Below are 57671 nucleotides of genomic sequence, written 5' to 3'. Positions count from 1 at the left end.
CTGGGCGCGCCATTGTCCAAGCTGTCAATGACTGCCTACGGAACATTATGGACTGTGTGGAAACAGCTCGCCCGCAGGAATCCCAGACTGATAAATTGCACGAATTGACGCAGGCCTGGCCGATCTTTATACAGCCGTGCGACGACATTCTTGGCGCCGCCTTCGGGATCACTGACAAGCCGGTTGACGAGGATGGCGAATTCAGCCCGAGCCGAGTCTTCGCTCACTACAAGTACGACCATAGCCGCCTATTGCAGCAAGTATTTCCGCACCTCATGTCACTAGGCGTCCCTGCGGTAGTGGACGACTTGGTCTCGGTTTGCGTCGTGGGCTGGATCTGTTCCGCTGAGGATCAGGTCATGGCCTACGCGTCTATGGATGCGCTCTTGACTCGAATTCTTGACGCGTCGGAGGAGCTCCAAGTTGCACTGCTTGAGAAGATAAAGTCCTTAGAGCCGGTACTTCGCCAAAGCCGCAGGCGCGTCAATAAGGCGCGCGCGCAGGTCGTTCAGAAGACAGACACGGAAGCTCGAGCCCTTGCGCTCGCCGACATGTATAAGCGCCTCGCGGAGGGCCCAGTCCGGCAGTACGGCTGGGCCGTTCTGTGTCTCATTAAGGGGGCTCTTAGGCCCGTCCCCACCCTCACACCGCTGAGGGAAGAGCTCATCGCCCAGCAGGGATGGATATCGGGTGTCGCTGCGCGGACGATCCTTCCAGAGCTTCGGAATGGGGAAGCGCACGAATGGATTGCTTGGGATGGTATTGAGCGCAAGTTTGTCGTTGAGAGCGGATTGGTCGAGCTCGAAAGAGTGACCTACGCCACGATTCAAGCCGACTCTTTCGCTCGAGGGTGTGATGCAGCAGCGGCCTTTGCTTCTGGGGTTCTAGGTTCACCATCCCGCCCACTGCCAGCGCCAAACGAGCCTGGCCGACTACCCGCCTGGCGGCGAGCCGAGGCGCTATTTGGAACCAATGGTATTCACGTCCATAAGGCTGACTTCAACGCCGCAACGGCCACCATTACAGTGGCTCGTCTGGACCTCGAGGACATCAACCCCTGCTTTCAGGCCCTGACGTGCGGACATACCCTCCTGCCCAACATCCGAGCGTTCGGCATTCTGAAAGACGGTGAGGAGGGTCAGGTACTTCACGTCACAGCTGCCGCTCTTGAACTAACCGTCCCCATCTGGCAACGGGCAGTTACAACCTTCGATCGTATGCCTTTCAGCACCTTCCTTCCGGCCAATCTTGATGCCAGGCGTGCCTGGGAAACGGAGTCTGTCGCCATCAGGTCGGTGGCCTGGATTGCCGCCGATGATCTCTTGGACGCCCTCGATGGCACGCCCGAACTCTGGCAAGCGGCGTCACTCAAGTTGTTCGAGTCGAGGGTCTCGCTCGTGAAGTTGGCGCTCGAACAGTGTGACCTCGCACTGCCCGATGCGCAAAAACACCGGTTGCGCGCCCTGCTGAATGCGGTGCATGAGCTCGAGGTTGAGCTTTCATCTTTGATCGCTCCCTTTCCTGCGGCGAGACTTGACGCCATCTGGGTGGTTGAGCGTATCCGGAACCTTTGGGGATGCGTGGGGTCCGGTTCCTCGCCTCCCAAGCGTGACAACACAGCGCGGGAGGGCCTCTATTGAACGGCAGCCTGCTCATCGAGAGCCACGAGCGATTAAGGGGCCGTGGCTGACGCTCTAGTTGGGGGATTCCGCTCGAACGCCTGGCGGAGACGCTGTCATGTGAGGCTGCCAGCATGACCGCCGCAGCCTGACTGGCCAGCATGCTGGCCGAGTACTGGACCGTTACCGTTACCGTGCACGCCACGACGCCAACGGTTACCGGCTCACCATCGAGTTCGGCGCCTTAGAAGACATTGCACAAGTAGGTCCTCGGCCTCTGTCATGGGTGCAGCTTTGGCGCAGGCTGTGCGCCATGTCGTCGGCGTCTTCCCCGCCGCCGCGGCTGATTAGCGACGAACTCTGGGCGCTAGTCGAGCCCTAATCCCGCCGCGCAAGCCTGCCGTGCATGGCCGCACCGGCCGGCCGCGAACCGCTGATCGGGACGTGCTGGAGGGCATCGCCTTCGTGCTCTCCACCGGCAGCGGCTCGGCCAAGCTGCCTGGCGAGCTCGGCTACGGGTCGGGCTGGACCTGCTGGCGACGGATGCATGAATGGGCCGACGCCGGCGTCTTCGACCGGCTGCATCGCGCCGTGCTCGACCGGCTCGGCGAGACCGGCCGCCTGGACTGGTCACGAGCCAGCCTGGACTCGGTCAGCGTCCGGGCGAAAAGGGAGGTGAGCGGACCGGCCCCAACCCCACCGACTGCGGCAAGGCCGGCAGCAAGTACCACCTGCTCGTCGACGCCACCGGACTACCGCTCAACATCGCCGCCTCCGGCGCCAACCGCCACGACAGCATGCTCGTCGAACCGATCCTCGACGGGATGCCGGCGATCAGGCGCGGCGGCCGCGCCCACCCCAGACGCCGACCGGTCAAGCTGCACGCCGACAAGGGCTACGACAACCCCCGGGTCCGCCGCTACCTGCGCCGCCGCGGCATCACCGCTCGCATCGCCCGCATCGGCCGGGACTCCAGCGCCCGCCTCGGCCGGCATCGCTGGGTGGCTGAACGGACCCTGGGCTGGCTGCTGTCCTACAAACGGCTGGCCCTGCGCTACGACCGCACCGCGGTGACCATCAACGCCCTGGCCCGACTGGCCGTCACCCTCATCTGCGCCCGACGACTATCGACGAACTAATGCAACGTCTTTTTAAGGCGCCAGCGCCGTCTACAGGCGCTGGCGCGGAGCGACAGGTCCTGGTCTAGGCGCGTGACCCAAGTGGGTCATGGGCTCGGATCGGCGGTCCGGTAGGTCGTCCCACCAGGAGGTTCAAGGCGACGGCGTGACCCATTCATGACCCACGCAGCGGAAAACAGGGGTCATGAAAGGGTTCAAACGGGCCGTCCGGAGGCTCCTCCAGACCTTCTCCAGAGAGCCTGACAGCCGGGTTGACCTGGGGAAACGCGTGGAGCGGGTGACCGGGATCGAACCGGCATGGCCAGCTTGGAAGGCTTGGCTCTTCAGCTGTTGTATTCGCTGGTCAGCGTCGAGTCAGGTGCCTGCCGTGCCTTCCGCGTGCCTCAGCGCCACATGACGAGCCGGAGCAGCGCCGCGCCGTCGTGCGGTCATCAGCCAGTCGAGCGCTGCGGTTTGCGAGGCCATTGCTGGCCACACCGGCCCGGAGGGCGATGCTTGTTCCTCCCGTCCTGGAGTGCTCATCAGGCCAGTCATGCGGGACGGTGGCAGACGGCATGGTCACTGTCCTGCGACGCTCTCGTGTGGCTTCCACCGGGACAGCGTCAGTCCGCGCAGTCGAACGCGACGGCGAGGGCTCCGCAGATCTGCCGCATGCGCGTGTCGGTCAACCGTCCGAGCCGCTCGACGAGGACCGCGACAGAGACGCTCTCGACCGAGTCCATGTTGACCACGCAGCGGCGGGGTACCGGGTCCTCGCCGGGCTCGAGCCCGACTTCGCTGACGAGGCCGCGGATCGGCCGGAGTCGCGGCCGGCGTGGGACGGGACGAGGTCACCGTCCGCTGGCGGGGCGAGGCGACCCGTGGTCGGCGCACGATGAAACGTCGAAACGCGCCAAGACGACGTGAGCCGAGGAAGGCACGTGGCCGAGGCCCTCCATATACGTCGTGAAACCCGCGTCGCCGAAGTCCTTCGCCCGGTCGATAGGCCGGTTGCGGAATCGCTGGGACATCCAGACGATGGCGAGGTCGAGAATCACCAGGAGGGCCAGCACGCCAGCGGCGACGACGAGCGGAGCCTTCTCACGGAGCAGTAGCGCGATGGCCGCCAACAGCGCCAGGGCGGCCATGGGGATGAAGTAGTAAGTTTGCATCAACGGCCGGATGCCGCGACCGCGGCGGGCGTTGAGTGCGATCACCGTCCGGGTGGGCGGCAGGCACGGATACCGGTACTCCATATAGAGCCCGACGGTGAACACGGCGTTGTGAAAGCTCTGATAGACCAGCTGGTCTAGGATCCATAGTGCCGCGAGCCCCGCGCTGCCCAGAAGGCTGAGACCCGAAATCGCGACCGCCGGGTCCAGCAGGAGGTCGTCGCCGTCCTTCGTCGTCACAAAGGCGACCGCGCCCATGGTGGCCAAGAGCCAGCCTGAAGCGATCGCCCGGATGCCCGCCTGCATGGTGCTGATTTGCGCTTCCTGCGAGTGCAGAGCCTCGAACGGGAGCCAGGCGGGGCATGCTCCCGCCTGCGGATCGGGCGGAGGGGATCCGACCGGCCCAACCACAGGGGCATCTGGGCCGCTCATGCGCGCTCCTCCGGGGCGGCCGGGCTGGTCCGGCACACCGATCGGTACGACGCAGCCCAGCATGCCGCCCGTCACCAACCTGTCACCGGTCACCGCTGGGACCAGTGCTCAGCACCAAGCCTAACTTGGTAGTCCTTGTACCACCGCATGGAGCGGCACGGCCGCAGAGGACTAGCCGCCCCGAGTTCGGTGTGGTGCCTTCACTCAACCCGGAGCGGTTCACGCCTCCTTCGCACAGCCCTCAGCAACGTCGTGGTCCATGGCGACTTGGCCGCGGGAACGCGGTGATGGACGCCTGGAAGCACCGCTACCCCGCGGTCCTACAACCCTCGGCCTGCACGGCTATCCACGATCACCCGATCCGCCCCGGGCCGGCGCAACGCTGGGCGGCGGCGATCGAGTCGGCATATGCCGTAGCCAGGTCCTGGTACTCGGGGAAAGCCGGGACTCCGCGAACACGGTGCCGCAGCATTTGAAGTAGCAGGTCCACGAGGGCGCTGGCGTCGTCGTCGGATTCGGGGAGTGAGCCATGCGCCCAAGGGCTGAGGTCCTTGCTGGCAGCCACGCTGTCGAGCGCCTCCTCGATCAGCGGGTCCAGCGGGGACGGTGTCACCTCCTTCTTCCGCACGGCCTTCCAGGCGAGCTCTTGGAGATGCTTCAGTCCCGCCGGCCGAGCGGGTCCGGCGAGGGGGAGGTCGCTTGCCCACTTCGGCCCGAGCAGGAGCACTGGCCGGCCGAGGGCGAGGCTGAACGCCACCTCAGATGCAGTGCCCTCTTCGCCGGGAAATGCAATCGCGGCATCACACATACGAGCCTCAACGTAATTGCGCTTGTGCTCGTATCCCGGGCGAAGCCTCAGCCGGAGTCCGTCCCGAGAGGGGGTACCGACGTGCGCAGACCTCTCCACGCCGACCCACGCCCCAAGGCCGCCGTCTGCGGTCGAACGCTCGGCGCCGGTTAGGGCTCGGTCCCTCACCGTGGCGGTTCCGGCCCCGGTACCGCCGGTCAGGACAACGCAGTGGTGGCGCGCTATCGCGTATCCGATCCGCTCTGCGGCCGCGAGAACATCTGCACCCGGCTCGCGACTGCCACCGAAAACGGCGAGGATGGGGATTGATCCGCCAATGGCCATCGGCTTGGTCGCCTTGTGCTCGATCATCTCGATCCCATCCTCGGCTGGACGTGGGCAGCAGGTGAGCTGCGTTGTACGCCCAACGGTGCTCGCCCGGTCGTCACGACCACGTCACCCCGGCGTCATGGTCCACCAGAGGACCCGGTGACGGCCCTCCAGCAGTGGACGTCCAGGCCGCCGACCGCGGGAGCGGTCACCTGGGGAGGCCTTCGGGTGGTGGTCGGCGTCGGTGCGGTCCGACGAGGCGTCGTGAGCAAGTGGCGTAGCCGCACGGACCCGCAGCATGCGGGCGTCCGGTCGGCAGGACGGCGTGACGGCATCGTGACGCCGCAGTGACACGCCGACTGCCATCGTCGGGCTCCAGGTGACGGCTGAGGATCGCGCTCCGTCAGGAGCTCACCGGAGTTCGTGACGTTGCGGCACGGGCTGTGGGAGCTCTTCACCACGAGTCGCGGACGGGAGTGTGCGATGGCCACCAAGCCGGAGCTCCGCTCAGCCCTGGCGATGCGCGGCGGGGCGAGCCTGGCGGTCTGGATGGGTGCAGCGTGCAGCGAGGTCGGCAGGATGCGTCGAGCGCCGGGGGGAGCGGGACCGCAGACCTCAACCTACGGACGGATGCTGGACGCAGCCGGGGACGGCTTGGTCCCCGTCGACGTCCTCGCCGGTGCGAGTGTCGGAGGACTCAACTGCGCTTTGATGTCCTGCAGCGTGGTCCACGGCATGCCCTTCGACGGTCGCATCCGCGACCTGTGGCTGCGCCTCGGGGACATCGGGCGCCTCAAGAGCCCGCTGGTGACCGCCGCGGACGGGAGGCCCTTCTCGGTCGGCGACAAGCTCGCCGACAACCATCTGGCGAACTTCGCCGCCTTCTTCTCCGCGCGCTGGTGCCTCAACGACTGGACTTGGGGCCGGCTCGACGCCGCGCACAGCCTGGTCGACATCGTCACGGAGCCCCGGCCGGACGAGGACGTCCTGCCGGCCCTCCGGCACGTCGCCGGCCTGCCCGAGGGAGCGGAGCTGGCGCAGGTGCGAGACGTCCTCGTCCGGCAGCTCCACGACGAGATCGTCCCGGGGGAGCTGCCCCAGTTCCCCGGGGCTGGAAGCCAGTCCACCGTCCGACCGACTGGCAGCGCGCTCGGCGTGGGGGCCGGATGTCCCTCTCGACACGTCCCCCCTCCTCGAGGCTGGCAGGGCGACCGTGCCGCAGCTCGTCATCGGCGAACCGGGCCGGCTACCGGTCATAGCGGGCCTGGTGGGCCTCAGTGCGCTCACGGTTCTCGCTTCGTTGGTGGCCCGGGCCCGGTCGGCGCCTGTGGCGCACCGTCACGAGGAACGGCCCCCCAGATCAGCGACGACCGCCCCCTCTGGCTCGGCGCGATATCGCCACGCCCACCTAACGGCGCACCCCCCGAGCGCGTCGGCCGGGGACCCCGTCCACCGGAGGGCCGCGGTGACGGAGTGGTGCACGCCGGAGAGGCGAGCGGTGAAGGCGCCAGGCCCGTGGCGGCCTCGGCGGTGTGTACCGGGAGTCGAGGGGAGGGCGCTCCGGCGGGACGACCCGGCATGGGCTCGGAGCGGCCGGGTGTCGCACCGGGTCGCCCACTTCCACCTGCAGTTCGACGAGGAAGGAGGGTGCCATGCCCCTCACTCTGCTGCGAGGAGAGTTCCGGCTCGTCGGGACGTCCCCCGACGGGGATTCCATCCGGTTCTACCCGGCCGACCCGGGCATCTGGGCCCGCGCGGGCATCGAGGTACGCGCCAACGCGGACAACGGGGTCCAGCTCCGGCTCGATGCCGTTGACGCTCTGGAGATCCATTACACCCCACGGTCCAGCCCACACACATGGCGACAGAACCCCCAGCTAGGCAACGACGCTGCCGCCGCCTTGCTCGACCTGCTCGGTTTCGGCGACGTGGTCAGGGACCGGCATGAGATCGTCATCGCTGCCGACCCGACCGCGCGCCCAGGCGCCATCCTGACCCGATTCGCCGACGACTACGGTCGCGCAGTCGCCCTGGTGTTCGCCGACGGACAACAGCCCGCCGGTGACGACGGCAGCAGCGTCTTCCTGGATGCGGTCGAGCTCAGGGCCTCGGTCAACTTCCAGCTGCTCGAGGCCGGCTGGGCATACCCCACCTTCTACTCCCGGCTCTACCACGATCTCCGCGACACGCTGGCTGAAGCGGCGCGGACCTCCCGCGATGCGGGCAGGGGTGTGTGGGCAGTAGACAGCACCAACGCCGGGTTCAAACTGCGGTCACGCAACCAGTTGACCGCCAACCCGGTCCTCCCGAAGTTGTTCCGAAGACTCGTCGACTACCTCGCGCTTGATGACACCGGGGGAGTGAATCTCGGCGGCTTCGTCGCCTTCCTCGCAGCGAGGCCGGACCGCCTCTTCACGGTCCCGGACGGGCAGGCCACCCACCTCGACACCTTCGTCGAGGTGCACGGCCAGCGGCTGCGCCTCACCCGCCCGCCGGAGCAACTGGTCCTTCTTTAGAAGTGAGGTCTTGCACAGCAGCGGGTGGGTCCGAGGAGACCAGGTCGGGCGTTGAGGGGAGCACTCCGCGGAGCACGTCCCTCCTCGGGGGTACTCGGCGACGGCCGCTGTCGAAGCGGGAAGGCGCGGGTGGTCACCGACCGGCGGTCCCGGATGCCCATCAGGGCGGGGACTGGCCACTGGTCGCCGCGGGCCGGTTCCGGCTCCCTCCGCCCTCTCTGTAGACCACAAGGCGCTCGGTCAAGCCCGCGGTGAAGGCCGCGAGGAGCAACAGGGGGACGGGATGAGCCTCTGGCACCGCGAGCCCCCCGCGAGCCGCGAGATATACGGTGAGGGCAGCGACCGCACCGATCAGGGGGCGTGTCACGGTCGCCGTGAAGGACCCGAGCTGGGCAGGCACTGGTCCCGTGAGTGGGTCCACTGCCAGACGTTGAATGGCGCTGACCACGGACCCGAGGGCCCCGAGGCAGGCCATCGTCATGGGGACCCACACCGGTGCGAGCACCGAGCTGGGTGGCAGGTCCCCGGTCGGCTGGGGATCGAGGTCAGGAGCCTGGGCGATGCCGAACAGCACGGCTCCGAGGACCGCCAGGCCTAGGAGCATCAACCAGAGCCGACGGTGTGCGGTGATGGCGAGGCTCGTGTACGTGTTGGCGGAGTAGCCGTTGCGGACAGCCAGTGCCTCGCGCACGAGCAGGCGATCGTCCCGCAACGTCGCGCTGTCGGACCGCACGCCGTGGGCGACCCCGTGGGCCCGCCGGGGCTTGTGCTGGCCGGACCGTGCCCCCGTGTCCAGCTCGGGGAACGGGGAGACGTGCATGCGCGCCAGGAGCCCTCGGATGGCATCGCGTCGCCACCCCGGGATCTTCCCGCCCGCGCACTCCGCGGCCAGGGCGACGGCGGCCGCGTCCAGCTCCGGCCGCTCCATGAGGAGGACCTCGGTCTCTCCTGCACGGTGCAGGAATCCCCAGCCGAGGTTGATGGCGCCCGCCTGGTAGGCCTGCGTCGCCAGGTCGAGGTACTCCGCGACGAGCGCGGTCAGCGACGCGTCGTCGCACGTGGGGGTGGATCCCGGTCGTCGCCGGCTCCCCGCGGCATGGGCGCGGAGTGCAGCACGCCCGGCGAGGATCCCCTCCCGGAGGCGGTCCTGGGTGGCGCTCCTGCCGGCCACCCGGACGTACACCCTGCGAGGACGTGATGGCTCCAGGAGGTCGGTGCTCGGCCTGGACTTGTCGTCACTGCCTGCGGCCTCCTGGCTCTCCTCCGATGCCACCAGCTGTGACAACTCCGCCTCCGTCGAGTCGGTCCTCCGTATTCGGTACGCCGAGCCTGGCCGGCTGGCGTCACTAGGGCGTCACCCGCGTGCGACCCGACCCATGGGCAGGGTCAGCGCGACCACCCGACGAAGCGGGCGTAGACCACCACGTTGGCCAGGTACGAGCGCTGGACGCGGTCGAAGGCGCCTCCGCAGGTGACGAGTCGGAGCACTGGGTCGCCGGTGGCCCCGTACACCGCCTCGGTGGGAAACGCGGCTTTCGGGTAGGTGTGCACCGACTCGACGGCGAAGACGACGGAGCGGCCGTCGGCGCGTCGGACGACGACGGCGTCCGACGGCGCCAGGTCCGGCAACCGGTAGAAGACGGCGGGTCCTCGGTAGCTGTCGACGTGGCCGAGGAGGACCGCCGGGCCAGGCTCCCCCGGGGCGGCCAGGTATTGGTACCAACCGGCCGGGGATCCGGGATCGAGCGGTGGTACTGCCACCGTCCCGTCCGGGTTCAGGCCCAGGGGGATGAGGTCGGTGTGCACGCCGATCCGTGGGATGTCGAGCCGGACCGGCACGGACCGGGGCAGCGCGTCGACCGGCGGCTCTACCTGGGGTGTGCCGGTTGCGTCGGCGGTGCGGTCCACCGGGAGCGACGGGGCGGAGCGGGCCGACTCCGGTGCTGGGGACGACGCGGGGCCACGCATCCCCAGCACGAGGAGGACCAGGCCGACGCCTGCGAGGACGGCGCCGGCGACGAGTGCGACCCGTCGCCTGCCGTCGACCACGGACGTCCGCTCCTCGACTCACCGCCGACGGGCGCCGGTCACGACGGCCCGTCCGCGGGATGTTCAGCACGAGCGGGCTCGCCCGCGCGCCGACGCGTGGTGTGACCCACGACGAAACCGGCCACCAGCAAGGTTCCACCGCCCACTGCAACGAGGAGGACATCGGGTCCCGCTGCCGCGCCACCGATACCGGTCTGGGGTGCTCCGACGGGCGTGCCGGGCGACGTGGTTCCTGTCGGCTGCGGGGGAGTCGTGTTGTCGGTCGCTGTGCCGGGGCCGGGAGGCCCACTAGGACCGCTAGGTCCTGTTGGCCCGGGAGGTCCACTCGGGCCGGTCGGGCCGGTCGGGCCGGTCGGGCCCGACTCGATTACGCGACTTTCAATTCTCGTAACAGTCGGCGGTTCGGGGTAAAACAAACCGAGTATGCCGACTATGAGAGCCAGCAAGCCGATTGCGGTTGCCAGGGCCGCCAGCGGATATGCCGCGCTCCACCACCGGTGAGAGTGTTCTGGCCGCTGCTGCGTTCCCGTCCCCTCAGGGTCGGGCGTTCGTGAACCTTCAGGGTCGTAGGCTTTCGCGCCTTCAGGGTCGGACACGGCGCACTCCTTCCTGCCTGGGGCATGCCGACGGACGAGGTGGCTGCGTCCCCGTCCCTCCTCCGTGGTGGAACCCACCCCTGCCGGGCTGTGGCAGCGCCTCGTGCAGGACAGCACGACCGGTGTCACCGGTGCGTCAACGGCGGGATGGGCGCCGGGTGGGACCGTTTCCGCCGCCCGTCGGTCACAAATCGCCCTGACCGCCCCGCCGCGCCGGGGCGTCCGACGTCCAGCCCGCATGCCAGGCACGGTGAGGACTACTTCCACCACTCAGCGAGACGTCGCCCCTGCGCCGTCCGTCACGAGGACGCTGTCACGCCAACCTTGCACGAGGTCGATAGTCGTCGATGCAGACGTAAAGTGCGGTCAGGAGGGTGTTGAGGTCGGTCGTCACTACCCCGACTTGAACACCCTGCGCCCGCGTCTACAGCGCCCTTCGACCTCGGTCCATTCGGACTCTTACTCGTCTAGGCCTAGCCTCCGTCGACGTCCGACCATGCTGCTCCGTCCGTCTCGTAGACCCTCTGCAGGTGCGCGGGGAGCTCGCCAAACGACGGTAACCAGACGACGCGGACGCCCAGAGGTTCGAGCGTCGACAGCTGAGCCCGTCGGACCTCCTGATCTGATGAGGCTGGCAGGAACGCGACGTGGCGCAACACCCGATCGCGGATCTGGTCGTCCGGTCGTCCCTCTGCACGGAGCGCCCGGACGCGCTCGTGTTTGGAGTGATGCAAGAGGCGGCGGAGGTTCTCGTCCTGCATGGACAGACCCACGAAGACGGCGGTGTACTCGCGCAAGAGATGCAGAAACGTGTAGTTGAACAGACGCATCGGATCGTTGAAGGCGTCAAAGTAGTCCTGCTCCGTGAGTACCATCTGGTCAGGCGCTTCCTTCTTGCGGTTACCGAGCTTCCTGTCAAAGCGCATATGACCGTGCACGTGATAAACGCTCAGCTTGTCGGGTTGCGAACCGGCTGATGGCCGCTCGATGGTCCGGAGGATGGGTCGCTGGCGCGGATCAAGGCAGTACTTGGCCCGCGAGTGAGCCTGCAGCAAAGCATCCAGATTGAACGTGATGACGGCTCGCACGCGAGGGTTGGGCAGGAAACGACCGGTGTCGGGCGACCGAGAGGTGCAGAACGCCGATACTGCGCGCAGGGTGGAGTTCTGATTGTCCATGGCGTCCACAAAGTTGCGGGCTCGGTGCGGCGGAACGCCAGCGGGAAACCAGGGGAAGTCTCGGTACAACGCCGCGCGGACGAGGTCGGTGAATGCTTCCCTGGGCCGGTACCCGTCCTCTCTGTCACGCGCCGTTTCCTCAAGCAGGCTCGTCATGACGGGGAACGCCATGCCTTCGTGCGTCAGCGTGTCGAACAGCCTGGGGCCTGCTTCGGCGTAGCAGGAGGTGAAGATCCGGCGGAGCAGTTCCGACCACAACGGCAGTCCTGACCCCACGGAGACCCCTGCGCCGAGGACGAGGAAGACCTGCCTCTCCCGGTAGGCATGTTGGAGCTGATCGACGCCCGGATCTCCGAACTCGAGCCGCATGACGCCCGACCTCCTGGCTTGGGCTACTGTCGTTTCTCTCACCCGCAGGGTCGGGAGAGGGCCGGGCGCCGCCCGGCTCGCAGGCCGCCGCGCCTAGCGCCACAGCCATGCCGTCCCCGGGCCCGCTGGGCACCGGGTGCTGGTCCACCCTCGGGTCACGGCTTCCCCTACACGTACCTCAATACGAGCGCAGAGGACGAGCTGATCCGCCCAGGAACGTCGGTGTTCCCGGGACGAAAGCAGGTCTCTGCAGCGGTCTCCTCACAGCGGTCACCGGCATGGGTGCCGATCGCTTCGCGGCCTGTTCGCGGGCTGATGCAGCGTCGGCAGGTAGCACGACGATTTCACGAGCCCCCTCCTTCCAACAGAGGAGAGGCCCCGGGTTCGTGGCCTGCAATAACCTGGGGGTACCCGGCTGTCCTCATCACCCACGGTGGCCTCCCCTGGCGACACCGTGCACCGTGGCACAGCCATCTCCCGTCCGACCCTGAACGACGCCCCGCCACACGCCTCCAGTACAGGACCTACCCCTCATACGACGAGGCGCACGAGTGCCGTAGGTGCGTCTACACAACGGACGCTCCGGGCCATTGGCCACGCCGTCAACCGCTGGCCGGAAAACGGCAAGTGCGGGTAGCTCGGCGTGATGGCGTGGTCCTCGCCGAGCGCCCGGCGGCCGCGCTGCCGCGTGTCCTCGCTCAGCTTAGGACCGGTTCGCCTCGCCCAACTGGGCCGGCAGCGGGGTGGACCTCTTGTCGCGCTGCGCCCCCAGGTCACACCGGGGGCGGCCGCGCGGACGGCGGCCCTGACAGCGACTTCGTTGACGGTCGAACGACGGCCCTCTGTGAGGCGTCCGCCCTGGAGCTCGATCGCGGCCGGTGCTACGACGGCACCTTCATACACCTGTGTGGCCCTGAGCTCCTCCTTTGTCGGATGCTTGCCGGCCATCACCGGCGTGAAGTCTGCATCTCTCACGTCGGTTCCTCTTCAACGAAATCCCAGCATCATCGGGTCGTGGATGAGAAGGGACGCCACCTGCGACCGATTCTCCACCTGCAGCTTGCGCAGCACCGAGTGCACGTGATTCTTGATCGTCGCGACGCTGAGGTGGAGCTCCGCGGCGATCTGCTTGTTGGCCGCTCCGTGACCGATGAGCCGGGCAATCTCAATCTCGCGAGGCGTCAGGTGCTGATCGGGCAAGCATGGCTCTGCCGGTGCACGGCGACTCGCCAGCTCGTTGAACAGGTTCCGCGCTATTCGCGGATGACAGACGGTCTCTCCCTGCTCGACTCGACGGATGATCTCGAGCATCTCGGCCGTTTGCGCCGTCCGCGGGATGTAGGCGTCGAAACCTGACTCAGCGCAGGCGATCACCTCCTCGGCCACCTCAACCACCGCCACCGCCACCGTCGAGATGTCAGGGTTCAGGGCTCTGAGGAGCCGGGCCGCTGAACGCGACTCGTGCGCGGTCACGTCAAGCAGTGCGACATCTGCCCCGAACGCCACCGCCTTGAGGTCTAGGTCGACAGTAGTGTGTTCGACCAGGACGACTGCGCCGAGGTCGGAAGTCCGCAGCACCGCAGCCATGCACTCACCGAACAGCCGTACCGGTGAGTAGATGATCACGTGCATTGACTCACTCGCGGACTGGGCCGCGTTGGGAGGCGGGGTGCGTGCTGGCTGTTCGCGCAGGCCCAGTCTCCACGTCCACTTCCCATGTGAGCCGCAACTGGTCGATGTCCACGACGTCGCACGCGTCGGCGACTTCGTGCGAGTCCGCGGTGCAGTCTGGGAGCATCAGGGACCAGCACAGATCCGTCCTGCCCTGGTTCACGGCCAGCACCAGGGCAACTTCGGCGTACGTGTCATTGGTCGGGTGTAGCAGCAAGTGCGTCACCGCTTCGTCACGACTCCGTCACGGCTTCATTACTGAGTCATTCTCAGTAACGACGCCCGCGGCCGTAGCCAAGTCGGCGAGGGCGGCGTGGACTTCGTCGGCCCCCTCGGCCAGCAGTGGCAGCGCCTCGGCGTGGGCGCGCAGCGCGGTGGTGTCGTGCTCGCGGCTGGGCCGCACGCCCTAGGTCCACAACGGCCAGCCGTAGCCCTGCCACCGTGGGCGGTGTGCTTGCCCGACCACCACAGGCCCATCCGATCGGGCCGGTCGCCGCGTGCGGTCGGCCCCTGGGGGCGCGGACCCGGTCGGTGCGGACCAGGGTGCCGTCCACGGTGACGTGCGGATGCCAGGGCTAGGCGGGGTCATGAATCCCGCCCGCTGAGATCCCCGACCTCAACCGAACCCCTTTTGGCCCCGATGATCCATTCCACCCGTGGGCACCGCCGTCCATCGTGAGATCCACGACTCGGGCGGGAGGCGCCGTGGCGCGCAGGATGACGGTTCTTCTCGGGCCGTTCTCGAGCCAGGCCTTCGGCGACGGACTGCACGCCCTACTCAGGGAGATGGCCGAGGTCACCGTCGTCCCGGTGGACGACCCGGACGACTCTGCGGTTCGCCAGACCGGCGTAGACGGTCCGGCCGTCCTCATCGTGGAAGGGCGAGACCCCGCGGCCTGTCGCCGGTACCTCGACCACCCCGCGATCCGCATGGTCGTGCTGGTTGACCCGCTCGCGGCACGGGCCTTCGTCGGGGTCGACAACCCCCGATGGGACGAGCTCGCCGAGGTCATCCGAGCCTTCGGCGGCGAGGCGGTGACGCAGGGGCCCTGGGAAGAGGAGGCCAAGATCCGCGTCATCGGTGCTGACGGTCTCTCGGCCACCGGGCGGTCGGCCGGGGGTGTCGACTCCGAGGGTCTCGCAGCGCTCACGAGATGGCTCCAAACCTGTCTCACGCTGCGGCTGCTGCGTCGGGCCGGAGAAGCCGGACCCGGTGTCCTGGGCTGGTCGGTCAGCCCTGGCGAGGCCTTGGACATGCTCGCGCTGGATCCGCCCCACGCCAGCGAGGCGGACCTCGTCACCCGGCTCGCGGCCGCCGAGGAGGACCTGTTCGGATCCCGGCTCACGCTCCCGCCGCCCCTCGACGACATGGCCCGGGTCTTCTCCCTCTCGGATATCGACCTCCGGCTCCTCTGCTTGACGCTCGCGCCCGAGATCGACGGCCGCTACGCCACGGCGGTGGGAGTGCTGCAGGACGACCTCACCCGGCGTCGGCCGGCTGCGACCCTGCTGGCGGAGCTCATGTCCGGCTCGGGGCTGACCGCGTGGGACATCCGCCGCCTCATGTACGGCGCCAACTCCCTCGTCGCTAAGGGACTGATCCAGCGTGCGGACGCCGCGTCGCTGGGCGTCGACGTCGGCTACACGCCCAGCGCGGGCCTCATGGCGCACCTCCTCGCGCCCTCAGCGGAGCGTGCGGCCGCCGACGTCGGTGCGCACCTGCAGTCCTCGCTCCCTGCGTCGGAGCCACCGCTGTCCACGGAGGAGATCGAGCTGGCCCGACAGCTGAGCCCGATCGACCGCCACGGGCAGGGCGTCCGTCTGGTGGGCGGCGACAGGCGGAAGCAATGGTTCGCCCGGATGACGGCGTCGACGGGCCTCCCGCTGCTGGCCGGCGACCTCAGCTCGGTGGAGAGCGGGCCGGCGCGGGCCACGGCCGCCGGCGACTGGGTGGTGCTGAGCGAACTCCTCGGCAGCGCCCTGCTCATGCTGGGTACCGACTCGCTGGACGGGGGCGATCGCGGGCGGGTCGCCGACCTGGTGCTGCGCCGGGTGCGGGGCGGCGGACTGGTCGCCACCGACGGAGACCTGATCGGACGGGCACTCCCGCGGGACCATCTCACGCTGAGAGCACCGACGGTGTCGGCGGTGCAGCGGTCCCAGTGGTGGGCTCGGGCAGCGCAGTCGGCGCACCTGCCGCTGGAGGCCGGCGGCGCTGACCGCCTGGCGGCCACGGTGACGGTCGAGCCTGGAGACGTCGGTCCCGCCGTTGCGATGGCAGCGCGACGTGCGCTCGCTGGAGCTCCGGCGTCGGCAGTTGAGCTCGTGCAGCGCGCCGCCCGTGACCTGGTGACCACCACGCTGCCCGCGGGCGTCCGCAGCGTCGAGCCGGTCTACGGCTGGGACGACATTGTGCTCGGCGAGGAGAACAGGAGGCTGCTCCACGCGATACCGGAGCACGTCCTGCAGGGCGGGCGCGTGCTGGAGGACTGGGGGTTCGCGGCTCGCGTGCCCTACGGGGACGGCGTGGCTGCCTTGTTCAGCGGCCCCAGCGGCACCGGCAAGACGATGGCGGCCCAGATCATCGCGCGAGATCTCGGTGTGAACCTCCTCCAAGTCGACCTGTCCAAGACGGTCTCAAAGTACATCGGGGAGACCGAGAAGAACCTGGATGCCGTCTTTGAGGCGGCCGAGTGCACCGGCGCCGTCCTCCTCTTCGACGAGGCCGACGCCGTCTTCGGAAGGCGCACCGAGATCAAGGACGCCCACGACCGCCATGCCAACGTCGAGGTGGCCTACCTCCTGCAACGGCTCGAGGCATTCAGCGGCCTCACGATCCTCACCACCAACCTCAAGCAGAACATCGACCAGGCGTTCGTCCGACGGCTGCGCTTCGTCGTCGAGTTCGCGCTCCCCAACGCCGCCGAACGGGCGCGAATCTGGCACAGGGCTTTCCCTCCGGGCGCTCCCCTCGGCGCGGACGTCGACGTGGTGGCCGTGGCCGGCCGGCTGCCGATCACGGGCGGGAGCATCCAGAACATCGCCCTGCACGCCGCCTTCCTCGCGGCACCGGAGGGCGGGCCGATCGGCTTCCGGCATGTCCTCGCCGCAACCCGACGCGAGCTGCTCAAGACGGGCATGCGCGCGGCTGAGAGGGGGCTGGACGATCTGGCCCTGGCTTCCGTCGGTCCGACGGCGTCCGAGCGGCAGGCGACGCCATGACGGCGCGCGCCATCGCCGACATCACCGACGCCCTGAGAGTCCGCCTCGAGGCGGCGGTCGGTGCCGGTCAGGTGTACGTCGGACCACCCGTCGCCGAGGACGTCGGGGACCGCAGGCTCGCGCTCTTCCTCTTCCACGTCGTGCCGAACCAGGCGATGCGCAACGAACCTCACCTAGTCGCCGGGCCGGCTGGGCCGGACGACCCGTTCGTCGAGACGGATGCGATCCCGCTCGACCTCCGGTACCTGCTGTCCGTGTTCCGCACGACGGGCGCGGGCAACGGCAACGTCGGGGATCCCGACGAGCTGCTGACGCTCGGAGCCGCGGTCCGGGCCCTGCACGCGGCGCCGACCATCGACACGTCGCAGGTGCCTGGCCAAACGGTCCGGGTCACGCCGGAGCCGACGACGATGGAGGATCTCAGTCGGGTGTGGGGGCTCCTGCCGCAGACCTCGTACCGCACGTCGGTGGTGTACCTGGCCAGCCCGGTGCTCGTCACGCTGGACCCGCCCCTCGTCGGGCGACCGGTGACGGAGCGGCGCCACCGCCTCGGGGTCGTCGAGGCGCCGCCGGGACGGGTCGGGGCGCCGCCCCTGGGGTGGGAGGAGCCGTGAGCCCGCGCGGGCTGCTCGGCGTCGAGCCGGGACGGGGCGACGTCGTCACCGCGGTGGTCGTCCCGATGGACGGCGTGAGCCGTCGCCCCGTGCGGAGCGGGCTGGACATCCAACTCCGGGACCCGGTGACCGGTCGGGTGCGCCCCACGCGGGTGGTCAGGAATCTCAGTGGCGCGGTCGCGGTGCTCAACGAGCCGATCGACCAGGACCTGACGTTCCGCATCGAGACCGGTCGCACCTTTTACCGCGGCCCCGTCGTCCTCACGGTCAACCCAGCACGGGACGGGGCCAGTCACGTCGTGGCGCTGGAGCGGCGACCCGACGCGCCGTTCGACGACGTCGCGACGCTCGTGCGCGGGCTGGTCGTGCGGTCGGGTCCCGACGACGCGGACGGCCACCGCCCGGTGGAGCCGGTGGAGGGGGTCAGGATCACCGTTGCCGCACCCCTGCAGCTGCGCCTGTTCCCGGCCACGACCGACGAGAGGGGAGCTTTCGCCCTCGCAGTCGGGCTTCGGCCCCCAGGCCCCGACGAGGTGCAGACGGTCCCGGCGACGCTGCTGTTCGAGGAGGACGGCCAGCCGGCCCGGACGCTCGACGTGGCGCTCCAGCACGGCCGCGTCCACATCTTCGGTGCGCCGGTGGATCTCGACGGTACCGACCCGGTCCGGTTCCACCACGAGCCGGACTTCGGGTCCCCGGTCCCGGAAGAGCCAGACCAATGACGAACGGAAGGAGTGCGGTCGTGAGCGATCCATCGGCAGCGCCCGGCGACGTCCCACCGCCGACGGCCCAGGAGAAGGACATCGACCAGCAGGTGCAGCCGCAAGGTCAGGCCGTCGGGCAACACGCGCCCGACGCGGGGGACGCGACGGGCGTGGAGACCTCGGCCGGAGCTGAATCTGCCGCCGCGGGGAGCGGGTCGGGCGCGGCTGCCGCGGCTGCGGCCGGACCAGCCGCCGGTTCATCGACCGCAGGCGCAGGCGCGGGAACGGGGACCTATTCGACCGGCTCGCCACCAGTGCCCGACGCCGACCCCTTCACCCGAGCCAAGGACGAGCTGCGAGCGAAGAGGGAGAGCGCGCAGAAGCGGGTCGAGGGCGCAGACAAGGAGAAGCAGGAATCCGACATCGAGCTCTCGGACGCGGACAACCGATTCAGCGCGATCGAGGCCGCCGAAAAGGATGTCGAAGCCAATGTCACCGCTTACAAGAGCGCGTACGCCGGCCTCGAGGCCGAAGACGATGCGTATACGGAGTATCTGGAGCGGGAAGAGGACAGTCTGACGCAGTCCCTGGGCACTCCGAGGGTCGCCCGCGTGAATGAACTCGTGACGGCCAGCAAGGAGACCGGGAAGAAGCTCGAGAGCGACGCGGAGACCCTGAGGGAGGAACTCGCGGCGGCGGAGAGAGATCTTGCCAAGCTGAAGGCCGACTCAGATGTCAAGAAGCGCAGCGACGTCCTCAGCGGGTGGAAGAGGCTCACCGCCACCCTGGTCAGCCAGCACGCCGAGCTAAAGAAGCTGCGCGACGAGGTCACCAAGGAACGGCAGGCGGGGCACTACGGGCTGGCCCTCTACCTTCTCGGGTGCGCCAAGGACAAGCGCGAGGAATTCGCCGACACCGGGCCGCACCTCACGCAGCCGGCCAACGTGCCGAACGAGCTCCTGAAGGCGATCAACGCCCTCGCGGACGCCGAGAACGCACTTGCGCGGGCGGAGGCGAAGGTGACGGCGCTCAAGAAGAAGCTCGAGACCGCGACCAAGAAGCGAGACCAGCACAGGGCGAAGGCCGAGACGACCCTTCGCGAGGAGCTGCTGAAGGTGGGGAGCGGCGACGCCGCGACGACAGGAGGCACAGACAATGCCTGAGTACCTCGCTCCCGGCGTCTACGTCGAGGAGATCGAACGGGGGCCCAAGCCCATCGAAGGCGTCGCGACCAGCACGGCCGCGTTCCTCGGGGAGACTCAGCGGGGGCCGGAGATCCCCTGGCTCGTCACCAGCAGCGGCGAGTACCTGCGGTGGTTCGGTGACGTATTCGCCGCCGGCAAGTACATGCCGTACGCCGTGAGGACCTTCTTCGACAACGGCGGACGCCGGTGCTACATCACCCGGGTCGTCGGGGACGGAGCCGCGGCGGCCACCTTCCAGGGCGGTGGCTTCACCGTCGCCGCGCTGGGACCGGGGACCGCTCCGGAGAACACCTGGGTGCGCATCGGGCCCGGGACCACGCTGAACGCCGCCGGTGACCCGGTGGGCTTCCGCCTGCGCCTCGACTACTGGGCCAACCCGGCGGACGTGCCGGAGTCCGAGGACGACATCGACCGTGCGCTGACGCGGCCGTCCATCAGCGAGGACTTCGAGGACCTGAGCCTCGACGCGGCGTCGCCTTCCTACTTCGCCAAGCGGGTCAACAACTTCAATTCCACGCTCGTCCAGATGACGGCCGCCGACGACGCCGCGATCCCCGGGGCGCAGATCTCCGGCCGGCTCGCCGGCGGCAGCGACGGTGGGCCCGTCGGGCCGGACGACTACGAGGTGGAGTCCGAGGACGGCGACCCCCGCAAGCGGAAGGGTCTCAAGGCGCTGGAGCTGGACGCTTTCCGCGAGGTGGCCATCGTCTACGCCCCCGGTGCGGACTATGACGTCGCGCGCAAGGTCATCACGCACTGCGAGCGGAACAGGTTCCGCTTCGCCGTCGTCGACACCCTCCAGGGTGAGCGCAACGCCGTCGGCATCGAGCCGCGCAGCGTGGTGACGGACACCAGGTACGGCGCCTTCTACTACCCGTGGTTCTACATGAGCGACCCCAGCAGCGGCGGCCGCACCCTCGTCCCGCCGGGCGGCGCGGTCTGCGGAATCTACGCCCTGACCGACAACACCCGAGGCGTGTTCAAGGCGCCCGCCAACGAGGTGGTCGCGGGTGCCATCGACCTGGAGTTCGACATCAACCAGGGCACGCAGGAGGTCCTGAACCCCCGCGGGGTCAACGCAATCCGGCGGTTCCCGGGGCGCGGCATCCGGGTGTGGGGCGCCCGCACGATGTCGAGCGACCCGCTGTGGAAGTACGTCAGCGTCCGGCGGCTGTTCATCTTCCTCGAGGCGTCGATCTACAACTCCACCCAGTGGGTGGTCTTCGAGCCGAACGACCCGCGGCTGTGGGCGCGGATCAAGCAGACGGTGACCCTGTTCCTGCGCACCCAGTGGCGCGAGGGTGCGCTGCTGGGCGCCAGGGAGGAGGACGCGTTCTCGGTCGCAGTAGGTCGGGAGACCATGACCGAGGACGACATCCTCAACGGCCGCCTGATCATCGAGGTCGGCATCGCGCCGGTCCGACCGGCGGAGTTCGTGGTGTTCCGGGTCTTCCAGAAGACCCAGGAGTCGAAGTCATGATCCCGACGAACGAGGAGGGGTGACCGATGGCACGCCAAGATCCGCTCCGGCGGTTCAGGTTCCGGCTGGAGATCGACGGGCTCGAGCAGGCGGCCTTCTCCGAGGTCACGATCGGGGACCTCTCCAGCGACCCGATCGACTACCGCGAGGGTGACGAGGCGCAGCTGACGGCCCGCAGGCTCAGCGGTCTCACGAAGTACGGCAACGTCACTCTCAAGTGGGGGGTGACCGATTCGATGGAGCTGGCCGACTGGCACCAGCTCATCGTCGGCGGAGCGACTCTGCTCGAGGACATCCGCAAGACGGTCGTCATCCGGATCCAGAACGAGGCCGGCGAGGACAAGGCGGCCTACGAGGTGACGCGGGCCTGGCCCTGCAAGTACGACCCGACCGACCTCAACGGCACCGGCAACGAGGTCGCCATCGACACCCTCGAGCTGTGCAACGAGGGCATCCGACGGATTCCGTGAAGAAGGGCTGACCCATGTTCGCCACCGAGGTCGACTTCACCCTCCCGAAGGGATACCTCGACTCTGACGGCGTCCTGCACACCCAGGGCGTCATGCGGCTCGCCACGGCGGCCGACGAGATCTTGCCGCTCAAGGACCCCCGCGTGCAGCAGAACCCCGCCTACCTGACCATCATCATCCTCGCCCGGGTGATCACCCGCCTCGGTTCACTCCCCGACGTCAATACCAAGGTGATCGAGGGCCTGTTCGCGAGCGACCTGGACCACCTGCAGCAGCTGTACGAGCGGCTCAACACCGCCGACGAGGCCGCGGCGAGCCAGGAGGCGAATCACCTGGTCGACGGTCAGACGGCGAGGACCTACGCGCTGGGGAAAGCATGACGGCCTATCCCGTGGACCAGCTCTACGAGGAGATGGCCTTCATCGCCTACCACTTCCACTGGCCGCACACGGAACTCATGTCGCTGGAGCATGCGCAGCGCCGGCGATGGTGCGAGGAGATCTCGCAGATCAACCGCCGGCTCAACGGCGGACCGAGCAACCCGTTCGACATCACCTGAGGAGGTGACCGTTGGCTCGACCCGATCCCTACCGCGTCTTCCGCTTCGTCGTGGAGATCGACGGGACGGAGGCAGGCGGGTTCCGCGCCGTCTCCGGCGTCGAACGGCAGACCCAGGTCGAGCCGTACCGGGAAGGTGGCGTCAACGACTTCGAGCACCAGCTCGTCGCCAAGACGACCTACCCCCCGCTCGTCCTCCAGCGGGGTCTGGTCGGCGCGTGTCTGTGGGACTGGCACCAGGAGGTCATCGCCGGCCGGGTCCAGCGCCGGACCGTCTCGATCCTCCTCCTCGACGAGGCCGGCCAAGAAGCGTGGCGCTGGATCTGCGTCGGCGCGTACCCGGTGAAGTGGACCGGCGCGGAGCTGGACGCCCTGTCGGACTCCGTGGCCACCGAGTCGGTCGAGCTGGCCCACCACGGGATCACGAGGCAGCGATGACGTCCAGCCGACTTCCGCCTCGTCCGGCGCCCATGGGCGGACGCCGTGGCGGCGGCTCCGCACGGGAGTCGTGCCGACCGACACGTCGCTCGTCCCGGCATCCCCTACCGCTGTCCCTGGTCTTCCGGCGTCCGGCTCGGACCGCCCCCGCACCGACGGTCCGGTCCGCCGACGGCCGGCCGGTGGAGCTCTCGCTGTACTTCTCCCTGCGCCTGTGGACGGCGGAGCGGCTGACCACGCTCGTCCGGCAGGTCGCGTCGACGCCGGGTCCCGCCCAGGGACCAAATGCACGGCCCCCGGGACGCCGGGAGGCGAGTGCTCTCGCCACATCGCGCACCCGTGCACCGATCACACCTCGCCTCGGGCTGGTCGGGGTCGGGCCGGCGCCCGGGGCACCGGGACGGGGTACCGACACCCACGGTGTCCTCGTCCCGCCGCCACCGCGACGGGACGGCAGTCGCGCGGCGGACGGGCAGCCACGACCGGCGTCGGTTCCTTCCACTACCCGCGCGACGGCCATACCGCCGCCGGCGCGCCTCGTCCAGCGCGGGAGCCCGGTCCGGGCGTCGCTTCGCCGTGCCACGGCAGCGCCCACGGGCACCGCACCGACACAGTCCGCCGGAACCCCCGTCCCCGCGTCCGCCGAGGCGGTCGTCCAGCTCCGGCAGCAGGCTCCGTCCCGGCCAACGGGTGACGCCCCGCGCAGCACGCCGCCGGTGCAGCAGCCGGCACGGACGGAAGGACCGCCTGGCATCCCAGCCGACCGCCCCCGCCAGCTACCACCACAGCGTCGGCCGGGGCTCGCGACGTCTTCCGCCCGTCCCGCAGCGCCGCCCACGATCGCTCCCGCGAGCACCGTCGGCGGGACGGCGGTATCACGGGAGCGGCCGTCCGCGCCGCCGGTCCGGGTCCCTTCGACCCCTGCTCGCACCCCGGGAGGCTCAGGACCTGCTCGGACGAGCACCGCACAGCAGGAGCCGACCTGGAACACAGGGACCGGCGGCGAACGGGCTGCGGCGTCGGGCGCGACCCGTGCCGGCCGATGGGCAGCCGGAACCAGGCCGGACCACCGGGAGTTGCTCCCGTGGCCCGGCCGCCATCACCCGGGAACGCCGCGGCGTCGCACCTGGGCACACGCCACACCGGTGCCGGCCGCCGGTCCCCACCCCGTAACCACCACATCCATCTCGAGGCACATCGCGGCCCGGACCATCGCCCCCCCGTCGACCGTGCAGGCCGCGCGCCGGCGGACCGCTGCTCCGACCGTGCTCGACCTGCCACCACGACCGGCGGCGCGGCAGCCGGCGACTTCGGCGCTCCGCGGACAGCCGGGGGTCGTGCAGGCCCACGCGCCGGCTCCGCTGGTCCACCGGCGCCCCGCCGAGGACCTGACGCCCCCCACCTCAGCGACCACCGCAGCCCCGCCCCCGGCGCCTGTGAGGTCGCTGCCCGTCGACCTAGACCGGATCGACCGGGAGCTGTGGAAGCGGTTCGAGAAGCGGGTGCGCATCGAGCAGCAGCGCCGAGGAAGAGGGTGACCTGGCATGGCACAGGAGCTCGCGAAGGCGATCATCACCCCGCTGGACGGCCAGAACGCCGGGAATCCGATCACCGTCCTGTTCAACCCGACCGAGTACAACGTCGAGTACTCCGCCAACTTCCAGGAGACCGCGCCGCCGGGGCTGTCGAACCCGATCATCCAGTTCGTCAACGGCAACTCCCGGGTCCTAACGATGGACCTGCTCTTCGACACCTTCACCGACGGGGCGAGCGCGGACGTCCTGGAGCTGACCAAGCCCCTCACCGATCTGCTCTCCATCGACGGAGACCTCCACGCCCCACCGCGGGTCGAGTTCCGCTGGGGGGTGTTCGACTTCGTCGCCGTCGTCGAGAAGATCTCCCAGCGGTTGACGATGTTTGCCTCCGACGGGACGCCGGTACGGGCGACGCTCAACGTCACCTTCAAGCAGTACCGGACGGTCGCCCAGCAGCTGTCGGAACCGCGGCGCAACTCGGCCGACAAGACCAAGCGGCGGGTTCTCGAGGCGCACGACAGCATCTGGCTGCTCGCCGCCCGCGAGTACGGCCAACCCCGGTACTGGCGGCTCATCGCCCGGCACAACGACATCGACGACCCCCGGCGCATCCCCCCGGGGCGAGTACTGGTGCTGCCCCCGATCGACGTCGAGCAGCCGAAGGGAGGCAGCGGTGCGACTCGCCCAGCTTGAGCAGGACCACACCCACCAGCGGTTCTACGTCCCGGCATTCACGGTCAAGGTGGGCGGTGAGGACGTCCTGCGCGACCTCTACCTCGCTGTCACCTCGGTCAGCGTCGACCTCAAGGAGAAGACCGCCGGTCGATTCTCCTTCACCGTCGCGGGTGCCTTCGACTGGGACGCCCGCGAGTTCCTGGCCACGCGGCACGAGGAAAGGGTGGACCTGCTCGAACTCTTCGCGTTCGGCCGGACCGTCGAGGTCGCGCTCGGCTACGGCGACCCCCGGGACCTGCGTCCGATGCTCACCGGGCCGGTGACCGAGCTCAGCACCGACTTTTCGGCCGGGTCCTCGCCCGAGCTGTCCGTCAGCGGCAGCGACGGCCTGTACCCCCTCACCGTCGGCAAGAACACCCGCCACTGGGAGAACAAGCCCGACAGCGTGGCCGTGCAGGACGTGGCCCAGGCCGCAGGCCTAAGCACCGACGTCCGTCCCACCAGCCCCAGCAAGGAGCGCATCGACCAGAACAACGAGGCGGACCTCGTCTTCGTGACGAAGCTGGCCGAACGGAACGGGGCGACATTTTACGAGCGCGACGGCAGCCTCTACTTCGGCCCGCGGCGCAACGACACGACGGACGTCGCGGAGCTCACCTGGGGCGCCGGCCTGCTGAGCTTCAGCCCCGAGGCGAACCTGGCGCGGCAGATCGCGGAGGTGAGGGTGCACAGCCGGTCGGAGGCGACGGGCAAGCCGATCGTGGGGCGGGCCCGGCGGGGAGAGGAGTCGGGCCGGGACACGCGGGCCAAGAGCGGCGGCGAGCGGATCGACACCACGCTGGCGCCGAATCCGGTGCTCAACATCCGGGCCGCGGTCCGCACCCAGGAGGAGGCGGACGCGCGAGCCAAGGCGGTGCTCGAGGAGCGGGCCCAGGACTTCGTCACCGGCGGCGGCGAGTGCGTCGGGCTCCCCGGGGTGCTGCCCGACACCAACGTCACGGTGAACGGCCTGGGGCGTGCCTTCAGCAAGACGTACTACGTGTCGGAGGCGACCCACACCATCGACGGCGGCGGATACCACACCACCTTCAAGGTGCAGGAGACGACGGTCTGATGAACACCGCTCTGTGGCAGGTGGCCGGCGAGGCAGACCGGGAGTCGGACGGCTTCATCACGGGGGTGGCCGTCGGCGAGGTGACCGACAACAAGGACCCCGAGAGCCGGGCGCGCGTCCGGGTGCGCCTGCCCTGGCAGCCGGACGGTGCCACGAGCCACTGGGCGCGCGCCGCGATGCCCATGGCCGGCGGCGATCGCGGGACGTACTTCCTCCCCGAGGTCGGCGACGAGGTGCTGGTGGCTGCCGAACAGGGCGACCCGTCACGTCTGTACGTCCTCGGGGTCCTGTGGAACGGGAACCAGAAGCCACCGGCGAACAACGACGACGGCGCCAACAACACACGGGTGATCAAGAGCCGGTCCGGCCACACCATCCGGTTCAACGACGACAGCGCGAAGCCCGAGATCGAAGTGGCGCTCGCGGACGGGAAGCGCATCGCTCTGGACAACGACGGCATCACCGTCGACGACGGGAAGCAGAACGTCATCACGGTGGCGACCTCGTCCGGCGCCATCACGGTCAGCGCCGGCCAGAAGCTCACCCTCAAGGCGGCCACCGTCTCCATCGAGGCCACGACGTCGATGACCGTGAAGTCGTCGGGGAACCTGACGCTGCAGGGGGCGCTCGTACGGATCAACTGAGGACGCCACGTCGCCGGGATACGAGGACAGCCGCCACGAGACGAAAGGAGGAGGCATGGGCCAGCCAGCAGCGCGCGTCGGTGACCTCACCGCGCACGGCACACCGCTCGGCCCCGGGCCGGGCTGCCCGACCGTGCTCGTCGGGAACCGACCGGCGTGGCGTGCCGGGTCGGATCTCCACACGTGCCCGTTGTCCGACGGTCCCAAGCCACACGTCGGGGGCACCGTCGCAGTCGGGAGCACGACCGTCACCATCGGCGGGCTGCCAGCGGCGCGACTGGGTGACCAGGTCCTGGAAGCCGGGCCGCCGAACGCGATCAGCGCCGGTGAACCGACGGTGCAGATCGGCTAGCCATGGTCGACGACGAACTGGGGCGCGAGTTCCTCGGGACGGGCTGGGCCTTCCCGGTGGCGATCGGTGCCGACACGGGACTCCTTGAGCGGGCGTCCTTCGAGGAGGACATCCGGCAGTCCATCGCGATCATCCTGGGCACGGCCAAGGGGGAGCGGGTGATGCGTCCGGACTTCGGATGCGGAATCCACGACCTTGTGTTCGCCGCGATCAGCACGCAGGTGGTCGCCCAGATCGGGACCACGGTGCGCGAGGCCCTGCGTGACCACGAGGCGCGGATCGAGGTGCGACGGGTGGAGGTGGGAACCCGACACCTGGATCTGGGCCGCCTCGACGTCGTCATCGACTACCAGGTCCGGGACACGAACCAGCCAGGGAACGTCGTGTACCCGTTCTACTTCGAGGAATCGGCGAGCCGATGAGCACCTACCGTTCTCGTCTGGAGGCCGGCGTGCACCCGGGCACCGATCCCCGTCGGGCCGCGGAGCTCCGCCGCGTGCTGCGCCGTCTGGCGGGCTCGATCACGCCACGGTGGCGTCCGACCGGAGGGGCCGACGACTTCGGGTCGGCGCTCCTCGCGATCGGCGCCCGCCTCGTCGAAGAGACGACCCGGCGCCTGGACGGAACGGCCAGGCGCGACGCCCTCGCCTTCTTCGAGCTGCTGGGTCTGCCACCGGGCGACCCGCGGCCGGCCAGTGGGGTGCTGGTCATGGCACTCGGGACGCAACACGTGCAGTCGGTCTACGCCCCCGCCCAGACCCGGGTGACCGTCGGCGCCGACGGCGGGTCGGAGGTGACCTTCGAGACGCAGGTCAAGCTCCGCGTGGTTCCCGGCCGGGTGGCCGAGCTGGTCGCCGTCGACCCGGCGACCGACCGGGTGGAGGTGGCGCCCGCTCGGGTCACGTCCGTCGACCCGCCCGCCGCCGCTCCTTCGCACTACCGGGTGGTCACCTTCGCCGCGACCGGCAGCGCCACCGTGCAGCTCAGTCCCTCGACCGGCCTCGACGAGGGTGACGCGCTCCGATTCGGACGGCGCGTCCACCGGGTCCTCTCGGCGGACTCGAATGGACTCGTGACCCTCCGTGATCCGCTGGAGGAGCCGGCGCCGGCCGAGAGCACGGCGACCAGGGCCGCGTCGCTCGAGTCCTTCAGTATGCGGAACGTGCAGCGGCACGCGTTCTATGTCGGGCACAAGGAACTGCTCAACCTGGAGCAGCAGGCCACGGTCGACCTCGACCTCGCACCTGCCGTCCTCGCCCGCGAGCTGCGCGGGCTCGACGTCACGTACTCCCTGTACGGCACCCGCGCGGGGCGGAAGGAGCCGGACTGGCACCCGCTCGACGTCCTCGGCACGAGCGGGTCCCGGCTTCGCCTCGCGAAGGTCTGGTCGGGGCCGGTGGAGGAGGTGGAGGTCCACGGGCACAAGAGCCGCTGGCTGCGCGCGGAGCTTCAGGGAGGCGTCCTCGGCCGTCCGACCGCAACCCGCCGGGCGTCGAGCGTCGGGCTCACCGTCGCGTCGGTGGCCGACGACGCCGCGTCGACCGTCGCGTCCGGGGCGGGCACCACGGGGACGACCGAGGGGAGCCGCACCGTGCTGCACGCGGCCCACAACGGCACCCCGCTGGCGACCACACGACGGTTCTTCCCATTCGGGCCGGAGCCCCTGCGCTTCGACACCTTCGCCCTGGCCGCACCCGAGGCGCTGAGCAAGAAGGGTGCGACGGCCACCTTGGACATCAGGATGGTGGACTCCTCGATCACCCAGCTCGCGGTCGTCCTCTCCCACTCGACCGGTTCGCCCCTGCGTGCCTACGGAGTGGGTGTGAACGGCGACCTCCAGGTGCTCCTCCTCGACGCGACGGGCCCGCTGCGGTGGGCCGAGACGCGAGTGACCGCCGATGACGGCCAGCGCATGCCGCTCGCGGGGAAGCCACCGGTCGCCCTGGAGCGCGCCGAAGGCGGCGACATGGTCGTCGTCGTAGATGCGAACGGGGACCTCTGGAGCGCCACCATAAGGGTGTCCCCAACCCCGCCGGTGGTGACGGTCGAGGGCGCCTGGCACAAACTCGAGCGGCCGGAGGCGGCGCTCGGTGCGCGACCGGGAGCCCAGGGTGGGTCGGGCGTCGCAGACGCGTCGGACCTCGCGATGGTTGCTCCCGCTCCTGCCGGCCTGGCAGGGACCTCGGCGGTCGTGATCGGGCTGCCCAGGGGGATCCCGCACGTGCTGAGGCTCGACCGCAACGGCAAGGCGGTCGGCGGCTGGACCCCGCTAACGCCGCGCGGCCCCGCGCTGTCGTCAGCCGGCCAGCTCACCGCGGTCCAGGGCTCGCACTGGCCCCGGCGGCCCGACCGCCTCGAAGTGCTCGCACTGGACGACCAGGGGACCCCGTGGATCGCCACGATCGGGGACGACCCGACCGAGAAGAGGCTGACGGCCTCCTGGCGGCGCCTGACCGCGCAGAGCGGGCAGCCCGCGCCACCGGCGGCACGACTCGACGTCGTGCCCGCGGCGACCCGCTTCAGTCCGGACGCCGGGCCCGAGCACCTCTGGGTCTGCTATGCGGTCGCCCCGGGCACCGACGGACGGTCGGGGCTGCACGGGATGGACGAGGGCGCGGCGGGTGCGACCGGCTACCCCATCGCGGCCCAGGTCGCGGCGAGGTCTGCGCTGCACGCGAACCCGGCGGTGCGCGGCGTCGGGAACCTGCCCACGACCGTGGGTCGTGGTGAGGCCGACGACGAAGGGATCGTCTGGGAGGGAGGCGACAGGGCTACGCCGATCGTGCTGCCGGCACCGGCCTCCTCGAAGCGGCCGCTGCTGCTGCAGGGCGACGGGGACGCGCCGACCCTCGTGATCCCTGGGTCCGGCGAACGGCTGCTCCGGGCGACGCCCGCGCTGCAGACGGTCGTCTACGAGCTGCACGACATGGTCGAGCTCGAGAGCCAGTGGGTTCCCCACCAGGTCGAGATCACGGCGGACCCCGCCGACCCGGCCGCCTCGACCATGGTCGCCCTCGGCGCCGCCAACCGCCGGATCGTGCAGGGCCAGGTCCGTGTCTACGAGGTCCCCAGAGCTCAGCTCCCGAGTGGGGCCGCGCTCCGGTTCCTCCGACTGCGGAAGGACGAGCACATCGGCACCGTCGAGTCGGCTCTCGACGAGACCCGACTCCGGCTCGCGGACGAGGACACCACGCACACCGCGCCAGAGGGACGCCTTGTCATCGGCACGGCCAGCTACCGCGTCACCGCCGTGTCCGCCGACCGGGTCGCCACGCTGCAGCCGCCGGTCGCGGGCGTGTCGGCGGGTGAGGCGGTCTCGTACCGGGTCGTGGAGAAGGTTGCGGAGGCCGTCGTGACCGCGGCCCACTGGGGAACGCTGGCCAGGCTGGAGACGACGGACCGGCCCGCAGAGCTGACCTTCGAGGACCCGGCTAGCCCGCGGACCCAGCGCGTCACGATCGGCGCCGCGGCCGGTCCGTCGGTATGGGTGAGGCTGGGCGACCCGTGGCAGGTGCAGCCCGCGGCGGCGGGCGCCGCCGGGAGGCAACCGCCGACCTGGACGCAGCCGCCGACCTGGACGCAGACCAACCGCGAGCGCGGCTACCGCAACCCTGAGCTGTCCTGGGAGTACTACGACGGCGACGGCTGGCGTCGCCTCGAGACCGACTTCCGCGACGGCACGGACAACCTCTCCACCGGCGGCACCATCAGCTTCGTCGTCCCGTCCGACCTCACCACGACCGCCGAGATCGGAGGGAAGGACGACTACTGGATCCGGGCCCGGCTGGTGGGGGGCGACTACGGGCGACCGACCTACGTGGTCAGCCAGGAGCCGGGGCAGGGTAACACCACCGAACAGAGGATCGTCGTCGACACCTCGGAGCTCCGCCCCCCGGAGATCCTCGCGATCGAGGCCCGCTTCGCCGGTCTCGGCGAGGTGGCGCCCGAGGTGCTGCTGGTCGAGAACAACGTCGACGTGCTCGACCAGACGCAGGCGGCGTCCGCGGCCTCGGCGAGCTTCGAACTCTTCCAGGGGGCTCGTGCCATCGACGCGGATTCGGCCGAACCGGCGCTCTTCGCCGGCATGACGGGCCCGGTCGGCCGCGGTCCGCTCGTCCTGTTCGTCGACGCGGCCGACCGACCCGGAACCGGGGCGGTCCAGGTGGACCTGCGGACGCCGGACGGCTGGCAGCGGATCCCCGTCGAGGACGCGTCGGCGTCCCTGCGCCGCTCGGGCACGATCAGCCTGTCCTTGGACCACGACCCGGTCGCGGTGCGCCTGTTCGGGCAGGACCGGATCTGGTTTCGGTTCCGCCGCGGGGAGGCCCCGCAGCCCGGCACGGGCGGGAGCGTCACGGACGGCGGTCCGTGGGCGCCGGCCGTCCGCACGTTCCTGCCCAACGCCGTCCCGATCTGTCAGGCCGTGACGATCGGGCACGAGATCCTCGGCTCGAGCCGAGGCGAGCCGGGCACCGTCGTCCATCTCTCGACCGCGCCGGTGCTGCCGGCGAGTGTCGAGATCCGGGTACGGGAGGAGCTCGGCGACGAGGAGCGGGCTCGGCTGGAGGCGGAAGCGCGGACCTCCGCTGCCCGTCGGCGGGGGGCGCAGCCGCCAGTCGTCCTCGCGGGGCAGGACCGCATCCCCGGGACGTGGATCCTCTGGCGGCGGGGGGGGGGGGGGGGGGGGGGGGGGGGGGGGGGGGGGGGGGGGGGGGGGGGGGGGGGGGGGCGGGGCGGGGGGGGGGGCGGGGGGCCGGGGGGGGGCCTGCGCCTGGGCGCCCCCCCCCCCCCCCCCCCCCCCCCCCCCCCCCCCCCGCCCGGGTCTACGTCCTCGAACCGTCCACCGGCCGGGTGACGTTCGGGGACGGTCGAAACGGCCGCCTCCCGCCCGCGGGCCGGGACAACATCCGCTGCTTCGGCTACCAGCAGGGCGGGGGATCGGTCGGCAATCTCCGGGCCTGGTCGCCGACACGGCTGACGACGGCGGTGGCGGGCGTCGAGACCGTCGCGGTGGCGGGCGGGCCCGCGGGGGGGGGCCGCCCGCCGCCCGCCGACAAGGTCTTAGCGACTGCGCCGGCACGGCTACGCCACGCGGGCCGGGCGATGACGCCGGCCGACGTCGAGGCGCTGGCCGTGGCGGCCTCCGGCGACGTCCTTCGCGCGAGGTGTCGGCGCCCGCGCGGTCCCCGGGATCCCGTCCACGTCGCCGTCGCCGTCCGGGACGACTCCTCCCGCTGCCCGCGCCCCACCTCGGTCCAGCTCGAGGCGGTTGCCACCTACATCCGCACGACGGGGTGGGGAGGGCTGGCAGACGAGTCCGTCGAGGTCGACGGGCCGACCTTCGTCCCGCTCGCGGTCCGGGTGGAGCTCGTCGCGCCGCCGGAGCGGTGGGCCGAGGTCGAGGACTCCGCCCGGACGAGCCTCGTGGACTTCTTCGACCCGGTCACCGGCGGTCCCGACCGGTCGGGATGGCCGTTCGGCCGCGTGCCGACGCCCGCCGACCTGCTGCGGGTCCTGAGCCAGGTCGCCGGCCTGGACCGGGTGGCAGTGGCCACCGTCACGCGGGTGGACGGCGACCGGCTCGAGGAGCTGCCCGACGACGGCATGGTCTGCGCGGAGCCCGGACACGTCACCGTCGTGGTGACCGCGGAAGGAGCGTCCTCGTGAGCGAGATCCCCAGCGCGTTCGTCACCCCCCTCGACACGACGGACTTCGACCAGCTCGTCGAGCTCGGACGATCGCTGATCCCCCGGTACGCGCCGGACTGGACGGACCACAACCTCCACGACCCGGGCATGACCGTCCTCGACCTGCTGGCCTGGATCGTCGACCAGCAGGTGTACCGCACCGGCTTCGTCGGCGGCCGGCACCGCCTGACGTTCTCCGCGCTCCTCGGTCAGCGGCCACGGGGGCCCCGGCCCGCCCGCGGGGTGATCTGGCCCCGTCGGCGGCTGCCGGAGGGCCGGCTGGTTCCCGAAGGTGCCGACATCGCCTGCGTCGCGCACCCGACCCTCCGCTTCGTCCTCGCCCGGGCGGTCTACCTCACCTCCCGCGGCCTCGTCCGGGCCCACCTCACCATCGACGGCGCGGACCTGCCCGCGCCCTCCTCGGACCTCGACGGCGTCACGTGGGTCCTCGGGAACGGGGTCCGGCTGGCCGCGACGGCGCTGACGCTCTCGTTCGACGGCCCACTGGGCCGGCCGGGGCAGTCCGCCCCGGTGTCGTTCGGCTTCGACGTCGCGCCGCCGCCCGGACCGGCGCCGTCTGCGGCCGAGCGGCCATGGGGACCGGTGACCTACGAGTACCGGTCGGGCTGCCGCGGACCGTGGACCAGGCTCGCCGTCGAGCACGACGGCACAAGCGGCATGGCTCTCACCGGGCACGTCGTGCTGGAGATCCCGCCCGCGGCGCCGGACCGCGCCGACGGCTCGGAGCTGCGCATGTCCTTCGACCGCGGCTTCTTCCCGGTGCCGCCCCACGTGCGCGCGATCTGCGTCAACGCCCTCCCGATCGTGCAGATCGAGCGGATCGCCCCCGCGCTGTTCGGCGCGTCCGGGACCGGTCAGCCGGACCAGACGGTGGCCCTGGTCACCTCCGACCTGGTCGATCCGCCGTCCCGGCCGAACGGGCCAGCCCTGGAGGTCGAGGTCGGCCGGGAGCGCTGGGAGGAGCGACCGGACCTCTCCCGGTCCGGTCCAGACGACCCCCACTACGCCGTGCGGCCCGACCACATCCAGTTCGGCAACGGACTGAACGGGCGCCGCCCGCCACTGGGGGCTCCGATCGCCCACACCGAGCTGGCGCGCACGGCCGGAGCAGCCGGCGGGCTTCGGCCTGGCCAGTCGTGGACGGTCCCGGCGCTCGAGGCTGCCGGTGTCGCCTACGGCACGAACCGCCACGCGCTCACCGATGGCCGGGACGCCACGCGCGCCGACGAGCTCGTCGCCGCGGCACGACAGGTCGCGACGCGGCACGCGGCACTCCTCACCGACGAGGACCTCACGGCCGCCGCCTACGCGCTGCCGGGCATGGCCGTCGGCCGCGCCGAGGTGATTTCCCGCTTCGACCGCCGTATCCCCGACGTGCCCGCCGACGGCGTCCGGACGCTGGTCGTCGCACCACACCTCGTCCCCACCGGCCCTGGCGGGGAGAGCGCCGGTCCCGCCGTCGTGCCGACGTCGTACCTACGTGCGGTCGCCGAGCGGCTCAGCCGGCGGCGTGCCCTGGGAGAGCGCCTCGTGGTCCAGGGGCCGGTCGTCGTGACGGTCGACCTGTGGCTGACCATCACGACCCAGCCGTGGGCGGTCGGGGACGACGTCCGGGTCGCCGTGGAGACGGCCCTGCGTAACCGTCTCGCGGCGGTCCGGCGCTCCGACGCCGTCGACCCGTGGCCCCTGGGACGTGACCTCACGGTCTCGGAGGTGAGATTGCTGGCCGCGAACGTGCCCGGTGTAGCGGACGTGCCCCGGGTCCGGGTGGCGGTCTCGGGCGGGGAGCCCCAGGACGGGCCCGTGCAGGTGACGTCGGACGGTCTCGTCGTCGCCGGGCGGGTCGACGTCATGGCCAGCGTCGACACCGTCGCCAGCGCGGGCACTGAGCGGCCAGGGCGAGGGTGGGACTGATGCCTGTCGTGGACGAGCACTCCTACCGGTTCCGGCTGGCAGACCACTGGCGGGCGGGCGTCCGACGAGGGCTGGAGCTGCGCGGTGACCGGCTCGTCGTGCCGGACGAGCTGACGGTGCACCCGCTGCGCGGCGCGGCAAGGGCCGACGCCGCGGCGCTGCCGACCGTCGACGCGTGTGGCCAGCTGCTGTGGCTGCGTCCCAGGTCGCGACAGCTGATGCGCCTGCTGCCACGGCACCACGCTGCCTCCGAGCTCGGCCACATCAGCGGCCCGGTGCCGGCGCGGCGCCTCGTGGCGGGTGGGACCCTCCTCTGGGTTCTCGCGGACGGCGGGCTCGACCGCTACGGTGCCGCCAGCCTGCAGCGGCTGACCCCGCCTTGGCCACGGAGCGGCTGGCGGCTCTCCGACGTGATCGGCGACGGCGGAGACGGCGTCTGGGTGACCGAGGCCAGTGCCTCGCGCCGGTGGCGGCTGCGCCATCTCGACTGCTGGGGCCGTACCTGCGGCGAGCCCGTGCCGATTGACGGGCCCGACGGCGACGAGCTGTCGGTCATCCGCGTCGAAGGGTCCGGCCTCGTCGTGATGGACCCCGCCACGTCGACCACCCTGTTCATCGTGGACCCCGCGCCGGGGAGCGACCGATACCCGGCCGGTGCGCCGCGGCCGGTCAGGTCCGTCCCGGTCGACCCCCTCCATGGGGGCGGCCGCACGCTGCTCGCCGCCGGCCCGGGGGAGCGAGTCCACCTGCTGACGGTGCCCGACGGCGTACCGGGCCGTGGGCAGGCCACCTACCGGGCGATCGACCTCGCGAGCGGGGATGTCGAGCAGCACCAGAGCCTGAACGTCCCCCGCGTGCTGGGGCGCCCGACCTCGCTCCTCGCGTCAGCACCGCACCTCGTCCTCGCCTGCGCGCGCGGTCTCGCCACGATCGCGCCCACGCAGACGGCGCGGGAGCCCTCCGGGGCCACCTTCATCACCCCGGGACTGGTGTCCCCGGCCGGACCGCGCGCTGGGTGGAACCGAGCGGACGTGGACGCGCTGCTGCCGGCGGGAACGACCATGGAGCTGAGCTGGGCAGCGACCGACGACGCGTGGCTCGCCGACCGCGCCGCGCAGCTCCTGGCAGGACCCTCCACGCCTGCCCGCGTCGAGCAGCTGGAATCGCTGCTGGAGTGGCATGGGGAGGGCGTGACGTATCGCGGCGACCGCGACCAGGAGGAACGGCTGGCTGCCCTCCTCCACCAGGTCGAGGAGTCGACGTTGTGGCTCCGGGTCCGCCTGCACGTCGCGGCCGGCGGCACGGCGGCCGAGCTCAGAGGCCTCGCGGTGCGCTACCCGGACCGCTCGTACCTGGACGACCTGCCGGCCATCTACCGGGAGAACCCGCGCGCCGCCGAGGACCTGGCCCAGATCCTCGGGCCCTACGAGGTGCTGCTCGACGGCATCGACGAGACGCTGGAGAGGCTCCCGACCAGGTCCGATCCGGGGACGGCGGACGACGACTGGACCGACTACCTGCTCGGCTGGCTGGGGTTCCCCCCGCTGGCCGAGCTGTCCGCACCGGTGCGCCGGAGCGTGCTCGAGCGCGCCGCCGAGCTCCTCGACCTCCGCGGCACACAGGAGGGTCTCGAGCGCCTGCTGCACCTGGTGACCGGACGCCCGGCCGGCGTGACCGACTCGTCCCAGCAGCCGGCCGGGTGGTTCCTCGGAGGGGACGACGTGCCGGTGGTCGGGGCGGAGCCGACGCGACTGGGCGTGGACACCGTCGTCCTGCGCCGGCTGCCACGACCAGCGCGCGCGGGGGCCTTGGTGCTCGGCGACGCCCGGCTCGGCGACGCCTGCGCGGACTTGCCGTCGATGCTGGCCCAGCGCGCGAGGACCGTGACGGTCACGCTCGACGTCGACCTCGGCGGCCGCCAGGCGCTGGAGCCGGTGGTCGAGCGGCTGCTGGATGCGTTCGTCCCGGCGCATTGCCGGGTTCGGCTGGTCTGGAGCGGTCGGAGCGGTGACCGCACCCGCCGACTCGACGTCGATCTCCGCCTCGCACCCGAGGCGGGCGCCGGCGAGGTCGTCCACGCCGACTCCCGGCTCCATGGCGACGCCGACTGGCGGCTGGGGGTGACGACGCGGATCGGGAACTGGTCGCTCCCCGACCCCGGTCTGCACGCCGCCGTGCTGGACCACCGTGCCCGCCTGGGCACCGGATCCCGATTGCAGTAACGCTGAAGGAGCCACCATGGAGACGAAGAGCGGACCCGAGCGGGGCGCCTGGTCCCGTCGGCCCAGCTACACGCAGCGCCAGATGCTGACGGCCGAGCTGCTCAACGCGGGGCTCGATGACGAGCTCAAGAGGCAGCGGCTGCTCAACCGCGCCGTCCATGGCTTCGGCGTGGTCCTGGGGCTCGGGGTGTCCGCGGACGCCGAGGGCCGGCTCGACCTGCAGCGGGGCTGCCTGGAGCTCACCCCCGGCCTCGCGCTCGACCGGCGCGGCCGCATGCTGTTGTGGGAGGGCGGACGGCTCGGGATCGGTGACCTCGTCGGCCCCGCCCCGGAACGGGCCGGCCGGTACACGCTCCGCGCGCACTTCTCCGCCCGCCCGCCGCTCGTCGACGACTGCGGCACGTACTCCGGTGACCGGGCCCACTGGTCGGAGGAGGGCGTCGTCTTCTCGCTCCGCTGGGACCGCAACGAGGTCGACCGGGGGTGCCCCAGCCACGCCGACGGCGCCTGCCTCACCCATGAGCAGTACCTGGTGCGGCGCACCGGTGGGCTGCTCGGTGGCGAGGGCACCGGCGTCGACCCCAGCGGTGACGTCGACTGGCTCCTCAAGCCGCCCGGCGAGTCCCGCCCGACCGGCCACGACGGGTGGACCTACGACCCCGACCCCCAGGCATGCGTCCCGCTCGCCTGCATCCAGATCTGCGATCTCGCAGAGCACCGCAGCGGTCCGGACGACGCAGAGGCGGCGCAGGACGCCGGACCGGTCACGAACGGGCCCTCGGACGGCGTGGTGGAGGAGCAACCGCCGCACGGCCTGGGCCCGCGACCGCCGGATGAGCCCCACTGCGAGCCGCGGTACGGGCTCTGCCCGTCGTCCCCGGTGGAGGTACCCGGCATCCGCCCGCTGGTATACCGCAACCCGCTGCTCTACGAGCTGGTGAACTGCTGCGACGCCGACACCGCCCGGGTGGAGACCATCTCGTGGCAGGCATGGATCGACAGGGGCTGGCCCTCCCGGGTGCCCTGGGAAGCCTTCGCCCGGCAGTTGGAGCCCACCTCCGAGGGCTTCGAGATCTGGTTCACCAGGCGGCTCGACCCACTCAGCCTGCACGAGGCCGGCATCTTCATGACGGCCTGGTACCAGGACGACGACGCGAGCTGGCGCAGCTACCGGGTCCCGCTCAGGAAGATCGAACCGTTGACGCGCGACGGTCACGTTCGAGGCGCCCGCCTCGTCCCGGACGAGGAGTGGTTGAACGCGGAGGTCCGGGGGCGGCGATCGAACCTCTTCGGCGGCTCCAGGTTCGAGGTCACGATCCGGGGACAGCTCGTCCGCGACACGTGTGGCCGGATGCTCGACGCCCGCCCAGTCGGCCTCGACTGCGGGGTCCGTTGCCAGGCCAGGCCGGGCGCGGAGCTCATCTCGGCGTTTCAGGTCGCGCCGCACCCGCGCTACGGGTCGGCGGCTCGAAGCCACGAGGGGTCGGGCGAGGGCTCGGACGCGGGCGAAGGCTTCCACGGACCGGGCGGCAGCGGACAGGAGGGGCGATGAGCGCCGACGACGTCGGCCTGCCCGACAGCGAGTGCCGAGAAGCTGACCGCGCGGCGGCCGGAGACGAAGGAGCGACGTCCCGATGAAGACCTACCAGAAGAGCGGTCTCGAGCTGCCGCAGAAGGCGAGGCCTACGGGCATCGAGCGCGTACGGTTCCACGACGGCATGCTGGTCAGCGCCGACGACCTGGACGCTGCCACCGCCTACCCGGGCTCGCTGCTGCAGTCCGTGCTGCGGGCGTACTTCGGCTGCGGTGTCGTCTGCGGACTCGAGCTGCGACCGACCCAGACCACTGTGGAGCCGGTCTGGACCCTGTGCGTCGAGCGTGGGATGTCTTTGGACTGTCAGGGGTACCCGATCGAGCTCGTGGCGCCCGTCGTCCTCGACCTAAGCCCGGACGCGTGCACATGCGAGACGCCGCCTGCCACAGTGCTGATCGCCGTGCGGCGGGCGACCCTGGACGCGGACAGCCGTGGCCCATGCTCGTGCGGGGACGACGGCCCGCACCTGAGCTGCGGGAGGGTGCGGGACCAGGTGATCGTGAAGGCGTTCACCAAGGAGCAGATCGACGCGCTGCCGGGATCCGTGTGCCAGCTCGAGACCGCCGGGGACCAAGAACCTGGCCTCGCCACGGGAGCCCGCGCCGGTCGCAACGCACCCGACGACCCGTGCCAGGCGATGACGGAGTGCCGCGGCTGCGCGTGCGACGCCGCCTGGGTGCTGCTCGGCGCGGTGACGCTGCACCCGGACAAGGGCATTGAGCAGATCGACTCGAGCCAGCGGCGCTGGGTCAAGCCGGTGGCCGCGATGTGCGCGCTCTCGCGCGTCACGGACGTTCTCGACCGCGTGAGGGACCTGGAGGAATCGGTGCGCGCACTGTCCGGGAGCGCGAAAGCGTCCACGACCCCGGCGACCCCGACGACCCCGGCGACCCCGGCGACCCCGACGACCCCGACGACCCCGACGACCCCGACGACCCCGACGACCCCGAGTGACCAGGGGACCCCGGGGGCGGCAGGGACCGCGACCCCCACGAACTCGTCGGCCTCGGCCCCGTCGACCGCATCCACCGCGCCGCCTCCGTCGACGCCGTCGTCCACGTCGACCCCCTCGAGCTCCACTCCGACGACCTAGGGCGGACCCGTGGCCACCACCCGCCAGCCGCCGGCCCCTAGGCGCGGTGCGGAGCCTCGTCGGCCGCGGGCCGCGGCGCAGCCGCAGCGGGTCCCGCCACGCGATGCGCCTGCGGACCTGCAGCGACGACTGGGCAACCGCGGCGTGGCGACTCTGCTGCGTCGCGACGCGGCCGGTGGCGCACCGTCGACCCCTGGCGGGATCCCGGCGACGACGGCGCCCGCGGGCGGACGGCAGCTCGGAGGCGGGGCTCGAGTGGAGGCCGCACCCGCCGTGCCGGGTCGCGTGCTCGAGGCGACCCTCGCGGCGGTCGCGCCCTGGGGGGAGGGTCCGCGCGGATCGGCCCCGGACGCAGCGTCCCGGGCGGCCGTGGGCGATCCGTCACTCGCGGTGTCCTCCGTGGCGCCCCCGCCGGCAGGCGTGGGTGTCAGTGAGCCGCCGGCGCCCGCGCGCTCGCAGGAGTCACTCGCGCCCGCCGACCTTGCTCCGACCACTTCCGGTGAAGCGGTACGCGGTGAGGAGCCGCAGGCGCCGGGACCGGGGCAAGCGGTCGCAGCGGCGTCGCAAGCAGAGACCGAACAGCCACCGTCGCCGCTCGAGGCGATGGCTCCGACGGTCACCGCGATCACCCGGCGAGCAGCACAGACAGCACGCCACAGCCCCGCCCCGTCCACCGTGGCCAACGCGCAGGCCGCTGCGGTGCGTCCGGCGACCGAGCAGCAGCGAAGCGCGGCGCTCGCGACGGTGGACAAGCTGGACAGCGCGCAGGAGAGCACGCAGGACTTCGAACGGGCCGCGTTCAGAGCTGCCCTGCGTGAGGCGATCGAGAAGGCGACGCCGACTCCGACCACCGAGGAGGAGGCGCACGAGGTGGTCGAGAGCGGCGCGCAGACCGCGAGCGTGACGCTCCAAGGACAGCTGGCGGGCCAGAAGGACGCCGCGGTCGGTCCCTTGAGGCAGCCGGGCGACGTCCGGCCGCAAGACCTGGGACCCGAGCCACCGCAGGTCGCCCTCCAGCCGGAGCAGGTAGGCGAGGCGCCGGCACCGGTCTCCGCCGCATCCGCCGTGCCACCCGCCCTGCCCCGGGAGCGGCTGGACTACTCCGAGCACCGGCAGGCGACCGACCAGGCGATGGAGGAGAACGGCGTCTCCCGCGCACAGTTGGAGAAGGGGAACGAGCCGGAGTTCGGACAGGCCCTGGAAGCCAGGTCGGAGGCGGAGCAGCACGAGGCGCAGGCGGCCACGACGTACCAAGCCTCGGAGGCCGACCTCCGCGCCGGCGCGGAGAGCCGCGCGCAGGGCACGCTAGCGGGCGGGCTCGCCGCGATGCATGGTGCGCGCACGGGAGCCATCGGGAAGGTCGCCGGCCGGCAGGTCGGGACGATGACCAAGGACGAGGCCGAACGCCGCCGCGTCACCGCGACCATCGAGGGGATCAAGAACCAGACCCGGGCCGACGTCGAGACGATCCTCAAGGAGATGGACAGCGAGGCCAGTCGGATCTTCGGCGAGGGCCTGACTGCTGCCGAACGTGCTTACGAGGAGGTCTTCGAGGAGGAGAAGGGCGGCGTCGGCACGTGGCTGACGACCTGGGGCTCCGACTGGGAGGAGCTCATCGAGAGCTCCCTGAAGAGGGCCCGGGACGAGTATCTGCGGCAGGTCGACATCGCCATCGACAAGGTCGCCGACTGCGTCGACACCAAGCTCGCCGCCGCGAAGAAGCGGGTCATCGAGGGCCGGGCCCAGGTCCAGGCCTTCGTGGACGGCCTCGATCAGAGCGTCCGCACGTTCGGCCAGGAGGCGCTGACCTCGGTCGAGAGCGAGTTCGACGCCATGACCCAGACCATCGAGGCGCGCAAGGACGCGCTGGTCGACAATCTGACCACCCAGTTCAAGGCGTCCTACGAGCGGATGTCCGCGAAGGAGCAGGAGCTCCGCGAGGCCAACAAGTCCCTGTGGCAGCGCGTCTACGACGCCACGGTCGGACTCATCCAGAAGATCCTCGCGTTCAAGGACCTGCTGCTCAGCATCCTGGCGAAGGCGTCGGATGTCGTCGGCGACATCATCACCGACCCAATCGGGTTCCTCGGAAACCTGGTCTCGGGCGTCGCCCTCGGTCTGGAGAACTTCGTCGCCAACATCGGCAAGCACCTCCAGAAGGGCTTGATGGACTGGCTCTTCGGTGCCCTGGGCAAGGCCGGGATCGCGATGCCCGAGACCCTGGACCTCCAGGGCATCGTCAGCATCGCCCTTCAGGTCCTCGGTCTGACCTACGCCAACTTCCGTGCCCGCGCGGTCAAGATCGTCGGCGAGCCGGTCGTGTCGGCTCTCGAGAAGACGGCTGAGGTCTTCAGCATCGTCGCGACTGAGGGCGTCCCCGGGCTCTGGCGGTTCATCAGGGTGAAGCTCGCCGAGCTGAAGTCGATGGTGCTGGACGCCATCTGGGACTTCATCAAGGTGGAGGTCATCGAGGCGGGCATCGCCTGGCTGGTCGGCCTCCTCAACCCGGCGTCCGCATTCTTCAAGGCGTGCAAGGCCATCTACGACATCATCATGTTCTTCATCAACCGCGGCTCGCAGATCGTCGATCTAATCAACGCCGTGCTCGACTCGATCGGCGCGATCGCGAAGGGCTCGATCGGAGTGGCCGCGAAGTTCGTCGAGGACGCCCTCGCCAAGGCCATACCCGTGGCGATCGGCTTCCTCGCCAGCCTCCTGGGTCTCGGAGACATCAGTGCCACCATCCGGAAGACCATCGATAAGGCGCGAGCCCCAGTCGACGAGGCGATCGACTGGGTGATCGGGCAAGCAGTCAAGCTCGTCAAGGCCGCGGGCAAGTTGATCGGCGGAGCGCTCGTCAAGAAGCGGCCCGACGAGGTCGCCGAGGACGACCCCGAAAAGGCGGCGAAGGTCGAAGCCGGCCTCGCGGCCATTGATGCCGAAGAGGAGCGCCGCCTCGAGGAGGGAACCCTGACCCAGGAGGCTGCGGAAGCCGTGGCGGCCACGGTGCGGAAGGATCACCCGGTGTTCACGTCGATCACTGTCATCGACGCAGAGGGCAGGTGGGACTACGACTATGTCGCCAGTCCGGGGAAGAAGAAGGAGGGTGCGCCGCAGGCAGAGGAGTCCGGGATAATCTACTTAACCGGCCTTGAATCGGTGGAGCCGGTGCTGAGTGATGTCGGCAGGCTCGAACACGGGGTCTCAAGTCCGCAGAAGAGAGATTACCCGGCGGCTCCAAAGGTTCTCGAGCGGGAAATTGGAGAGAGCCTGGCACGCGCGTCGGGTCTCCCACTGGAGGGGAAGGACGAGCCCTGGAAGATGCTGACGACCAAGGGCGCGACCGTTGACGCTCCCGATGGTCCTCCCGGCCAGCAGTCCGTGCCTGACCGTCTTCCGCCGACGCCTGACCGTCGTTTGCTCGAGCAACCGACGGTCACATCGCCGAAGGATGAGACCTGGGACCCGCTCACGAAGAGGGGTAAGAGAAGAACGCGTAATCCCGCTCACTCGGTACAGCCTGATTTCCTCCTTGTCGGACCGAAGAAGATCGAGGTCTTCGAAGTTACTCTAGACGCGTCCTTCAGGCTGGGCCGTCAAGAGAAGCGCATGAAATTTAGCAAGGGCGCTAAGAAGTTCCAAATCGCACACAAGATCGAGCAGCTCGCCAACGTTGAACACCTCGCGCGACGCTTCCCGAACCTTCCGATAGTCTTCAACATCCAGACGGGAGGGCAGCCATTGTTCCGTGACGGCGAAGTTCAACAAGCCATCGAAGCGGAGTTGCTAAGGCTTCGAGAGAAGTTCACGAAGGAAGGGCTGGGCAACACTGTCACGGTTGCCTGGCGAACGTAGTGCGTAAGGACTCTGGCGGGCCCGCTGCTGTACTCCTCGGGTGTCTACCTTCGACCTGCCGTCCTGCTCTTCTAGCTCGTGCGCGGCGAGCGCGGTCCTCAATGAGGTTTGCTCACCGGCTTCGACTGCCCGATTGGCATCGGTGCAGGTCGCCGTAGGCGTTTACCAAGAGGGCGCTGGCTCTCGAGGAAAAGATCGTCTCGCCAATGGCCGATTTCCTCTTCCACGGGAGCCCGCTGTGTCTCATCGTGCCAGCCTGAATGTGTCCGCACCGGTGTTGAAGGCCGTGACCGACTGGATCGCCCGCAGACGGCGTCGACCGCGATCGCATCCGGGCCAGCGGGCCGGCCCGGTGCACACCCAAGTCGTCCTGGTATTGCGTTGGCTGCGCCACCGCAGGGACGTGTGCACCTTGGCCGCCAGCGCGGGGCTGAGCATTGCCAACGCCTACCGCCATCTGCACGAGGCGCTCGACGTGATCGCCGCGCACGCCCCCGACCTGGCCGACGTGCTGACCCGCGCCCGCCGCGACGCACTGTCGCTCCTGTGCCTGCACGGCCGCTGCGCGTGGAGCGGGTGACGGTGGAGCGGGTGACGGGAATCGAACCCGCACAGTCAGCTTGGAAGGCTCGGGACTCCAGGGGTCATCTTGGCTGGTCAGCGCCAAGTCGGGCGCATGCCGTGCCTTCCGCGTGCCTCGGCGTCACGAGGCCGGAGGAGCGGCTCCTTGCTGTCCCAAGGCCAGTGGCCAGTCGGGTGCTGCGATTCGTAACGCCATTTGCTGCCCACGCCGGCTCCGGAGGAGCGAGTCCCTCCTGTCCTCCCCGTCCGGGACGGCTCACCGGGCCGGTCAGGCGGGACGGTGGACGACGGCATGGCCACTGTCCTGCGATATAGCCGGGCGGGTTCCTCCACCGAGCAGTCTCAGTCCGCACAGTCGACCGCAACGGCGAGGGCTCCGCAGATCTGCCGCATGCGCGTGTCGGCCAACCGTCCGAGCCGCTCGACGAGGACCCCGACAGAGACGCTCTCGACCGAGTCCATGTTGACCACGCAGCGGCGGGGTACCGGGTCCTCGCCGGGCTCGAGCCCGACTTCGCTGACGAGGCCGCGGATGGTGGTGGTGCACGGTGCGACGAGTGCCCGCCGGTGTCGGGGGATCACTGCGTCGCGGGAGAGGACGACGACGGGGCGGCGCCCGATCTCGGCCATCTCGCACCACCAGACCTCACCGCGCGCGGGCAGGGTGGTCACGACCGTCCGGCGGCTTCGCGGAACGACGCCAAATCACCCCACTCGTCCGGTTCGTGGAGGGGGTGTTCGTCGTAGGCGGTGTAGCTCGCCTCGACTTCGGCCGCACGGTGGCGCGCCACCAGTGCGCGCAGCGCCTCGTCAATCATGGCGGCGTCGGTGTCACCGGATCGCACACGTCGGGCGGCCTGGAGAAGTTCATCGTCGACGGTGGTGCTGAGTCGTGTTCTAGTCATGCCACAAGTATGCCATTGCAGGCGTGTGCAGTACCACGGTGACATCAGCACCCCGTCGCCCCTCCTACCGCAACCGCGCACCCCGCCCCGGGCAGGCGCTGCTGGCACCGATCCGCCAGCTCATCGAGTCGGTCTACGACATCCTCAAAGGCCAACTCGACCTGGAACTGCACGGCGGCCGCAGCCTGGTCGGAGTCACGCTCGACCCTGTCCGGCGCGTCGGCCGGAAGCTGAGCCGGACAGTGACAACTCGCCTCCTGGTCACGTGCCACATGACGGCACGGTGACGGAGACGTGACGCGCTTTCCGGACCCTGAGGTGGTCAGCGCGCGGTCGAGGTAGGTCGGGCAGCTACGTCAGGAGCGCCATGGTGGCTGGTCAGAAGAGGTGGCGGACTGCCGATCGGCACGTCAGGCCCAGCGCCGACCAGTCCAGTCGTGAGTGGCGCCGCCGCCTCGAGGAGTTGTTCGCCACGAGCGCGGTGTCGCAGGAGGACCGCCTCGACAACCTCACCCTGTACATGCCGCGAGCCGCCGTCGCAGACGTGGTCGCAATCAACGAGCTGTACCAGCGGGTGCTGTCCGTCCCAGGATCGATATTCGAGTTCGGTACTCGGTGGGGACGGCGCCTCCCGTTGTTCATCGCCTTGCGGGAACTGTACGAGCCGTACGACTACACACGCAGGATCGTCGGGTTCGACACCTTCTCGGGGTTTCCCGGCGTGCACCCCGACGACGGAAACCACCCTGAGATCCGGCCGGGCTCCATGTCGACGGGCGACGGTTACTCCGAGCACCTGACGCAGGTCCTCGAGGCCCATGAGGCACAGACCGCCCTCCCGCACATTCGGCGTTCCGAGGTTCGCGTCGGAGACGTCCTCGAGACCCTCCCGGGCTATCTGCTGGATTATCCGGAGACGATCATCAGCCTGGCGTACTTCGACCTAGACCTGTACGAGGGGACACGGGCATGTCTGCGGACCATCCGTCCCCGTCTGGTCCCGGGCAGCATCGTGGCCTTCGACGAACTGGCGCACCACAACTTCCCTGGCGAAACGCTGGCACTCCTCGACGAGTTTGGATTCCGGTGGGGTGCTTTCGAGAAGCTCCCCCATCACCGGGGACCTGCCTTCCTCACCGTCACGACCGTCCCCACCGCATGAGCGGGTCCGCGTAGCAGAGGAGGCGGATAGGCAGTGGCCACCCTGGTCGACGTCCAGCTCAAGGAGTTCGAACAGCTCCGTCAGGAGATCGTTACGCGCATCAACCTGGCGTACGCGCTGATCGCCGTAGAACTGACCATTCTCGGCGCGGGGTTGACGCTCTTCGAGAAGCTGCCCGAGGTGGTGATCGGCCTCGCCGTGGCGTCGAGCTTCCTCTGGCTCATCTTCATCGACCATGCCGTGCAGGTGTACAAGCTGGCGGCCTACATCGCTCTCTGGATCGGACCGCGGCTGAGGAGTGCCGTCCCCGGCTCCCTGCTCTGGGAAGAGTTCTTGCGCCGCGTCGACGGGGGGAGAGCGGAGGCCGCCCACGCCCTGTTCGGGAGGGACGACGCCCCCAAGCCCACCGGTTGGGTGAAGTCCGGCGGACCGAGTGCGGTTCTCGCTTTCCTCTTCGGCGGTTCGCCGCCCGTCCTCGTCGCGGCCTACCTGGCGGCTGCGGAGCTGTCGGGACCGCCCCTCGAACAGGCCGTGCGGTGGGGAGCCCTTGGGGTCACCGCGGCACTCTGGAGTCTCGCGCTCCTTCGCTACCGGTGCTTCCGGGCAACCGTCGCGAGCATCAAGGCGGCGATCCTCGAGAGGAGCGACGGCGAGGGTGCCGCCACGCCCGATGGCGCCGTACCCAGTGAGCCGAGTTCAGTGAGCGCCTCACTGGGCGGATGAGCCCTTGCCTCGCCACGAACTCTTCGGCTCGCCGTCCTTCCACGTGCCGGGCAGCATGGCCGCCGCCACAGGGGTGCGGATCGCTCCCTCGCCCGTGCATGACGGCGGAGTCGTGCTGACGACCAGGGACGGCCGAAACCATCGGGTGTCGTTGACGGCCCCGGTGACGGGCGTCCTGCGTGTGCGCCTGCGCGGAGCGGCGTCACCATCCCCTCGGACGGGCATCCTCCTGGATGTCGCTGAGCAGCCGGTCGAACTCCGCGTGCACGAGGATGATCTTCTGTTCACCTCCTGGGACCGCGAGGGGTCTTGGAGTGCGGATGGCGCGGAGTTCCGCTGGGGGGCGCTGTCGTGCTCGTTCCTACCGTGGGCTCAACGTGTCCCTGGGCTCCCGCCCGGGCCGCGCGGTCCGGTGGAGCTGGATCCCCGGTGGACCACGCACGTGCTCTTAGAGCCGGACACGGGTCTCTTTGGGGGAGGTGCGAGCGTCCAGGGGCCCAACCTGCGTGGCCGGACCAGGAGTTGCATCAACGTGAACGCCGGCGGGGTCGCCGGCGTCGACGCCTCCTATCTCAATGTGCCGCTGTTCTGGTCGGACGTCGGCTGGGGGGTTTTCGTCAACACAGGGAGTCCCGTCATCGCGGACCTTGGCGACCACCACAGCGAGATAGCCGTGTTGACCACGTACGACTCGGACCTCGACTTGTTCTTCCTCTCGGGGGAGCCCGAGAACATGCTCGACCAGTACGGCGCACTGACGGGGCTGCCCGCTCCGCAGCCTGACTGGCTCCTCGGCCTGTGGACCAGCCGGGACTCGTACTTCACGGCGGCCGAGGTCGGCGCGGTGCTGGACAGGTATGAGGAGGCGGAGTGCCCAGTCGACGTGCTGCACGTCGACGCGTGGCAGACGGGCAACCTGTTCGACGAGCAGAGCAGCAACTGGCAGGTGGACCGCGAGCGCTGGCCGCCCGACTGGTCGGCAAGGCTGCGGCGTTCTGGAGTTCACCTCAGTCTCTGGACCAACCCCTTGGTGCACCCGGAGAGCCCCGCCGGCGCGGACGCCGTTGGCCGCGGCCTCGTGCTCCGTACCGCTGACGGGCGGCCGGCTGAGCTCCCGGACGGCTCCTCACGCCTCGTCGTCGACTTCACGGCCCCCGGTGCGCAGGAGTGGTGGCAGGAGCGGATCGCGGTCCTCATCGCCGAGGGGGCGGAGGTGGTGAAGGCGGACTTCGGCGAGGAAGTGCCCCTCGACGCCCGGCTCCACGAGGGCATCGAAGGTTGGCGGGTCCGCAACAGCTACGCCCTCGCTTACCAGGCCGCGACCCACAGAGCCACGCGAACCTGGGCAGAGTCGCAGCCCAAGACGGTGTTCTGTCGCTCGGGAACAGCCGGCTCGCAGCGCTTCGCTGTTCACTGGGTGGGGGACACACCGTCGACCTGGCTGGGGATGACGTCGGCTCTGCGCGCGTGTCTGTCGCTGTCGCTGTCCGGCTTCGCCTTCGTAGGGTCGGACGTAGGTGGGTTCTGGGCTCCCGGGAGCATGGACAGGTGCGCGCGAGCGTTCGAGACCTTCGACTCGAGCGCGTTCGAGGCGGATGTCGAGCCGGAGCTGTACGTGCGCTGGGTGCAGTGGGGGATGCTCTCGCCTCTCATGCGGCTGCACGGGACCGGGCGGCGAGAACCCTGGGCCTATCCCGAGCCCTTCGGAGAGATAGCCACAGCCGCCTGTCGCCTGCGTCGGATGCTTCGACAACACCTCGCCCGGACGGCACGGGACGCGGTGACTCGTGGGCGGCCCCTGATGCGCCCCATGGTGCTCGCCTACCCACGTGACCGCGCCGCGCGTGCCGCCGAATTGCAGTACATGCTGGGGGACCGCCTCCTCGTCGCCCCCGTGCTCGTTCCCGGCGGAGAGATTCACGTCTGGGTTCCGGACGGCAGGTGGTGTCCCTTGGTGGACGACGCAAATGTCGAGCTCCTCGGGCCGGGCTGGACATCGCTGAAGCTCCCCCTCTCGGCGGTCCCCGCATGGATATCGGTGCCGTCGGAGCACGACGTCTGGTCCGCCGAACAAGTGCGCCGGCACTTCTTCGGGGGGACGCCCACCAGTGGGGGCCCGGATTGCCATTGACTGGTAGACCGGATGGGACGCCAGTGCCGCTAGGAGGAGATCCCGACCGGACGAGGCTTTCGCACCGCGGCTCACCGGAGGGTGACGTCCCGCGAGGTGGTGGAAGTCGAAGCTGCGGCGTTACTGCATCCTCAGGACGGAGGATCTATGTCGGAGCATATTGAGGTGCCGGAGAGCAAGGATCTCCGTGATCGGGAGAGGGGTAAACCACGATGGTGGCGCACTGCCGGCCTAAAGAGGGCGGTGGCCGCAGTGTACAGCGCCATTCTGGCATTCCTTTCCTCGCTACTGACGGCAGTAGGTGGCGCAGAGACGGGGGTTTGACTCCGTCACTGACGGTCAATGGCTGACGGCGGCGGTCTCCGCGCTCGTTGCTCTAGGCGGTGCCGCCGGTCTCACCTACTACGACCCGAACAAGCGTGGATGACAACTTCTGCAGGTAGGCTCCCCGATCGATACACCCTTGAATCTTGCGCGGCGCAAAGCCCGCTCGCTGCACACGTCAGTCCTAGACTTCGAGGGGGCGGACATAACAATTCGGGTCCGTGAGGTTGCATCGAAGGACTTGGATCGGCGTAGCCTCTGTGCCGATGCGCTTCCGGGTCGCATCCTTTTATCGGGCCGAGCCGCCGGGCTGGCGAGGGTCGTCCGCCGGCTCATATGACAATGAGCGTTTGGGGGTCGCAAGTCTTGCACCTTGCTCCATATAGCACGATGAACAGGTATATGCGGCGACCATGGTGAGCTGTGTGCCGAACAGTGGGGTCAGGACCGGCTCCGCTTCTGCCGGCGGGATGTCTACGGCTGCCACGCGGGGTCGCCGACCAGCGGCGCAAGAGTCGGGTACTAATCACCGGCCACGCGACCCCCACCTTACATCTTATGCGGTATGTGGCCCCGAGGATCCGACCTTCACGATCCGTCAATAATCCCTAGATCTGCGCGTTGACGATGCCCTTCCCCGGGTTTGCGGCGGATGACCGACGCGAACCGGGTGGCCGTCTACGCAGCAGGTTCGACAGTCCGCGCGCGCCCCTGGCCAGGGCGGCTCCGGTCGCGGCGTAGGCGCTGACTCCTATCAGCCGCGTGACGTTCACGACAAGCCTCGGGTCGGGCTTCACCAGATCGCGCACCGTCTCCTGTCCGGTCTGCCGAAGAGGTTCCACGTCGAAGGGGCTGCTCGGCGGGAGAGCTCCGGGAAGCTCGCCCTGCGGCGGGCCGTCTCCGAGAGTGGACAAGACCGGGAGTTCCTCGCGCAGAATCCCCTCGTGCAGATGGCGGACCAGTTCCTCCCGAACTTGCCCGAGTCCAGCGGTCGCGGGCAGACCGGCCACCGCGCGGAGCCGGGGTAGGCGATCTTCGTCGCTAGCGCGCGGCTGGGTGACGATGTCGACCAGTGAGCGGGCGGCATCGAGCCGTCCCCAGGTCCAGTCGTTGGCGCGCCACCGTGCGCTGAGGAAGGCTCCGAAGTTGCCTAGCTGATTGCCGGCCAGCTTGTCCCCGACCGTGAAGGTTTGCCCAGGCTCGGCGGGCACGCACGGACTCTGGTTCTGCGCGGAAAGCATGTGGAACGCGATGGCGCTCGTCTCAGCCAGGGGATCGGGTCGCAGAGGGCCGGTGAGCAACTCCACTGCTGCCAGCACGGCAGCGGTGGCCGTGGCGGAGTCGGTGGCGTCGCCAGCTGCCCCGACGAGACAGCCGACGAAGGCGCGAGGCCGGTTCGGCAGGTTGCTGGCGGCTTGGGCCAAGTTCTGCGCGTGGCTGACGAGTTCCCGCCAGATGTCGGCCCGGTCGGGCCAGCCGACGGCACCGGGATTGGTCGGCCGCCACACGGCCCGCCGTGCCAGCTCGGCGGGGCCGGGGGCGGGCCTGCTGCGCTGTGGTTCGGCGGCGAGTGCCCGGTCGGCGCGGGCGACAAGGACCTCGATCGTCTGGCGGACCTCGTAGAGCGCCGCTTCGATGAGGAGGCCGTCGTCCCCCAGTTCACGCGCAGCATCGAGAAGGACGGCGACGGTCCTCGCCAGGACCTGCGGGGAACGGAACCGGTGCAGTAGCCGGGCCAGGGCCTCGGCCCCGCCGCCGAGGGACTCGTCCCCGAGCACCATGTCCGGTCCGGCTCCATCGAGAGCTCCGAGCAGCCGTTCCGAATCCAGCCCGGCGAGGGGGGTTCTGGTGACGTCGGCGAAGCCGAGGGGATCGGCGCCGAGCACGGGCAGTGGATCGGTCCACAGCGCCCGGACGCGGTTGGCCTCCATTGCACCGGCGCGTCGGCGGTACGTTTCCACCGCGGCCAGCGCGCGGTCGTAGAGCGCTGCGAGGAACTGGCGCAGGTCTTGGCCTTCCGGCAGTTGGCCCAGCGCGTACTCGAGGACCTGCTGGTAGCCCTGTCGACGCAGAATGTCCCGCCGCAACTGCTCGAGATCGTCTAGGTCGTCGGCGAGTGCCTCGGTACCGCCCTGCAGCTCACGGGCGCGGCGCGCGGTCGTGACCGGGTCGGGCTTCTCGTCCTGGGGCGGTGGTGGCGGCCGGAAGGGCACTGGCTGCAGGTAGACGAGCCAGCGGACGACTGCCCGGTCCGCCGGCGCCGCCGCGATCGACCGGATCGCCCAGGCCACCGGGATGTTGTCGAGCACACCGCCGTCGATGACCAAGTCGCGTGAGACGCGCCCGTCTGCCGGCCGGGACTCGCTGTAAGAGCCGTAGTGCGTGGGCGGAGGGGACGGCGGGGTCACGGATCCAAGCGTGGTGGGCGCGAAGCCGACGCTGGCCGGTTCGAACGCACCGGGGAAGGACGAGGTGGTCCGCGCGGCGTAGGCCAAGCGGCGCAGCGCGGCGGTGCGGTCTTCCTGTTGACCTGCACCCATGCCCATTGACACGGCGGCGTCCTGCACGGGGTTGCGGAATCGAAACCACGCCCGGTTCCGGCGTTCCACGATCGGCGGTCCGAGGTCCTGGTAGCGGGTCCGCGCCACCGGTGTGAAGAGGGTGCAGGTCAGCACGGCGTCCATCCGCGGCGGGCTCTTTGGTGGTATCGCCGCCTCGACCAGTCGTTCCAGCTCCGGCGCCAGCGCCCCGTAGAACCCGCGGTCGCCGTCGAGCAGTGACTGAGGTCGGCGGACGCCGCGACGGACGAGACCCCCGAGGTCTCCCAGGCGCAGCCAGAGGTCGCGAATCGTACTGTCGAAGCGCATGCCGTGGACCACGCTGCACGCCATCAGGACGCTGTTCAAGCCGCCCGCGCTGGCTCCTGCCACCACGTCCACGGCGACGGACCCGTAACCGCTCGCCTCCAGTATCCGACGGTAGGTCGCCGTGCCTCCCTGCTGGCCGTCCTCGTCGTCGAATGCGCGCCGCAAACGATCGACCTCACTACAGGCGCCGCCCATCCAGACGGCGAGGCTCACCCCTCCTCGCATGCCCAGGGCGAGCCGCAACTCGGGAAGCCCGGTCATCTCACTCCCTCCCCTCTCCGGAGTCCGTGCCCGGTCTGCCGCTTTGAAGGGCCGCCACCGCCATGGTCTCGGGAGGCCGTCACCGGTTCATCACCCCACATGTCCTGTGGGAAATCGCCCGAGTGGGCCTGTCCTCGGTGCCCGGCTCAGCCGGCGCCGAGGGCGCGCAGCACCAGATGCTTGAGTACTCGGTCGGTCTTGGACTCCGGGTTCGAGTCGACGGCGAGACCGAGGGAGTGGATGTAGTCGGCCAACGCCGACTGCCTGGACTCCGCATCTCCCAGCTGCTTGGCGACGGTCGACAGCTCGAGGAAGTCCAGGTCGTCGACCGTCCAGCGTTCGGCCCGGACGCCCGGCGTACTACATCCTCTCCCGCGACGAGCCCTACACAGACCTGGGCGCGGACTGGCTGGCCCGCCGTCACGACGAGGCCCACACCCGCCGGCTGGTCGCCCAACTCGAGCGCCTCGGGCACACCGTGGTCCTCGATCCGGTCGCCTGACCGGCAACTCGAGAAGAACTGCAGGGTGAACCGCCCCGGGATTGATGGAGGCTTCCAACCCCCGAAGGATGGAAGTCATGGCGGCACCGAGGAAGTACCCCGACGAGCTGCGGGAGCGGTCGATCCGCTGCGCGCTCGACCTGGTCGGCGGGGCGGAGCAGTTGAGTGTCAACGCCGCCTGCAAGCGGGTCGGTGAGCAGCTGGGGATCGTGCCGGACTCGCTGCGGAACTGGGTGCAGCAGGCTCGCATCGACGCCGGCAACGCGCCGGGTCTGACCACCGACGAGCGGGCCCGGCTGGTCGAGCTGGAGCGGGAGAATCGCGAGCTGCGCCGGGCGAACGAGATCCTCAAGAGCGCGTCGGCTTTCTTCGTGGCGGAGCTCGACCGCCCGTTCCGGCGCTGATCGCCTACATCGACGCGCACAAGGAACGGTTCGGGGTCGAGCCGATCTGCCGCGCGCTGGCCGAGGTCGGCGCGAAGATCGCCCCGAGCACCTACTACGCCTCCCGGACGCGGCCACCGTCGGTGCGGGCCGTGGGCGATGAGCGGCTCACGGGCGAGATCGTCCGGGTGCACGAGGCCAACCTCGGCGTCTACGGCGTGCGCAAGGTCTGGCGGGCGCTGAACCGGGAAGGCATCCCGGTCGCCCGCTGCCGAGTGGAGCGGCTGATGCGCCGGCTCGGTCTGGCCGGCGCGGTGCGCGGACGGGTGAAGCGCACCCCGGTGCCGGCCGAGGTCGCCGCCCGCCCCGGGGACCTGGTCGACCGCGACTTCACCGCGCCGGCGCCGAACCGGCTGTGGGTGGCCGACCTGACCTACGTGGCGACCTGGTCGGGTTTCGTCTACGTCGCCTTCGTGATGGACGTGTTCTCCCGCCGGATCGTCGGCTGGCGGGCGTCGACCAGCCTGCGCACGGATCTGGCCCTCGACGCCCTCGAGCAGGGCCTGTGGACCCGGGCCCGCGAGGTCCGCGACGTGACCGGCCTGGTGCACCACTCCGACCGCGGCGTGCAGTACCTCGCGATCCGCTACACCGAGCGCCTCGACGCTGCCGGCGCGGTTCGCTCGGTGGGCAGTAAGGGCGACTCCTACGACTGCCGCCGCCGAGTCGCTGATCGTGCTGTTCAAGACCGAGCTGATCCGGCCACGCGGGACCTTGGCGCACGGTCGAGCAGGTCGAGCAGGTCGAGCAGGTCGAGCAGGTCGAGATTGCCTGTCTGGAATAAGTGGACTGGTTCAGCCACCGCCGGCTGTTCCAGGCCTGCGGAGACGTCCCACCTGCGGAGCTGGAGGCCGCGCATTACCCTCACCACGCCGCGCTCGCTGCGGCAGGGCACTCAACCCAGTAGCACTCCGAACACGCCGGGGCGATTCACAGGGCACAGCCTTGCCGATCTTGCATCTTTCGTAGCAGACTGTGTCAGCCACAGAGGCGCTCTGGCGCCGTCAAGGACGGTTGATCGTGTGGCCGGCGCAGCTGGCCTCAGCACCACTGATCACGCGGACGAGGTGCGTACGTCTCCCTCCACCACGGGCGAGTCAACCACGGAGCATCGATGGACATCGTCGACAGAATCCGCCAAAGCCCGAAACTTGAGTCTTGGGATATCGGCGAGAAAATCGGTGAAGGTGGCATGGGCATTGTTTATAGTGCTCGCAACAAGGCCTCAGGGCAAACACGTGCCATCAAAGTGATGGAACTAGTATCGGGTGACAACGACGAACTCGCGCGCGCTCGCCTCCTTCGAGAGATAGAGATATGTTTGCTCCTCCGCCACCCGAACATAGTGCGCTGCGAGGAAGGTGGAAACGTTGGTGACATCTATTTCATCATTATGGAGAGGTGTGAGGGCGGCGACCTTGCGAACCTTGTTCGACAGTTCGGTCCACTTAAACAAGTTGTCGCAATACCGATAGCGATTGAGCTACTTGATTCGCTAGCTTATGCGCACTCCTATCGGCCGCCTGTCCAGGGGAACGAGGACGATCGCGTTGGAGTTATACATCGGGACATCAAGCCACAGAACATCCTACTAAGCAAGCGCGGGCAGCCGCGTCCGACAAAGCTTTCAGATTTCGGGCTAGCTAAGGCCGTGGCCTTTTCCGGAATGAGCGGGCTCACTGCTACTGGATGGGCGGCAGGAACCCCACACTTCATGCCCCGCCAGCAGATATTTTCTTACAAGTATCCTTCTCTATCTTTTGATGTCTGGTCAGCGGCGGCCACGCTGTACTTCGCATTGACCGGCTATGCTCCGCGCGATTTCCCTGAGGGCCGAGATCCGTGGACGATCGTCACGCGAACGGATGTTATCCCCATCCGGCACAGGATAGGAAACAAAGTTACATCAGCGGTCGCGCGAGTGATCGATGCAGCGCTAGACGATCGATCCGATAAGCTTCGATACGCAACGGCTGCAGACCTGCGATATGCTCTTCAGCAAGCTTCAGAACATGCGACTCCGCAGTGAGTCAAAAATCGGGTCTACCTCATTCTCAAGAGTACCGCCGGCGCCCCGGCCGTAAGCTAGCTGTGGGGCAGATCCTCCTGGAAGACTTTCGAATTAAGCGCCACCTCGGTAGTGGCGCTTTTGCGAATGTCTACTTGGCGGAAAGCTGGATGTCTAGTCTGTCCTACGCGGTAAAGCATGTCCAGTTCGACGGACAAAAGGAACGAAACCTATTCCTCTCGGAAGCGCGACAGTGGCTACAAGCTCCACTTCATCAAAATATCGTGAAGTGTTACTTCATTCGCTGGATTGACCGAGAGCTTTTTTTGTTTGGCGAGCATGTCGCCGATGGGTCCCTACGGGATCGAATTAGTTCCGGATCTCTATATCGCGACCCAAGACACGACAGCCTCGCGGAAATCTTGCGCATTGCACTCCAGGTTGCTTTCGGCCTAAGAGCGGCACATCGAAATGAACTGCTCCATCTGGATATCAAGCCAGCGAACATCTTGATGGCCGAAGACGGTACGGCCAAAGTCGCCGACTTCGGCCTCGCAGCACCAGGTCTGTATTCAGCTCAAGACCGGATGCTGATTGAGAGACGGCTGGATGCAGCGACCAGTACCGCACACGACTTAATACGCGACGACATGAAGCGCTCAGTCCTTGCAGCTAAGCTCATTAGCGTCCCCCCTATCCTTCACGGAGTGGCTCGCGGCGAGACGCTTCTATACGCGTCGCCTGAGCAAGCCGAGCGTCGACTTGTTAGTGTCGGATGCGACGTTTGGAGTTGGGCCGTAATGGTTATGGAGATGTTTTCAGGAGAACGTCGTATACCGTCGGGGACACTTGCAGCGGACGAATTGGATCGAATCCTAGATGGGAGATGGCGGCCACGAGTAGACATTCCTATGACGGTCGGCGAATTACTTCAGAGATGCTTTCTGGAAGATCCGTCATCGCGACCATCCTTGGATGAGGCTGTCAAGGTACTATCAGCTATTCTTCCTGGGATCGTTGACGAGAAGCCGCCCCCTAACAGTTTCTACCCATATCGCCGCGTATCTGCCCGCGGCGACGAATGGGCAGACCCTCGACCATGGCTAAGCTTTGCACACAAGGCCGCCGATTTAGATGCAGACGTGGCAGTCGGATTCTGGCCGCCAATAGCAGCACCTTCACGAGCCACGGCCATGGCCGACTTGGTGGCGTTCTCTGAGGTTCAGAGAATACTCGAATCACTTCTTCCTCGACGCCGATCGGAGATCGTTTGCCAATTAGCGGATGTTTACCTGATGATGGGGGTGATACAAGGCCGCCTCGGCAACCACCGCGGTGCAATCTCCTCCTGTCAACACGGCCTGAAACTAGTAGGTGAACCTCAGGACGACGAGGAACAGGTCCGACTGGTGAGTCTGCTCGCGAACGCGGCGACTGCGATGCGTCAAGTACACGACAACGATGCTGCTCATGAAAAGGCATCTCGCGCTCTGGCTGAGGCTCTCAAAATGGGCATTGTCGCGAGCACGCCTTGTTCGCCGTCGGTGGCGTTAAGGCACCCTCACTCCAGGGCTACGGAAGCGGCGCCATTCGCCGCGGCTCTCCGGCCCGTGTCCGAGATCGACGCCGCGTCGCTGTCCACCGACGAGTTCGCCGTATTCGACGGGGTCTTGCCCGGGCAAGACAATCTAGAATTTCTTCAGCCAGGTCGGGACTGCCACTCTGCTTTTGTGGATGCCGCATTGGCGCTAATCCCTTTGTTGGAACCGGACGAGAAGCGACTCGAGCTATCCCGTACCACCTACGAGCTTTGTGCAAGGTGTACATTAGATGTTGTTCGTCTCAGGGCCATGTCAGTTTATGCTTCGGAGCTGGATCGCGCAGGCAAATATGGCGAGGCGTCTGAGCTATGGAAGCTCTTCGAGGGCGCGCTTGGTGAGGTTCCAAATGGGAGACGTTCCGCCATTCAGGTCGTTCGGATGCGTGCTATTACGTCGCGGGTCAAAACTTCAAGAAGTATGGCGGCAGCGATCCAGTACGCCAAGTCGGCGTTAGCCATTCTTGACTCGCTGGTCTATGGCGACTGCATGGATGATCTGTTTGGAGACTATGGGGAATTATCTTACTGGCTCGCGCGCTACCAAGAGATGAGCGGCGACAATGCCGGAGCGACTGAGCACTACGCTCAGGCGTGTGAGGCACTAGAGCGAGCGGTTCGTTTTGGGGCAGCAGAGTGGTCTGGGGTTTTCTTGGAAGCAATCCTGCACCGTGTTGGACTTGCCGACCGGATCGGTCGGAATATTGAAGAGGTGTAGTGCGCCCATAGTGGTCACGCGCGTATTGGGGGCGATTCAAGGAGGGGCTGGAATGATTTACCGATCCACTAGGCTACGGATCCGCCTGCGGTGAATAGCGGTTTGGGAGTAGCTCGACACGGCGGATCTTAAGTATAGTTATCCTGTGCCCGCCTCGCCGTCTAGCATTACTCTAGACAGACGCGTCGATCTCTAAGCGAGGCGAGATGGACCC

General features: G+C 69.2%; 38 protein-coding genes, 5 pseudogenes and 1 other annotated feature (1 of these 44 running past the window's edge). Of the genes and pseudogenes, 33 read left to right on the top strand and 10 right to left on the bottom strand.

Going from position 1 to position 57671, the window contains the following annotated elements; translation table 11 throughout:
• Together ACI8AD_RS16535 and ACI8AD_RS16530 are read left to right on the top strand one after the other, a co-directional pair.
• Positions 1 to 1640, top strand: partial view of a hypothetical protein gene (locus ACI8AD_RS16535; protein ID WP_456871606.1) — the 3' portion only. It extends 298 nt beyond the left edge of the window; 1640 of the gene's 1938 nt are visible here — the last part of the coding sequence; its start codon lies beyond the left edge, outside the window; the stop codon is at positions 1638 to 1640.
• Positions 1641 to 1932: 292 nt separating this feature from the next.
• Positions 1933 to 2758: pseudogene (locus tag ACI8AD_RS16530) on the top strand (IS5 family transposase).
• An 830-nt stretch (positions 2759 to 3588) separates the two neighbouring features.
• Here the strand turns inward: ACI8AD_RS16530 and ACI8AD_RS16525 are convergent.
• Together ACI8AD_RS16525 and ACI8AD_RS16520 are read right to left on the bottom strand one after the other, a co-directional pair.
• The gene (locus ACI8AD_RS16525) at positions 3589 to 4434 is read right to left on the bottom strand and encodes a hypothetical protein (protein ID WP_456871605.1); all 846 of its coding nucleotides are present in this window, start codon (positions 4432 to 4434) and stop codon (positions 3589 to 3591) included.
• A gap of 259 nt (positions 4435 to 4693) precedes the next feature.
• Positions 4694 to 5500, bottom strand: coding sequence for an SLOG cluster 4 domain-containing protein (locus ACI8AD_RS16520; protein ID WP_456871604.1), 807 nt, complete (start codon positions 5498 to 5500; stop codon positions 4694 to 4696).
• Between the two features lie 441 nt (positions 5501 to 5941).
• Here ACI8AD_RS16520 and ACI8AD_RS16515 point away from each other — a divergent pair.
• Together ACI8AD_RS16515 and ACI8AD_RS16510 are read left to right on the top strand one after the other, a co-directional pair.
• Positions 5942 to 6376: pseudogene (locus tag ACI8AD_RS16515) on the top strand (hypothetical protein); the annotation flags it as partial.
• A gap of 734 nt (positions 6377 to 7110) precedes the next feature.
• Positions 7111 to 7974 (top strand): hypothetical protein, encoded by an 864-nt coding sequence (locus ACI8AD_RS16510; protein WP_456871627.1) that lies wholly within the window; start codon positions 7111 to 7113, stop codon positions 7972 to 7974.
• Between the two features lie 160 nt (positions 7975 to 8134).
• Here the strand turns inward: ACI8AD_RS16510 and ACI8AD_RS16505 are convergent, their stop codons facing one another.
• From ACI8AD_RS16505 to ACI8AD_RS16485, 5 genes and pseudogenes are all read right to left on the bottom strand, one after another.
• Entirely contained in the window at positions 8135 to 9259 is a 1125-nt protein-coding gene (locus ACI8AD_RS16505; protein WP_456871603.1) for a hypothetical protein, read from the bottom strand.
• Between the two features lie 101 nt (positions 9260 to 9360).
• Entirely contained in the window at positions 9361 to 9942 is a 582-nt protein-coding gene (locus ACI8AD_RS16500) for a class F sortase (protein WP_456871626.1), read from the bottom strand.
• 1150 nt (positions 9943 to 11092) lie between these two features.
• Positions 11093 to 12166, bottom strand: a complete 1074-nt coding sequence (locus tag ACI8AD_RS16495; RefSeq protein ID WP_456871602.1) for an SIR2 family protein — start codon at positions 12164 to 12166, stop codon at positions 11093 to 11095.
• Positions 12167 to 13153: 987 nt separating this feature from the next.
• Entirely contained in the window at positions 13154 to 13753 is a 600-nt protein-coding gene (locus ACI8AD_RS16490; RefSeq protein WP_456871601.1) for a response regulator transcription factor, read from the bottom strand.
• Positions 13754 to 14132: 379 nt separating this feature from the next.
• Positions 14133 to 14406: pseudogene (locus ACI8AD_RS16485) on the bottom strand (IS5/IS1182 family transposase); the annotation flags it as partial.
• Positions 14407 to 14542: 136 nt separating this feature from the next.
• On the opposite strand from ACI8AD_RS16485, the gene ACI8AD_RS16480 reads away from it, so the two are divergent.
• The 22 genes from ACI8AD_RS16480 to ACI8AD_RS16375 all read left to right on the top strand — a co-directional run bounded on the left by ACI8AD_RS16480 (position 14543) and on the right by ACI8AD_RS16375 (position 43814).
• On the top strand, positions 14543 to 17059 hold the full coding sequence (locus ACI8AD_RS16480; RefSeq protein WP_456871600.1) for an ATP-binding protein: 2517 nt from the start codon (positions 14543 to 14545) through the stop codon (positions 17057 to 17059).
• Positions 17056 to 17673 carry a DUF4255 domain-containing protein gene (locus tag ACI8AD_RS16475; protein ID WP_456871599.1) on the top strand — a complete coding sequence of 206 codons (618 nt, stop codon included), beginning with the start codon at positions 17056 to 17058 and terminating at the stop codon, positions 17671 to 17673. Before ACI8AD_RS16480 ends, ACI8AD_RS16475 begins: the two co-directional genes overlap by 4 nt.
• Positions 17674 to 17738: 65 nt before the next feature.
• A complete protein-coding gene (locus tag ACI8AD_RS16470; protein ID WP_456871598.1) occupies positions 17739 to 18395 on the top strand; it encodes a hypothetical protein in 657 nt (218 codons plus the stop codon).
• 20 nt (positions 18396 to 18415) lie between these two features.
• Complete coding sequence (locus ACI8AD_RS16465) at positions 18416 to 19540, top strand: hypothetical protein (RefSeq protein WP_456871597.1); 1125 nt, start codon at positions 18416 to 18418, stop codon at positions 19538 to 19540.
• Positions 19533 to 21062: a phage tail sheath family protein gene (locus tag ACI8AD_RS16460; RefSeq protein WP_456871596.1), complete on the top strand. Its 1530-nt coding sequence runs from the start codon at positions 19533 to 19535 to the stop codon at positions 21060 to 21062. The genes ACI8AD_RS16465 and ACI8AD_RS16460 overlap by 8 nt, the downstream gene beginning before the upstream one ends.
• Before the next feature lie 26 nt (positions 21063 to 21088).
• The gene (locus ACI8AD_RS16455) at positions 21089 to 21532 is read left to right on the top strand and encodes a phage tail protein (RefSeq protein WP_456871595.1); all 444 of its coding nucleotides are present in this window, start codon (positions 21089 to 21091) and stop codon (positions 21530 to 21532) included.
• A 14-nt stretch (positions 21533 to 21546) separates the two neighbouring features.
• Positions 21547 to 21912 (top strand): hypothetical protein, encoded by a 366-nt coding sequence (locus ACI8AD_RS16450; RefSeq protein ID WP_456871594.1) that lies wholly within the window; start codon positions 21547 to 21549, stop codon positions 21910 to 21912.
• Positions 21909 to 22091, top strand: a complete 183-nt coding sequence (locus tag ACI8AD_RS16445; protein ID WP_456871593.1) for a DUF6760 family protein — start codon at positions 21909 to 21911, stop codon at positions 22089 to 22091. The genes ACI8AD_RS16450 and ACI8AD_RS16445 overlap by 4 nt, the downstream gene beginning before the upstream one ends.
• Before the next feature lie 11 nt (positions 22092 to 22102).
• The gene (locus tag ACI8AD_RS16440) at positions 22103 to 22528 is read left to right on the top strand and encodes a phage tail protein (protein WP_456871592.1); all 426 of its coding nucleotides are present in this window, start codon (positions 22103 to 22105) and stop codon (positions 22526 to 22528) included.
• 1544 nt (positions 22529 to 24072) lie between these two features.
• Positions 24073 to 24756, top strand: a complete 684-nt coding sequence (locus ACI8AD_RS16435) for a CIS tube protein (RefSeq protein WP_456871591.1) — start codon at positions 24073 to 24075, stop codon at positions 24754 to 24756.
• Positions 24737 to 25852: a phage late control D family protein gene (locus tag ACI8AD_RS16430; protein ID WP_456871590.1), complete on the top strand. Its 1116-nt coding sequence runs from the start codon at positions 24737 to 24739 to the stop codon at positions 25850 to 25852. The genes ACI8AD_RS16435 and ACI8AD_RS16430 overlap by 20 nt, the downstream gene beginning before the upstream one ends.
• Positions 25852 to 26496: a phage baseplate assembly protein V gene (locus ACI8AD_RS16425; protein WP_456871589.1), complete on the top strand. Its 645-nt coding sequence runs from the start codon at positions 25852 to 25854 to the stop codon at positions 26494 to 26496. Before ACI8AD_RS16430 ends, ACI8AD_RS16425 begins: the two co-directional genes overlap by 1 nt.
• Before the next feature lie 55 nt (positions 26497 to 26551).
• Positions 26552 to 26848, top strand: a complete 297-nt coding sequence (locus ACI8AD_RS16420) for a PAAR domain-containing protein (RefSeq protein WP_456871588.1) — start codon at positions 26552 to 26554, stop codon at positions 26846 to 26848.
• 2 nt (positions 26849 to 26850) lie between these two features.
• On the top strand, positions 26851 to 27270 hold the full coding sequence (locus tag ACI8AD_RS16415; RefSeq protein WP_456871587.1) for a GPW/gp25 family protein: 420 nt from the start codon (positions 26851 to 26853) through the stop codon (positions 27268 to 27270).
• 371 nt (positions 27271 to 27641) lie between these two features.
• Positions 27642 to 31703: a hypothetical protein gene (locus ACI8AD_RS16410; protein ID WP_456871586.1), complete on the top strand. Its 4062-nt coding sequence runs from the start codon at positions 27642 to 27644 to the stop codon at positions 31701 to 31703.
• Between the two features lie 248 nt (positions 31704 to 31951).
• The gene (locus tag ACI8AD_RS16405; RefSeq protein WP_456871585.1) at positions 31952 to 32515 is read left to right on the top strand and encodes a hypothetical protein; all 564 of its coding nucleotides are present in this window, start codon (positions 31952 to 31954) and stop codon (positions 32513 to 32515) included.
• Positions 32512 to 34470, top strand: a complete 1959-nt coding sequence (locus ACI8AD_RS16400; RefSeq protein ID WP_456871584.1) for a hypothetical protein — start codon at positions 32512 to 32514, stop codon at positions 34468 to 34470. Before ACI8AD_RS16405 ends, ACI8AD_RS16400 begins: the two co-directional genes overlap by 4 nt.
• Positions 34470 to 36692, top strand: coding sequence for a hypothetical protein (locus ACI8AD_RS16395; protein ID WP_456871583.1), 2223 nt, complete (start codon positions 34470 to 34472; stop codon positions 36690 to 36692). The genes ACI8AD_RS16400 and ACI8AD_RS16395 overlap by 1 nt, the downstream gene beginning before the upstream one ends.
• On the top strand, positions 36658 to 38244 hold the full coding sequence (locus ACI8AD_RS16390; RefSeq protein ID WP_456871582.1) for a hypothetical protein: 1587 nt from the start codon (positions 36658 to 36660) through the stop codon (positions 38242 to 38244). Before ACI8AD_RS16395 ends, ACI8AD_RS16390 begins: the two co-directional genes overlap by 35 nt.
• 82 nt (positions 38245 to 38326) lie before the next feature.
• Positions 38327 to 39379: a hypothetical protein gene (locus tag ACI8AD_RS16385; RefSeq protein ID WP_456871581.1), complete on the top strand. Its 1053-nt coding sequence runs from the start codon at positions 38327 to 38329 to the stop codon at positions 39377 to 39379.
• 255 nt (positions 39380 to 39634) lie between these two features.
• Complete coding sequence (locus tag ACI8AD_RS16380; RefSeq protein ID WP_456871580.1) at positions 39635 to 43234, top strand: hypothetical protein; 3600 nt, start codon at positions 39635 to 39637, stop codon at positions 43232 to 43234.
• Between the two features lie 403 nt (positions 43235 to 43637).
• Positions 43638 to 43814 (top strand): hypothetical protein, encoded by a 177-nt coding sequence (locus ACI8AD_RS16375; protein WP_456871579.1) that lies wholly within the window; start codon positions 43638 to 43640, stop codon positions 43812 to 43814.
• Positions 43815 to 44158: 344 nt separating this feature from the next.
• On the opposite strand, the gene ACI8AD_RS16370 is transcribed toward ACI8AD_RS16375, so the two are convergent.
• Positions 44159 to 44488: a type II toxin-antitoxin system PemK/MazF family toxin gene (locus tag ACI8AD_RS16370; RefSeq protein ID WP_456871578.1), complete on the bottom strand. Its 330-nt coding sequence runs from the start codon at positions 44486 to 44488 to the stop codon at positions 44159 to 44161.
• Positions 44485 to 44721 carry a type II toxin-antitoxin system VapB family antitoxin gene (locus tag ACI8AD_RS16365; RefSeq protein ID WP_456871577.1) on the bottom strand — a complete coding sequence of 79 codons (237 nt, stop codon included), beginning with the start codon at positions 44719 to 44721 and terminating at the stop codon, positions 44485 to 44487. The genes ACI8AD_RS16370 and ACI8AD_RS16365 overlap by 4 nt, the downstream gene beginning before the upstream one ends.
• 56 nt (positions 44722 to 44777) lie before the next feature.
• Here ACI8AD_RS16365 and ACI8AD_RS16360 point away from each other — a divergent pair.
• The 4 genes and pseudogenes from ACI8AD_RS16360 to ACI8AD_RS16345 form a co-directional block, all read left to right on the top strand.
• Positions 44778 to 44942, top strand: a pseudogene (locus tag ACI8AD_RS16360) (IS982 family transposase); the annotation flags it as partial.
• Between the two features lie 149 nt (positions 44943 to 45091).
• Complete coding sequence (locus ACI8AD_RS16355) at positions 45092 to 45883, top strand: hypothetical protein (RefSeq protein WP_456871576.1); 792 nt, start codon at positions 45092 to 45094, stop codon at positions 45881 to 45883.
• Between the two features lie 33 nt (positions 45884 to 45916).
• The gene (locus ACI8AD_RS16350; RefSeq protein ID WP_456871575.1) at positions 45917 to 46606 is read left to right on the top strand and encodes a hypothetical protein; all 690 of its coding nucleotides are present in this window, start codon (positions 45917 to 45919) and stop codon (positions 46604 to 46606) included.
• Positions 46607 to 46661: 55 nt separating this feature from the next.
• On the top strand, positions 46662 to 48737 hold the full coding sequence (locus tag ACI8AD_RS16345) for a glycoside hydrolase family 31 protein (protein ID WP_456871574.1): 2076 nt from the start codon (positions 46662 to 46664) through the stop codon (positions 48735 to 48737).
• A gap of 932 nt (positions 48738 to 49669) precedes the next feature.
• On the opposite strand, the gene ACI8AD_RS16340 is transcribed toward ACI8AD_RS16345, so the two are convergent.
• Positions 49670 to 52189, bottom strand: coding sequence for a patatin-like protein (locus ACI8AD_RS16340; protein WP_456871573.1), 2520 nt, complete (start codon positions 52187 to 52189; stop codon positions 49670 to 49672).
• Between the two features lie 579 nt (positions 52190 to 52768).
• Here ACI8AD_RS16340 and ACI8AD_RS16335 point away from each other — a divergent pair.
• From ACI8AD_RS16335 to ACI8AD_RS16325, 3 genes and pseudogenes are all read left to right on the top strand, one after another.
• A pseudogene (locus ACI8AD_RS16335) lies at positions 52769 to 54041 on the top strand (IS3 family transposase).
• Positions 53053 to 53181: a sequence feature (AL1L pseudoknot), on the top strand. Its footprint overlaps the pseudogene before it by 129 nt.
• A gap of 207 nt (positions 54042 to 54248) precedes the next feature.
• A complete protein-coding gene (locus ACI8AD_RS16330) occupies positions 54249 to 55163 on the top strand; it encodes a serine/threonine-protein kinase (protein WP_456871572.1) in 915 nt (304 codons plus the stop codon).
• Complete coding sequence (locus ACI8AD_RS16325) at positions 55160 to 57457, top strand: protein kinase domain-containing protein (protein WP_456871571.1); 2298 nt, start codon at positions 55160 to 55162, stop codon at positions 57455 to 57457. Before ACI8AD_RS16330 ends, ACI8AD_RS16325 begins: the two co-directional genes overlap by 4 nt.
• Positions 57458 to 57671 lie beyond the last annotated feature (214 nt).

It is taken from the genome of Geodermatophilus sp. SYSU D00766 (assembly GCF_054049915.1).
Note: the sequence above shows the minus strand (reverse complement) of the source record. Positions and strands in the feature narration are given on the sequence as shown.

Coding starts and splice junctions, on each gene's coding strand:
- ACI8AD_RS16520 (WP_456871604.1), bottom strand. CDS start 5,500: ATGATCGAGCACAAGGCGACCAAGCCGATGGCCATTGGCGGATCAATC.
- ACI8AD_RS16510 (WP_456871627.1), top strand. CDS start 7,111: ATGCCCCTCACTCTGCTGCGAGGAGAGTTCCGGCTCGTCGGGACGTCC.
- ACI8AD_RS16500 (WP_456871626.1), bottom strand. CDS start 9,942: ATGCGTGGCCCCGCGTCGTCCCCAGCACCGGAGTCGGCCCGCTCCGCC.
- ACI8AD_RS16495 (WP_456871602.1), bottom strand. CDS start 12,166: ATGCGGCTCGAGTTCGGAGATCCGGGCGTCGATCAGCTCCAACATGCC.
- ACI8AD_RS16490 (WP_456871601.1), bottom strand. CDS start 13,753: ATGGCTGCGGTGCTGCGGACTTCCGACCTCGGCGCAGTCGTCCTGGTC.
- ACI8AD_RS16475 (WP_456871599.1), top strand. CDS start 17,056: ATGACGGCGCGCGCCATCGCCGACATCACCGACGCCCTGAGAGTCCGC.
- ACI8AD_RS16470 (WP_456871598.1), top strand. CDS start 17,739: ATGGACGGCGTGAGCCGTCGCCCCGTGCGGAGCGGGCTGGACATCCAA.
- ACI8AD_RS16460 (WP_456871596.1), top strand. CDS start 19,533: ATGCCTGAGTACCTCGCTCCCGGCGTCTACGTCGAGGAGATCGAACGG.
- ACI8AD_RS16455 (WP_456871595.1), top strand. CDS start 21,089: ATGGCACGCCAAGATCCGCTCCGGCGGTTCAGGTTCCGGCTGGAGATC.
- ACI8AD_RS16450 (WP_456871594.1), top strand. CDS start 21,547: ATGTTCGCCACCGAGGTCGACTTCACCCTCCCGAAGGGATACCTCGAC.
- ACI8AD_RS16445 (WP_456871593.1), top strand. CDS start 21,909: ATGACGGCCTATCCCGTGGACCAGCTCTACGAGGAGATGGCCTTCATC.
- ACI8AD_RS16435 (WP_456871591.1), top strand. CDS start 24,073: ATGGCACAGGAGCTCGCGAAGGCGATCATCACCCCGCTGGACGGCCAG.
- ACI8AD_RS16425 (WP_456871589.1), top strand. CDS start 25,852: ATGAACACCGCTCTGTGGCAGGTGGCCGGCGAGGCAGACCGGGAGTCG.
- ACI8AD_RS16420 (WP_456871588.1), top strand. CDS start 26,552: ATGGGCCAGCCAGCAGCGCGCGTCGGTGACCTCACCGCGCACGGCACA.
- ACI8AD_RS16415 (WP_456871587.1), top strand. CDS start 26,851: ATGGTCGACGACGAACTGGGGCGCGAGTTCCTCGGGACGGGCTGGGCC.
- ACI8AD_RS16405 (WP_456871585.1), top strand. CDS start 31,952: ATGACGCCGGCCGACGTCGAGGCGCTGGCCGTGGCGGCCTCCGGCGAC.
- ACI8AD_RS16395 (WP_456871583.1), top strand. CDS start 34,470: ATGCCTGTCGTGGACGAGCACTCCTACCGGTTCCGGCTGGCAGACCAC.
- ACI8AD_RS16385 (WP_456871581.1), top strand. CDS start 38,327: ATGAAGACCTACCAGAAGAGCGGTCTCGAGCTGCCGCAGAAGGCGAGG.
- ACI8AD_RS16365 (WP_456871577.1), bottom strand. CDS start 44,721: ATGACTAGAACACGACTCAGCACCACCGTCGACGATGAACTTCTCCAG.
- ACI8AD_RS16345 (WP_456871574.1), top strand. CDS start 46,662: ATGGCCGCCGCCACAGGGGTGCGGATCGCTCCCTCGCCCGTGCATGAC.
- ACI8AD_RS16340 (WP_456871573.1), bottom strand. CDS start 52,189: ATGACCGGGCTTCCCGAGTTGCGGCTCGCCCTGGGCATGCGAGGAGGG.
- ACI8AD_RS16330 (WP_456871572.1), top strand. CDS start 54,249: ATGGACATCGTCGACAGAATCCGCCAAAGCCCGAAACTTGAGTCTTGG.